Genomic DNA, 55,422 nt, shown 5'->3' with positions numbered 1-55,422 from the left:
GGACGGGACCCGGACTGGTCCTCATACCGACGAACTTCGGCTGGCCGCACCTGCTCGTGCTGCACGCACCCGGCTGGCGGCCGGTGGTCCACTACCCGCTCGGCTCCCCCCAACTGGCCTCCGCGCCGGGCTCGGTGGAACTGCTCCAGCGGCGCATGGAGGCCCTCGCGCACCCGATGCGGATGTCGCTGTGCCGGAGTCTGGCCCGGGCCCCGTACACGACGAGCGAGCTGGCGACCGTGCACCGGATCAGCGCGCCGGAGGTGTCACGGCACCTGGCCGTCCTGAAAAAGGCCGGTCTGATGCATACGCGGCGCCAAGGCCGCTATGTCCATCACCAGTTGGACCTGTCCGTGGTCGCGCGCCTCGGCTCGGACCTCATAGAGGGCCTGCTCCGGTAGGGCGTTGTGGCCGGTTCCGGCTGTCCATGAGTCACCGATATGCGGAATTCATAAACCGGAATCGGCGAAAACTCTGGCCAGAACGGCCCCTTGCTGTCTAACGTGCGTCAACCGCTCCCCCGCGTACCGCGTGCACCTGCGTCTGCTCGCCCTTTCTGCCGTGGAAGGATCTTCATGCCCTCACGCCGTATAGCCGCTGCAACCGCCGCCCTGGCCGCCGCGGCCCTCGTCTCCCCCCTGCTCCTCGCCGGGCCCGCCGGTGCGACCGGCAGCCCGCAGAGCGATGCCGCCAGGGGCGACGCCCTGGCGAGGAAGCTGGTCAAGGAGGCGACCGGCAAGGGCGCCAACAACCACCTGAAGGTGTTCCAGTCGATCGCGGACTACAACAAGGGCAACCGCGTGGCCGGTTCGAAGGGCCACGTGCAGTCCGCCCAGTACGTCGAGGCCGTGATGCGCGCGGCCGGGTACAAGGTGACCCGGAACGAGTTCGACTTCGTGTACGTCGAGACGATCGCCGAGAAGCTCACGGTGAACGGCCCGGCCGGGCGTGACGTCCCGATCCACCTGATGACCTACACCGCGAGCGGCCCGGAGGAGGGCGTCACCGCGCAGATCGCGGTCGCCCCGCTCGACGCGGACGGCACCATCGGCTGCGAGCCGGGCGACTTCGCCCCGGGCACCTTCACGGGCAAGATCGCCCTGGTCAAGCGCGGCGGCTGCCCCTTCGCGGTGAAGCAGACCAACGCGGCCGCGGCCGGCGCCGTCGGTGCGGTCATCTACAACAACACCGAGGGCGCCCTGAACGGCACCCTCGGCGACCCGGCTGCGGGCAAGGTCCCGACCGGCGGCATCACCCAGGCGGAGGGCGAGCGGCTCGCCGCGGAGGCGGCGGCCGGACCCGTCGAGATCACCCTCGACATCCGCGAGCTGCGCGAGAACCGCAAGACCTACAACGTCGTCGCCGAGACCCGTGGCGGAGACGAGAACAACACGGTCTTCCTCGGCGCCCACCTCGACTCGGTCGCGGCGGGCCCCGGCATCAACGACAACGGCTCCGGCTCGGCCGGCATCCTCCAGGTCGCGCAGCGCCTGGCGAGCAGCCAGTCGAAGGTCAAGAACAAGGTCAAGTTCGCCTGGTGGTCGGCGGAGGAGTTCGGCCTGCTGGGCTCCGAGGCGTACGTCGCCGGGCTGACGGACGACCAGAAGAAGAAGATCAAGCTCTACCTGAACTTCGACATGATCGCCTCGCCGAACGCCGCCTACTTCGTCTACGACGGCGACGACTCGGACGCCACCGGCGCGGGTCCCGGTCCTGAGGGCTCCGCCCAGATCGAGCGGGGCATCACCGACTTCCTCGACTCGAAGAAGATCCCGCACGAGGGCACCGACTTCTCGGGCCGCTCCGACTACGGCCCGTTCATCGAGGTGGGCATCCCCTCCGGTGGCACCTTCACCGGCGCCGAGGGCATCAAGACCGAGGCGCAGGCCGCGAAGTTCGGCGGCCAGGCGGGTGTCGCCTACGACGTGAACTACCACGGCGAGGGCGACGACATCACCAACATCGACCAGAAGGCGCTCGACATCAACGTCGACGTCATCGCGGACGCGGTCGGCCACTACGCCCACGACCTGGCCCCGCTGACGAAGCCGGTCGTCTCGAAGCCGACCACGCCGGGCACCGGCAGCGGCGGCGGCCTGCACGAGGGCCACGGCCACGAGGTGACGCAGTAACGGCACGGCCGTCACAGGGGTGGGGCCGGTTCCTCCGGGAGCCGGCCCCGCCGGCGTGTCAGGCCACCGCACCGTCCGGCCGGGCCTGCGCGCCGTCCGGCCACGGCGCGGTGCCGACGGGCTGGACCAGCCAGCCGAAGGCGCCCAGGCCGCCGCGGGCCGTGAGTTCCGCGGCCTCGCCCGCCGCCGCCAGCGCACGGACGTAGCCCGCCGGGTCCGTCCCGGCCAGGGCCAGCGGGGGCCGGGCGCCCGAGACGCCGAGGGCGGTCAGCGCCTCGCGCTGGGTGAGCAGGACCGCGCCCGGGCCCGCGCAGGCGTCGAGCGCCACGTGGGCGGTGACGTCGCAGCTGCCGTCCGGGACCGGCGCCACCTCCCGGCCGCCGCGGAAGCCCGTCAGGGTGCCGTACGGGGGCCGCGCGTCCCGGCTGTGGGCGTAGTCCACCGCCACGGCCAGACCCCGCTCCAGGGTCGCCACCGCCGCCGCCCAGGCCTCGTCGCGTGTGCGGCCGATCTCGGCCCGGCCCGGCTGCGGCCACCACCGCTCCAGCCAGGTCCGGTCCGCCTCCTCCAGGGGGCCGCCCGGGCTCTCCGTGCCGTCGGGGGCGACCAGGACGTAGCGGCCGTCCTCGGCCACCTCCAGCGGGACGTTGTCCAGCCACTCGTTGGCGAACAGGAGCCCGGTCGTCCGTACGGGTGGCGCCGCGGCCCAGCGGATCCGCGGGTCCAGCCCTTCGGGCCGCTCCGCCCGCTCCACGGCGTACGGCCGCACGCGGGCGGCCACCTCCGGCGGCAGCGCGGCGAGCACCCCGGCCACCAGCTCGCCCCGCCCGGCCCCCATGTCCACCAGGTCCAGCCCCGCCGGGTGCCCCAGTGCGGCGTCCACCCGCAGCAGGAGACGGGCCACCGCCGCCGCGTACAGCCCGGAGGCGTGGACCGAGGTGCGGAAGTGCCCGGCGGGACCCGGCCCGCCGGGGCGCACGTAGAATCCGCCGGGTCCGTACAGCGCGGCCTCCATCGCCGTGCGCCACCGAACCGGAGCCATGCCTTCACCCTGGGTGCTCATCTGACCCAGGTTAAGCTCGCCTCCACCTTGCGGAGTACGCCCCCGGTGAGAGGTTCGCACCTGTGGTTGACTCCAGCACCTATCTCCCTTCCCTACGCTGGGTTACGTGCAGCGCCTCTACGACTTCCTCCGCCGACACCCGACGGGCGTCGACAGCTTCTGGGCTGTCCTGCTCTTCGGGTTCTCGATGCTGAACATCGCGGAGGAGAGCGCGCTCGCCACCCCCCTGAAGCTCGCCGCGGTCCCCGTGGCCGTCGCCATGAGCACCGCCGTGGCCCTGCGCCGCAGGTGGACCGGGGCGATGTTCTGGCTCACCCTCGGGGCGGGGATCTACCAGCTGGGCACGGGGATCGTCGCCGGGACCTACGACCTCGCCATGTTCGTGATCCTGTTCACGGTCGCCGCGAGCGAGGTCCCGCGCTGGGTCTCGCGCACCGCCCTGGGCTGGGGCGTGGCCGCGGCCCCGCTCTACTTCCTGCGCCACGGCGTGGACAAGGGGACCAGCGACGTCGACAACGTCCTCTTCGCCGTGTTCATGATCGTCCCCTTCGTCCTCGCCTGGGTCATGGGCGACTCGCTGCGCACCCGCCGGGCCTACTACGCCCAGCTCATCGAGCGCAACGAGCGGCTGGAGAACCAGCGCGAGGCCCAGGCCAAGGTGGCGGTCGCCGCCGAACGCGCCCGGATCGCCCGGGAGCTGCACGACGTCGTCGCGCACAACGTCTCGGTGATGGTGGTCCAGGCCGACGGGGCCGCGTACGTCATGGACGCCGCCCCCGAGCAGGCCAAGGAAGCCCTCCAGACGATCTCCGGCACGGGCCGCCAGGCCCTCGCCGAGATGCGCCGGCTGCTCGGCGTCCTGCGCACGGGCGAGCCGCAGGAGTCGGAGGACTACGTGCCGCAGCCGGACGTCGAGCAGATCGAGGTCCTGGTCGAGCAGGTCCGGGCGGCCGGGCTGGACGTGGACTTCGAGGTCGAGGGCGCCCCGCGGCGGCTGCCCAGCGGCGTCGAGCTGACGGCGTACCGGATCGTGCAGGAGGCGCTGACCAACACGCGCAAGCACGGGGGCCCCGGCGCGAAGGCGAGCGTCCGGCTGGTCTACTTCGACGACGGTCTCGGCCTGCTGGTCGAGGACGACGGCCGGGGCGCGGCCCACGAGCTGTACGAGGACGGCGGCGCGGACGGCGCCGGGCACGGTCTGATCGGCATGCGCGAGCGGATCGGCATGGTCGGCGGAACCCTGGACACGGGGCCGCGGCCGGGCGGAGGCTTCCGCATCAGCGCACTGCTCCCTTTGAAGAAGAAATGACGAGGACGAGGTAACTGATGTCCATCCGAGTGATGCTCGTCGACGACCAGGTGCTGCTGCGCACCGGCTTCCGCATGGTGCTCGCCGCCCAGCCGGACATGGACGTCGTCGCCGAGGCGGGAGACGGCCTCGAGGCGCTGGAGGTACTGCGGTCCACCAAGGTGGACGTGGTGCTGATGGACGTCCGCATGCCGAGGCTCGACGGGGTCGAGGCGACCCGGCGGATCTGCCTGCCCGAGGAACACCCCAAGGTCATCATCCTGACCACCTTCGACCTGGACGAGTACGCCTTCTCGGGCCTGAAGGCGGGCGCCAGCGGCTTCATGCTGAAGGACGTGCCGCCGTCCGAGCTGCTGGCGGCCATCCGCTCGGTCCACAGCGGCGATGCCGTGGTGGCCCCCTCGACGACGAGGCGGCTGCTGGACCGGTTCGCGCCGATGCTCCCGTCGACCACGCAGGAGCCGCAGAACAAGGAGATCGAGCGGCTGACCGACCGCGAGCGCGAGGTCATGCTGCTGGTGGCCCAGGGCCTGTCCAACGGTGAGATCGCGGCCCGGCTGGTCCTGTCGGAGGCCACGGTGAAGACCCACGTGGGCCGCATCCTGACGAAGCTGGGGCTGCGCGACCGCGTCCAGGTCGTCGTCCTCGCCTACGAGACGGGCCTGGTCCGCGCGGGCGGCGGAGCGGGGTAGCCCGGGCCCCGGCCGGGCCCGCCTCAGGCGGTGCCGTCCGGCCCTGTCATCCAGCGGTCCGGGCGGGCCCCGGCCCGCGAGGTGCGCGAGCGGGCCGCCTGCGCGTCCAGGAGGACGGCCGCCTCCGCCGCCTCGCGCAGCCGGGCCGTGACCGTGCCGTTCGCCCCGGTGTCCACCCGGACGTCGGCGACCCCCCGGGCCCGCTCCCAGGGGCCCTGGCTCAGGCGGACGCTCTGGACCTTGGCGTGCGGGACGATCTCCGTACGTCGGCACAGGCGTCCGCGGCGGGCCGCGAAGACCTCCGGCGAGACGGCCAGCCCGTAGCCCTTCCACCAGACCGGGACCACCCACCGCGAACCGGCCCGCGGGGAGGGTGCGAAGGCCAGGCCCGCCAGGTCCACACCGGGCAGGACCCGGGCGACCACCGCGTACGCGGCCTCCCGTGCGGCCACCGGGACCAGGACGTCGTTCTTCGAGCCCGCCACCGCCAGCTCCACCCGGACCCAGCCGCGCCGCCGCCACAGCAGCGGTTCCACGATCCGTACGGTCTGCACCCGTCCGGGCGGCACGGTCTCGTGGGCCCGGTCCAGCAGCCCGTGGTCCAGGCGCAGCCCGTCCGGGGACTCGGCGACCCGCCAGTCGTACTCGGCGAGGAACCGGCCCGCGCTGGCCGCCCAGACCGCACCGAGCAGCGGGAGCAGGGTCACGACCGCGGCCCAGGGGCTGGCACTCAGCCACCACACGACGACCGGCCCGATGATCCCGCCGGCCAGCGCCGCCCAGACCCCGAGGCTCAGCAGCAGGGACACGACGAGGTCGCGCGGGCGGACGTGGAGCAGCTGCCGCTCCGGGGCCTCGCCGACCCGTACGGCCTCGGCGGGGGCGAAGCCCGCCGCCCGGGCCAGGAGTTCGGCGCGCAGCGCCACGGCGTCCTTCTCGGAGAGGAAGGACAGCTCGTCCTTGGCCTCGGCGCCTATGACGTCGAGGCGCAGCTGGGCGACCCCCACCACCCGGGCCAGCAGGGGGCGGGTGACGTCCACGGCCTGGATGCGGTCGAGGCGGATGTGCGCGGTGCGCCGGAAGAGGAGCCCGCTGCGGATGCGCAGCTCGCTGTCGGTGACGGCGTAGTGGGTGACCCACCAGCTCAGGAACCCGTACGCCCCGAAGACCAGGACCAGGGCCGCGAGCAGCGCGATGCGGATCAGGGTGGGCAGGTCCCCGATCCACTCCTCCGCCCGGTCGCCCTGCTGCACGAGCAGACCGGCCGTCGCGGCGATCGGGACCCAGGCCCGGCGCAGGGGCGTGAAGGGATGCAGCCGCCGGCCCGCGGCGGGCCCGCCGGCACTCCGCGCACCGTCCGTACCGGGCTCACCGTCCGCACCGGGCCCGCCGAACCCACCGGGCGCACCGTCCGCACCGTCCGCACCGGGCGCACCGGGCGCGGCGGTCCCGTCGCGGGTCGCCCCGTCGCCGGCCGGCCCGTCGCCGGCCGCCCTGCCGCCGGCCGTCCCGCCGGCCACCGGACCGGGGGTCACAGGCCCGCCGACCTTGCCTCGCCCAGCTCGGTCAGGCGGTCGCGCAGGCGCTCCGCCTCGGCCGGCGCCAGGCCCGGGATCTTGGCGTCCGTGGCCGCGGCCGCCGTGTGCAGCTGCACGGAGGCCAGTCCGAAGCGCCGCTCCAGCGGGCCCGAGGCCACCTCGACCAGCTGCATCCGCCCGTACGGGACCACCGTCTCCTCCCGCCACAGCACGCCCCGGCTGATCAGCAGGTCGTCCGCGCGCTCGGCGTAGCGCCAGGACCGCCAGTTCCGGCCCAGCAGCACCCAGCCCCAGGCCAGGACCAGCAGCCAGAACGCCCCGCCGGCCGCCCAGACCGGGCCGGCCGTCAGCCCCAGCACCACGGCGGTCACCACCGCCGGCAGGACCGTCCAGATCACCAGCAGCAGCCGCCGCAGGGTGAGCAGCCCGCCGGGCAGCCCCACCCACTCGGGACGGCCCGTCCCGCCCGTTGTCCCCGTTTCCATACGCCCACCCTAGGCGGGCGGCGCCCCGGCCGGCCGGGCCCGGGGCCGGACGCCGCGAGCCCGGGCTGGTCGACGCGGCGCGCCCCGCGGCTGAGACAATGCCCGCATGACGGAGACCACGGTCGGCATCGGCGGTGCGGCGGAGAGCACCGACATGGTGCTCAACATCGGCCCCCAGCACCCTTCCACGCACGGCGTGCTGCGCCTGCGCCTCGTCCTGGACGGGGAGCGGATCGTCAGCGCGGAGCCGGTGGTCGGCTACATGCACCGCGGCGCCGAGAAGCTCTTCGAGGCCCGGGACTACCGCCAGATCGTGATGCTCGCGAACCGCCACGACTGGTTGTCCGCGTTCTCGAACGAACTCGGTGTGGTCATGGCCGTCGAGCGGATGCTCGGCATGGAGGTCCCCGAGCGGGCCGTGTGGATGCGGACGCTGCTGGCCGAGCTGAACCGCGTCCTGAACCACCTGATGTTCCTCGGGTCGTACCCGCTGGAGCTGGGCGGGATCACCCCGATCTTCCACGCGTTCCGCGAGCGCGAGGAGCTGCAGGCCGTCATGGAGGAGATCTCCGGCGGCCGGATGCACTACATGTTCAACCGCGTCGGCGGCCTCAAGGAGGACCTCCCGGCCGGCTGGCTCGGCCGGGCCCGCGCCGCGATCGCCGACGTCCGCACCCGTATGGACGTCTACGACAAGCTGGTCCGCGGGAACGAGATCTTCCGCGCCCGGACCCGGGGCGTCGGCGTGCTCTCCGCCGAGGCGGTGCACGCGTACGGGGTCTCCGGTCCGATCGCCCGCGCCTCCGGCGTCGACTTCGACCTGCGCCGCGACGAGCCGTACCTGGCCTACGGCGAGCTCCAGGACGTCCTCGAGGTGGTCACCCGCTCCGAAGGCGACTGCCTGGCCCGCTTCGAGGTCCTGCTGGACCAGACCCACAACGCCCTCGACCTGGCGGTGGCCTGCCTGGACCGGATGGCCGAACTTCCGCCCGGGCCCGTCAACCAGCGCCTGCCCAAGGTGCTGAAGGCGCCCGAGGGCCACACCTACGCCTGGACCGAGAACCCCCTGGGCATCAACGGCTACTACCTGGTCTCGAAGGGCGAGAAGACCCCGTACCGGCTGAAGCTGCGCAGCGCCTCGTACAACAACATCCAGGCGCTGGCGGTCCTGCTCCCGGGCCAGCTGGTCGCGGACATGGTCTCGATCCTGGGTTCGCTGTTCTTCGTGGTCGGCGACATCGACAAGTAGCCGTCGCGCGGGGCCGTCCCGGGGCGCCGGCCGCGCGGCCGGGCACACCGCTGTCGGTGCGGCAGGGCAGACTGGGGGCATGTCCCATTCCCCCCGCCGGGCCTGCCCCAGCTGCGGCCGTGACTGCGCCGTCACCGCCGGCCGGATCGCCCGCCACGATCCTCCCGCCGGACGGGACCGCGGCGAGCTGGTCTCCTGTCCCGGCTCGCGGGCGCGGGTGGTGCTCGGCGCCTCGGCGCCCACCCTGGACGGCTTCGTCCTGTCCGAACACCCGGGGCAGCTGCCGCTGTTCTGAGGTGCGCCGGGTGGGCGCGAACCCCGGCGCCGCGGGCGGCCGGGGGTTCTCCCCCGCAACGGCCGGGGGGAGCCGGGGATGCCGCCCGCCGGACGGCCGGACCGGCGTTCCGGACATGACGATCGCGCGGGCCGACGAGCAGCAGCGGCGCCGGCAGTGGCTCACGCGCGGGGCCCTCGCCGTGGCCCCGGCGGCCGTACTCGGCGGCCTCGCCGCCCCGGACGTCCTGGCCGCACGGCACCACCGCAACCGGGACCGGGGCCGGTCCGCCCGCCGTCCCTGCCCCAGGGGGCGGTGCCGGACTACGAGATCGCGGTGCGGAGCCGGGCCACGTCGATCGGCTCGGTCTCGTCGTGGGCCGTCAGGTCGATGACCTGGCCCACCGCGCGCGTCTGGGCGGTGGCCGGCTTGACCGCGCCCTTGCCGGACGCCGGTTCGGCGGCGGTCTGCGCCGACTCCGCCTCGTGCACCGCCAGTGCCTCCGCACCGACCACGTCGGCCAGGTCCTCGTTCTGCACCGCCTCGATCACCGCACGGGCCTGCGCCGCGTTCTTGGTGCCGAAGAAGTCGAAGCCGCCCTCGACGCGGGACGTGGTGCGCTGCTGCGCCGCGTACGGGGCCACCGCGGACGCCGGCCGGCGCGCGGGCACCGCGGCCGCCCGGGCCGGGGCGGCCGGCGCGGGGCCGGCCGGGGCAGGGGCCGGAAGGGACGGGGCCGCGGGGGAGAGCGCGGGCGCGGGGTCCGGGTCCGGGTCCCCGTCGGGCAGCTCGCGGGCCTGCCGCCTGGCGGCCAGCGCGCCCAGCGCCGCGAGGGCCCGGGCGTAGCCGACCGAGGTGGGCGCGCCCGCCGAGGTGCGCTCCTCGGAGACGGCCGGAAGCTCCTTCGGCGCGGTGGCCGGGGCCGCCGCGGCCTCGATGGCCAGCAGGCGGCGGCCTTCCAGCGCGCTGGCGCGCTCGGTCTCGGCCGTCGCGTACCGCCGCAGCAGCGCCGCGTGCTCGCCCCGCAGCCCGGCCAGTTCGACGCGCTTCGCGCGCAGTTTGGCGTCGAGCCTGCCGCGCAGGAGGCGCGCCTCTTCGAGGTCGGACTCCAGCTCGGCTATCCGCTCCTCGGTCCTCCACTCGTCCTTGACGCGCTCGCGCGCGAGTTCCGCGACCCTGCGGCCCGCCGAGCGGTCCCAGGCGCGCATCACCACGGCGCCGGCCACTGCGGCGGCCGCCGCGAGGGCCACGAGCAGCCTGAGCGCGGTTCCGTCGTCGGGGCCCGCGAGGAGCCAGGCCGCGCCGGCGCTGGTGACGGACACACCGGCGACCGTCGTCGGCGTGAGCAGCCTGTGCAGGGGTTCGGGATTGCGGTGGCGTCCACGGGGCATGGCCTGAAATTTACAGGGAGTGGAGGTGGTGTGGGATACCTGCCCGGCAATCTCTTCCCGGGCAGTTACCCCACATTTCTCCATCAACCTCGTAACTGCTACTTCTTCAGCAGGCCCTTGGCGTCCAGGTAGGCCTTCGCGACGTCCGCCGGCTTGGCCCGCTCGGCGTCCACCTTGCGGTTCAGGTCGACGAGGTCGGCCGTCGTGAGGACCTTGGTCAGCGCGCCGAGGGCCTCCGCGACCTCCGGGGCGCCCGCGTCCTTGGCGTTGACCACCGGCAGCACGTTGTCGGCGTTCTGGAGCTTCTTGTCGTCCTCCAGGAGGACCAGGCCGAAGCTGTCGAGCGTGGCGTCCGTGGTCGTGGTCAGCGCCAGCTGGTCCGTGCCGTCCTTGACCGCCTGCTTCGACTGCGGGGTGCCGACGCCCTTGGGGTCGACGCCGGACACGTCGATTCCGTACGTCTTCTTCAGCCCCGGGGCGCAGAAGGGGCGGACGGAGCATTCGTCGCCCGCCGCGATCTTCACCTTCAGCCCGGACCTGCCGAGATCGGAAAGGGTCTTGAGATTGTTCTTCTCGGCGAATTCCCTGGATACGGCGAAGGCGTTCTGGTCGACGGCCTCACCCGGCGACAGCGCCTTCAGACCGAGCGGGCCCGCCAGCTTCTCCAGCGCCGCGACGGTCGCCGCGACGTCGCTCGACGCGACCGGCTTCTCCTCCGGCGCCTTCGCCCCGTTCACCTTGGCGTTGAGGAACTCGGCGAGCGTGGCCGCGTACTCCGGGACGACGTCGATCTCGCCCTTCTCCAGGGACGGCTCGTACAGCTCACGGTTGTTGACCGTCTTGACCGAGGTGTCGTACCCGGCGCCCCGGAGGACCTGCGCGTACAGCTCGGCCAGCACGTTGGACTCGGTGAAGCCGGCCGCGCCGATCACCAGGCTGCCCTTGTCACCCGAACCGCCCGGGGAAGAGGAGGAACCGGCGTCCTTGCTCTTCTCCAGGCTCTCACCGCCGCACGCGGTGAGCGAGGCGGTCAGGGCCACCGCGCCCAGGGCCGCGCCGAGGACGCGCGTGGACTTGCTCATGGTCTCCTCCAGAGGAGTGGGAAGGCGGGACGGACGGAAGGGGCACGGGAGCGGGAAGGTCAGGCGGTGGCCCTGCGCCTGGCGGGACGCGGCAGCAGCCGGTCCGCCGCCACCAGGGCGCCCTCCACCAGCAGGGCCAGCGCCGCCACCAGCAGGGCGCCCGCGACGACCTGGGCCGTGTTGTACGTGTTGAAGCCGGCGGTGATGATCCGGCCGAGGCCGCCCTGGCCGACCATGGCCGCGATGGTGGCCGTCGCGATGACCTGGACGGCGCCCGACCGCAGGCCGGTCATCACCAGGTCGCGCGCCAGCGGGAGTTCGACCCGCCAGAAGAGCTGGCCACCGGACATGCCCATGCCCCGGGCGGCCTCCACCACGGACCGGTCGACCTCGCGCATGCCCACGTAGGCGTTGGTCAGCAGCGGAGGCACGGCGAACAGGACGAGTGCGGCGATGGTGGGCAGGTAGCCCGCGTTGCGCAGCGGCGAGACCATGAACAGGGCCAGCACCGCGAAGACGGGCACGGCCCGGCCGATGTTGGAGACGTTCACCGCGAGGGCGCCGCCCTTGCCGAGGTGGCCCAGGTACAGACCGACGGGCAGTGCCACCGCGCAGGCGATCGCGAGCGCGATCCCGCTGACGTAGACGTGCTCGGCGAGCCGGTGCCAGACCCCGCTCTCCCCGGACCAGTTGGCGCCGTCGGCCAGCCAGTCCCAGGCCCCTTCCATCACGCCCATGCCTCAGGCCCCCTTCGCCGGGCGCGCGGCCCGCGTCCACGGCGTGAGCAGCCGCTGCGCTCCGAGGAGCAGCAGGTCCGCCACGAGCGCGAGCAGGACGCACAGCACGGAGGCGGTGAGCACCTGGGCCTTGAAGGAGCTGTTGACGGCGGGAGCGATCAGGTTTCCCAGGCCGCCCTTGCCGACGATGGAGCCGACCGTGGTCAGCGCGACCGTGGAGACGGTGGCGATCCGCACCCCGGCGAGCAGTGCGGGCAGCGCCAGGGGCAGTTCGACCTGCCACAGCAGCCGGCCGGGCCCGTACCCCATGCCGCGCGCGGCTTCCCGGACCTCCTCGGGGACGGCCTCCAGGCCGGCCAGGACGTTGCGGACGAGGATGGTCAGCGAGTACAGCACCAGCCCGGTCACCACGAGCGCCGCCGACAGACCGAAGAGCGGCAGCAGCAGGGAGAACATGGCGAGCGAGGGGATCGTGTAGAGCAGGGTGGTCAGGCCCAGCACCGGAGCCGCCCAGCGGCGTCCGCGGCGGGCCAGCAGGGCCAGGGGGACGGCGACGGCGATGCCCACGACCACGGACACAGCTGTGATCCAGATGTGTTCCACGGTGGCGTCGGTCAGCTCCTGGGAGCGGGAGGTGACGTACTCCCAGCAGAACCAGTCGTTCGCCACCAGGCAGTTCTGCCCGGCCATGCCCCGCCCCCTGTCACCGATCCGACGTACACCGGCGACCCTAACCCCCGACACCCTCGACGGCCGGAAACCTTCGCACAGGCGCAACACTCCCCTGACAAAGTCTTCGCCACAACCTGACGGCCGGTAGGGGAGGATGGCCCGCGTGATCCGATTCGAGCACGTGACCAAGCGCTACCCCGACGGGACGACGGCCGTCGAGGACCTGTCCTTCGAGGTGGCGGAGGGCGAGCTGGTCACCCTCGTGGGCCCGTCCGGATGCGGCAAGACGACCACGATGAAGATGGTCAACCGGCTCATCGAGCCGACCTCCGGCCGGATCCTGCTCGGCGGCGAGGACATCTCCGCCGCCGACCCCGTGGAGCTGCGGCGCCGGATCGGCTACGTCATCCAGCAGGTCGGGCTGTTCCCCCACAAGACCGTGCTGGAGAACACGGCGACCGTGCCCCAGCTGATCGGCACCTCCAGGGCCAGGGCCCGCGCCCGCGCGGCCGAGCTCCTCGAACTGGTGGGACTGGATCCGGCCGTCTACGGGCGCCGGTACCCGGAGCAGCTCTCGGGCGGCCAGCGCCAGCGCGTCGGCGTGGCCCGCGCGCTCGCCGCCGATCCGCCGGTGCTGCTGATGGACGAGCCGTTCGGCGCGGTGGACCCGGTGGTGCGCGAGCGCCTGCAGAACGAGTTCCTGACCCTGCAGAAGACGGTGCGCAAGACCATCCTGCTGGTCACCCACGACTTGGAGGAGGCCGTCCGGCTCGGCGACCGCATCGCCGTCTACGGAGCGGGCACCATCGAGCAGTTCGCGAGCCCGGCCGCGGTGCTGGGCGCGCCCGCCACCGCGTACGTGGCCTCCTTCGTCGGCGCCGACCGGGGGCTCAAGCGGCTCGCCGTCACCCCCGTCGGGCCGGCCGACCTGGCGGCGGCGGAGGGCAAGGCCCCGGGCGCGTCCGTGGAACTGGGGGCCAGCCTGCGCGAGGCGCTCGCCGCGCTGCTCCAGGAGGACTCGGGCCGGATCGGCGTCACGGACCCGGTATCGGGCGCGCTGGTCGGCGTACTGACCCCGGAGGGCGTCCACCGGGCCCTGCGCCGCGCCCGGTTGCAGAAGGCGTAGGAAGAGGAGAAGGGCCCGACCGGAGGGGTCGGGCCCTTCTTCACGGGCGGGCGGGAGGCTCAGGCCTCGATGCGCCCGCTCATCCACACCAGCATCGGGGGGATCTCGCGGCGCCACGTGTTGAAGTTGTGGCCGCCGCTGTCGAGGATGATCGAGGAGACCCGGTCCGGGCTCTTGACCAGCTTGACGAACTTCTTGGTGTCACCGAGGTTCGGTTCGCCCGTCTCGCTGCTGGTCACCAGGAAGGACGTACCGGACGGCTCCTTGTTCGCCATGGTGTGCAGGACGTCCGCCCGCTTCTTCAGCTTGTCGTCCCCGTGGAACAGGTCGCCCGTGGTCGGGTCGTCCGGGGCCTCGTAGTAGGCGGAAAGAGCCGCGGCCGCACCGAAGTTCTGCGGGTGGTGGGCGGCGATCTTCAGGGCGCAGTAGCCGCCCGTGGAGTTGCCGATGAAGCCCATGTTCTTGGCTTCCTTGCCGACCCGGAAGGTGTCCGTGATGGCTTGCGGGAGGTCCTGCGCGAAGAAGGTCTCGGTCTGCGGGCCACCGGGTATGTCCACGCACTCGGTGTCACGCGGGGGCGCGACGGTCGGGCGCATCATGACCAGGATCATCGGCTTCATCTTGCCCGCCTTGGACAGGCTGAAGGCCTTCATCGGGTAGTCGAGCCCTTTGATCAGGTTCTCGGCGGTGCCCGGGTAGCCGGTCAGGACGATGGACGCGGGGAAGTTCTCGTCCTTGTGCTGCGGCTGGAAGTACTCCGGCGGCAGCCACACGTAGCCGGGGCTCGTTATCCTGGACTTCTGCCCGGTGATCGCGACCTTCAGGATCTGACCGCCGACCTGCGGCTTGGCGCCGCCGGGGACGTCCAGCTTCTGCTTGTCGACGACCTTGATGTCCTTGCTGCTCATCGAGTGGTCGACGACCTTGCCCATGGACGTCTCCTGGCCGAACAGGTCGGCCCAGGACCCGTAGAACAGGAACGACTTGTTGGCCGCGAGACCGACGGCGGCGAACAGGGCGAGCTGCGTCGCGAGCAGCAGCCCGATCCGCCCGGTGAACGCGCGCCAGGTGCGGCCCGAGAGCTTCGGCCAGAACCAGACGGTGGCCGCGAAGAGCAGCACACCCGCGATGATGGCCAACGCCAGGACCGTATTACTGGTGAGACCCATGAGCAGTCAGTCGACTTTCTGATGGCAGGACCGGAAATTTCCGACGAAGAGTGAACCCGCTCCTCGTCGATGTCGTCCTACTGGACGCACCACACACCGGAGGCTGTCGCGGCCTTCGGCCACATGATCTCTCGCGGAGCAACGGGAAGCGATGTCTAGCAGGATAGATGGCGATAAGTCGGGACAGGTTCCGAGCAGGGTCCGCCGAATCCTCAGCGGGCCCAGGCCGGAGTCGGTGCCCGGCCTGGTAGGTACGGCCGTCATGATCGTCGGCCTTCTGGACATCGCGGCCGGGGTCTTCCCGCGATTCCGCCACAGCCGGATCCACGCGGTCACGGAGGTGCTGCCCGGCTCCCTCGGACCGTTCGCGGCTGCCCTCTCGATCAGCGCGGGCGTGCTGCTGCTGCTGCTCGCCCACGGCCTCAAGCGCCACAAGCGGCGGGCCTGGCGGGCCGCCGTCGTGCTGCTGCCGGCGGGCGCCGCGGCGCAGTTCACGTACCGGCACTCGGTCATCGGGGTGGTCATCGCGGCGGTGCTGCTCGCGCTGCTGCTGCGCCATCAGGGTGAATTCAGGGCACTGCCCGACCCGCGCAGCCGCTGGAAGGCGCTCGCGAACTTCGTCCTGATGAGCGCCGGCTCCATCGGGCTCGGCCTGGTCATCGTCAACGTCCACCCGGGCAAGGTCGTCGGCAGCCCCGGCCTGTACGAGCAGATCACGCACGTCGTCTACGGCCTCTTCGGCTTCGAGGGCCCCGTCGACTACGCCGGACGCGTGTCGTGGACCGTCGGTTACTCCCTCGGCGCCCTCGGCATGCTGACCGCGCTCACCACCATCTACCTGGCCTTCCGCCCCGAGCACCCGGCCGCCCACCTCACCGCCGACGACGAGGGCAAGCTGCGCGAGCTGCTCGCCAAGCACGGCGGCCGCGACTCCCTCGGCCACTTCGCGCTCCGCCGCGACAAGGCCGTCGTCTTCTCCCCCAGCGGCAAGGCCGCCGTCACCTACCGGGTCGTCTCCGGCGTGATGCTCGCCTCCGGCGACCCCATCGGCGACGTCGAGGCCTGGCCCGGCGCCATCGAGCGGTTCATGGAGGAGGCCAAGGCCCACTCCTGGACCCCGGCCGTCATGGGCTGCAGCGAGACCGGCGGCGAGGTGTGGACCCGCGAGACCGGGCTGGACGCCCTGGAACTGGGTGACGAGGCGATAGTCGATGTCAAAGACTTCTCCCTCTCGGGCCGCGCCATGCGCAACGTCCGCCAAATGGTGAAGCGCATCGAACGCAATGGCTACACCACCAAGGTCCGCCGGGTCAGCGAGCTCACCGAGGAGGAGCTGGACCAGGTCCGCGGCGCCGCCGACGCCTGGCGCGGCACCGACACCGAGCGCGGCTTCTCCATGGCGCTGGGCCGGGTCGGCGACCCGGGCGACGGGGACTGCTTCATCGCCACCGCCCACCGGGTGGAGGAGGGCGACACCAGCCCCTTCGGCGACCTGAAGGCGGTCCTGCACTTCGTGCCGTGGGGCAAGGACGGCATGTCGCTGGAGCTGATGCGCCGCGACCGCGCCGCCGACCCGGGCATGAACGAGCTGCTGATCGTGGCCTCCCTGGAGGCCGCGCCCGCACTCAAGATCGAGAAGGTCTCGCTGAACTTCGCGATGTTCCGCTCGGCCCTCGCCCGCGGCGAGAAGATCGGCGCCGGCCCCGTGCTGCGGATGTGGCGCGGGCTGCTGGTCTTCCTCTCCCGCTGGTTCCAGATCGAGTCGCTGTACAAGTTCAACGCGAAGTTCCGCCCCCGCTGGGAGCCGCGCTTCGTCGTCTTCCGCACCACCCGTGACCTGCCCCGCATCGGTTTCGCCGCGATGCAGGCCGAGGGGTTCGTGACGCTGGCCCTGCCCCGGCTCTTCGCCGGCCGCCGCCGTCCCAAGCCGGTCCGCACCTGCGCGCACCAGCACATCGCCGTGGTGCCCAAGCAGGCCGAGCGCGAGGTGCAGGCGGCCTAGTCCACGCCGAGCAGGTCAGGGCCCCGGCCGCCGACAGGCGCCGGGGCCCTGCCGTATCCAGGTCAGCCCTACCCTTGGACCTATGAACACGAAGCGCGGAGCCACCGGCAGGGGCCGGGTCGCAGGTCTGCCGGACTGGGACCGCTGCGGGGTCATGGGCGTCGTCAACGTCACCCCCGACTCCTTCTCCGACGGCGGCCGCTGGTTCGACACCACCGCGGCCGTCAAGCGCGGCCTGGACCTCGTGGCCCAGGGCGCCGACCTCGTCGACGTCGGCGGCGAGTCCACCCGGCCCGGCGCCTCCCGCGTCGACGAGGAGGAGGAGCTGCGCCGGGTCGTCCCCGTGGTCCGCGGCCTCGCCTCCGAGGGCGTCACCGTATCCGTCGACACCATGCGCGCGGCCGTGGCCGCCCGGGCCGTCGAAGCCGGAGCGGTCCTGGTCAACGACGTCAGCGGCGGCCTCGCCGACCCCGGCATGATCGCGGCGGTGGCGGCCGCCGAGGTGCCCTTCGTGGTCATGCACTGGCGCGGCTTCAGCGCCGGCATGAACAGCCTCGCCGTCTACGAGGACGTGGTGGCGGAGGTCACCGCCGAACTCCGGACCCGCATCGACTCCGTGGTCGCCGGCGGCATCGCCCCCGACCGGCTCGTCGTCGACCCCGGCCTCGGCTTCGCCAAGAACGCCGAACACGACCTCGCCCTGGTCGCCCACCTGCCCGACCTGCGCGCCCTCGGCTTCCCGCTGCTGATCGCCGCCTCGCGCAAGCGCTTCCTCGGCCGCGTCCTGGCCGGCGCGGCCGACGCCTCGCCGCCGCCCGCCCGCGAGCGCGACGCGGCCACCGCGGCCGTCTCCGCGATCGCCGCGCACCAGGGCGCCTGGGCCGTACGGGTCCACGAGGTACGGGCGACCGCGGACGCGGTTCGGGTGGCCCGCGCCGTGGAAGGAGCGCTGTGACCACCGACCGAGAAGGAGCCCTGTGAGCAGAACCGACATCGAGGCGGTCGAAGAGGTCAACACGGCCTTCTACGAGGCCATGGAGCAGGGGGACTTCGACGCGCTGTCGGCGCTCTGGCTCGACGACGAGATCTCCTGCGTCCACCCCGGCTGGCCGGTGCTGGCGGGCCGCGGCGAGGTCCTGCGCTCGTACGCGCTGATCATGTCCCACACGGACTACATCCAGTTCTTCCTCACCGACACCAAAGTGGCCGTCATAGGTGACACCGCGCTGGTGACGTGCACGGAGAACATCCTCAGCGGCGGACCCGCCGAGGACGGCGGAGAACTGGGCCCGCTCGTCGGCCAGCTGGTCGTCGCCACGAATGTGTTCCGTCGCACATCCGAGGGCTGGCGCCTCTGGTCCCACCACGGTTCTCCCGTCCTCACGGAGTCCGACGAGGACGAGGAGGGGGACGCCTCCTGACCCCACCGGCGGGAGCGGAGGTGTTTCGCAGGTAAATTCGAAGACGGACGACGCCGACCGCACTCGGCGTAGGCCCATGGCCCCGGGAAGCCCCGGGACCGGAAGACTTACGAAAGCAGGAGTGATTCGCGTGGATCGTGTCGCGCTGCGCGGCCTCAAGGCTCGCGGGCACCACGGCGTCTTCCCCCGGGAACGCGAGGAAGGCCAGACCTTCATCGTCGACCTCGTGCTGCACCTCGACACCCGCCCCGCGGCGGCCGGAGACGACCTGGCGAAGACCGTGCACTACGGGGTCGTCGCCGAGGAGGTCGTCGACGTGGTCCAGGGAGAGCCCGTCGACCTGATCGAGACCCTCGCCGAGCGGATCGCCCAGCAGTGCCTCAAGCACGAAGCGGTGGCGCAGGTGGAGGTGGTCGTCCACAAACCGGACGCGCCCATCACCGTCCCCTTCGACGACGTGACCATCACGATCACCCGGAGCCGCGCATGAACAACGGACTGAACGCACAGAGCGACCCCACGGTGCAGCCGGTACCCGCCTCCGTCGTCGAGACGGTCGACGCGGCGGACGTCACCCTGTCCAACCCGAAATGGGCCGTGATCGCGCTCGGTGCGAACCTCGGCAACCGCCTGGAGACCCTCCAGGGCGCCATCGACGCCCTCGGGGACACCCCGGGCCTGCGGGTCAAGGCCGTCTCCTCGGTGTACGAGACCGAGCCGTGGGGCGTCGACCCCGGATCGCAGCCCGCGTACTTCAACGCCGTCATCTCGGTGAAGACCACGCTGCCCCCCTCCTCGCTCCTGGAGCGCGGACACGCCATCGAAGAGGCCTTCGACCGCGTCCGCGAGGAGCGCTGGGGCCCGCGCACGATCGACGTCGACATCGTCGCGTACGCCGACGTGGTCTCCGATGACCCCGTCCTCACCCTCCCGCACCCGCGCGCCCACCAGCGGGCCTTCGTCCTGGCCCCGTGGCACGACATCGACCCCGAGGCCCGGATCCCCGGCCACGGCGCCGTCGCCGCCCTGCTGACCGAACTCGGCCAGACGGGCGTCACGCCGCGCCCGGACCTGGAACTCCGCCTGCCTGAGTAGTCGTTAGTAGCCTGTCCACGGCAAGTCGTTGAAAGTGGGGAACGGGCAAGTGAAGCAACTGAGGCCGGCGGTCCTGGCGGGGATCTTCGTCATCGCCGGGGTCCTGTCCTGGGCGGGCGCCCGGCTGTGGAACGCGTACGGCAGTCTGCCGGGCGTCCCGCTGGCCGCGCCGATCGTCCTGGGCACCATCGCCGTGGTGCTGCTGGCCACCGCCCTGTCCCTGCGGGCACGTCTCAAGGCCCAGCGCGAGCGCCGCCCGGAGGCCAAGGGCGTGGAGCCGCTGATGGCGGCCCGCGCCGTGGTCTTCGGGCAGGCCAGCGCCCTGGTGGCCGCCCTCGTGGCGGGCATGTACGGCGGTGTGGGCGTCTTCCTGCTGACCGAGGCCCTGGAGGTCCCCGCCCGCCGCGACCAGGCCTGGTACGCCGGGTTCTCGGTCCTCGCAGGCGCGGCGGTCGTCGCCGCCGCCCTGTTCCTGGAGCACGTCCTCAAACTCCCCGAGGACGACGACGAGGCCCCCGGAGCCCCGGCCCGCGCCTGACGGCGGCGGGGCGGACCGGGCGGGCCGCCGGGCCGCCCGTCAGCGGGCGATGATGAGGCTCATGGCCTCGTTGCGGGTCGCCGGGTCGCGGAGCTGGCCGCGGACCGCCGAAGTGATCGTCTTCGCGCCGGGCTTGCGGACCCCGCGCATGGTCATGCACATGTGCTCGCACTCGATGACCACGATCACCCCGCGCGGATCCAGGATCTCCATCAGGGAGTCCGCGATCTGGGTGGTCAGCCGCTCCTGGACCTGGGGACGGCGGGCGAACACGTCCACCAGCCGGGCCAGCTTCGACAGTCCGGTGATCTTGCCGTCGCTCGACGGGATGTAGCCCACGTGCGCGACACCGTGGAAGGGCACCAGGTGGTGCTCGCAGGAGCTCATGACCTCGATGTCCTTCACCAGGACCATCTCGTCGTGCCCGAGGTCGAACGTCGTGGTCAGCACCTCTTCGGGCTTCTGCCACAGACCGCCGAATATCTCCCGGTAGGCCCGCGCCACGCGTCCGGGGGTCTCCCGGAGGCCCTCGCGGTCCGGGTCCTCGCCGACCGCGATCAGAAGCTCACGGACCGCCGCCTCGGCGCGCTTCTCGTCGAACTCGCCGATCGTGCCCTCGCCACCGGTCAGGGTCACTGGGTCGGTCATCTCTTCCTCGTTCCTGTCTGTGCTCGCGGACATGCGAAAGCGCCGCGCCCCCCAGGCTAGAACCTGGGGGGCGCGGCTTCCATTCCGGGTGGATCGGCGGCGGACTACTCCGCGCGCTCCTCCGGCGAGGCCTCGGGGGCCTTCTCCACCGACACGGCCGACGTGCCGTTCGCCGAGTTGGTCAGCTGGAGCTCCTTGGGAGAGAGCACCGGCGGACGGGTGGAGGGGGTGCGGCGGGAGGAGCCGGTCCACGCGGGGCGGGCCGGACGCTTCACGATCGTCGAGAAGATCTCGGCGATCTGCTCCTTGTTCAGCGTCTCCTTCTCCAGCAGCGCGAGGACCAGGTTGTCGAGGACGTCACGGTTCTCGACGAGGATCTCCCAGGCCTCGTTGTGCGCGGTCTCGATGAGCTTCTTGACCTCTTCGTCGACCAGCGCCGCGACCTCTTCCGAGTAGTCCCGCGGGTGCGCCATCTCGCGGCCCAGGAACGGCTCGGTGTTGTCGCCGCCGAACTTGATCGCACCGAGACGCTCGGTCATGCCGTACTGCGTGACCATGGCCCGCGCCGTGGCGGTGGCCTTCTCGATGTCGTTCGCCGCGCCCGTGGTCGGGTCGTGGAAGACCAGCTCCTCGGCCGCGCGCCCGCCCAGCATGTACGCCAGCTGGTCGAGCATCTCGTTGCGCGTGGTCGAGTACTTGTCCTCGTCGGGCAGGACCATGGTGTAGCCCAGGGCCCGGCCGCGGGACAGGATCGTGATCTTGTGGACCGGGTCGGAGTTCGGGGAAGCCGCCGCGACCAGGGCGTGTCCGCCCTCGTGGTACGCGGTGATCTTCTTCTCCCGGTCCGACATGATCCGGGTCCGCTTCTGCGGGCCCGCCACGACGCGGTCGATCGCCTCGTCCAGCGAGTGGTTGTCGATCAGCTTCTTGTCCGAGCGGGCCGTGAGCAGCGCGGCCTCGTTCAGGACGTTGGAGAGATCGGCACCGGTGAAGCCGGGCGTACGCCGGGCAACCGCACCCAGGTCGACGTCCGGGGCGACCGGCTTGCCCTTCTGGTGGACCTTGAGGATCTCCAGACGGCCCTGCATGTCCGGACGGTCGACCGCGATCTGCCGGTCGAAACGGCCCGGGCGCAGCAGCGCCGGGTCGAGGATGTCCGGACGGTTCGTGGCGGCGATCAGGATGACCCCGCCCTTCACGTCGAAGCCGTCCATCTCGACGAGCAGCTGGTTGAGGGTCTGCTCGCGCTCGTCGTGGCCGCCGCCGAGACCCGCACCGCGGTGCCGGCCGACGGCGTCGATCTCGTCGACGAAGACGATCGCCGGAGCGTTGGCCTTGGCCTGCTCGAACAGGTCGCGGACACGCGAGGCACCGACACCGACGAACATCTCGACGAAGTCGGAACCGGAGATCGAGTAGAACGGGACGCCGGCCTCGCCCGCGACGGCACGCGCCAGCAGGGTCTTGCCGGTGCCGGGCGGGCCGTAGAGCAGCACGCCCTTGGGGATCTTGGCGCCGACGGCCTGGAACTTCGCCGGCTCCTGGAGGAACTCCTTGATCTCGTGGAGTTCCTCGACGGCCTCGTCCGAACCCGCGACGTCGGCGAACGTCGTCTTCGGGGTGTCCTTGGTGATGAGCTTGGCCTTGGACTTCCCGAAGTTCATGACCCGGGAGCCGCCGCCCTGCATCTGGTTCATCAGGAACAGGAAGACAAGGACGATCAGCACGAAGGGCAGGAGCGAGAGCAGCACGCTCAGGAACGGGCTGGTCTTGTCCGGCGCGACCTTGTAGCCGTCCGGGATCTGACCGGCTTCGTACTTGGTCTGGAGGTTCTGGGCGAGCTGGACGCCCTGGTCCCCGATGTAGTTGGCCTGGAACTTGGTGCCGGAGTTGTCGCCGAGCTTCTGGTCCTTCTTCAGCTCGACCTTGATCATCTGGCTGTCGCCGGTGGTGAGCTCTGCGCTCTGCACCTGGCCGCTGTTGATCGCCTTGATGACCTCGCTGGTGTCCACCGTCTTGTAGCCGCCGCCTGAGCCGACGACATTCATCAACACGACCACGGCGAGGACGGCCAGCACGATCCACATGACCGGCCCACGGAAGTATCGCTTCACGTCCATCCATACGGGGCGCCAGGCACCCCGTCCCTCCTGCCCGTAGGTAAATGCTGCTGTGAGTAAAGACTGTTCTTCGGAATGTACCCCTGAATTGTCACCCGCGGCCTCGTGGGACGGCTGACAGACCCGCCTTCCCCTCTTCCAACGGCGGGAATCGCTCCAGGGTTCCCCGCCCGGGTCGCTGCTTCAGCCGCCGTAGACGTGCGGGGCGAGCGTGCCGACGAACGGCAGGTTGCGGTACTTCTCGGCGTAGTCGAGGCCGTAGCCGACGACGAACTCGTTCGGGATGTCGAAACCGACCCACTTCACGTCGATGGCGACCTTCGCCGCGTCGGGCTTGCGCAGCAGCGTGACGACCTCCAGGGAGGCCGGCTGGCGGGATCCCAGGTTCGACAGCAGCCAGGACAGCGTCAGACCGGAGTCGATGATGTCCTCGACGATCAGGACGTGCTTGTCCTTGATGTCGGTGTCCAGGTCCTTGAGGATCCGCACCACGCCCGAGGACTGGGTCCCGGCGCCGTACGAGGACACCGCCATCCAGTCCATGGTGAGCGGGGTGGACAAGGCGCGCGCCAGGTCCGCCATCACCATCACCGCGCCCTTGAGGACGCCGACGATGAGCAGGTCCTTGCCCGCGTACTCCGCGTCGATCTTCGCGGCCAGCTCGGCCAGCTTCGCGTCGATCTCTTCCTTGGTGATGAGCACCGACTGGAGGTCGCCGCCCATGTCCTTCTCGTCCACCCGCATCACTTTCGTTGTCGGCCGGGGCTCCGGGGTGTGCCCCCGGAGGACTCAGCCGTGCTTCAGCACCAATCAGCCCTGCCGGATGACAAGTCTGCCACCCTGCCGCTGGGCCTCGACCCGGCCGGGCAGGTTGATGGCGCCCTGACCCCGCCATCCGGTGATGAGGCGGTCGACTTCTTCGATGTGGCGGGCGAAGAGCGAGCCCGCGGGAGAGCCGGCGGCGACCACGGCCCTGCGCAGCACCCGGCGGCGGACCGCCGGGGGAAGGGCGTACAGCTTGGCGCACTCCAGGCGGCCGTCCTCGTCCCGTACGCCGGTCTCGGCCTCGGCGGCCCAGGAGTCCAGGGCGTCGGCGTCGTCGCGGGAGAGCTGGGCGGTCCGGGCGAGGGCCTCCACGACCCCCTTGCCCAGCGCCTTCTCCAGGGCGGGCAGCCCCTCGTGGCGCAGGCGGGAGCGGGTGTAGGCGGGGTCGATGTTGTGCGGGTCGTCCCAGACGGGGAGGGACTGGACCATGCAGGCCTTGCGGGCGGTCTGCCGGTCGACCTGGAGGAAGGGGCGGCGGTAGCGGCGGCTGCGGCCGGGCCCGCCCGGGCCGCCCGGGCCACCGGAAGCTTCCGGCATGCCGGACAGGGAGCGGATGCCGGAGCCGCGCGCGAGGCCCAGCAGGACGGTTTCGGCTTGATCGTCCCGGGTGTGGCCGAGCAGCACGGCGACGGCGCCCAGGCGGTCGGCGGCCTCGTCCAGGGCCCCGTAGCGGGCGTCGCGGGCGGCGGCCTCGGGTCCGCCCTCGCGGCCGACGCGCACGGCGACGGACTCCACCGGGTCGAGGCGGAGCGCGGTCATGCGGGAGACGACCTCGGCGGCGCGCAGGTCGGATCCGGCCTGCAGTCCGTGGTCGACGGTGATGCCGCCGGCCCGGATGCCGAGTTTGGGGGCCTCGAAGGCGAGGGCCGAGGCGAGGGCCATCGAGTCGGCACCGCCGGAGCAGGCGACGAGGACGAGCGGCGGCCTGCCCGCCGGGGTCGGCGCGGGGAGGCGGCCGCCGGCGCGCGGAACGGCGCCGGGGGTCCCCCCGGACCGGGTCTGGGGGAGATCGGTGAGGTCGGTGAGGACGTCGTGGAGTACGCGGCGGACCGCCAGGCGTATCGCCGCGACCGCAGGATGGGGACCCATGTCCGGTGCCCTTCGGTGGAGTTCGGATGCCTCGGAGGCTCCCCCCGGCCGGCGCCGGTGGGCGCCGCCCGGGGGGTGTCGTGTGCTGGGGTGCTGCTCGGTGTCCCGTGTCCCCGCGAGAGGTCCCGCGGGACGCGCGGGTTGTCACTCAGAGTGCGTCGATGGTGACAGAGCCGAGCCGTTCCCCGAGCATCGCACGCCCTTTCACGGCCCACGGTCCCTCGGACGGGTGACGCTGCTTCCCCCAGTGAGACATCTTCAGGCCTGCCTGGCACCTGCGGGGCGACGCCGCCCCGCAGGTGCCAGGCAGGCCTGGGCCCCTTGCGTCAGCCTGCTTCGCTCCCCTTGCGGTGGACGCGGGCGACCCAGTCGGCGGGCTTGGCGATCTCGGCCTTGGTCGGCAGCGTGTTCGGGGAGGTCCAGACGCGGTTGAAGCCGTCCATGCCGACCTGGCCGACCACGGCGCGCACGAAGCGCTCGCCGTCGCGGTACTGGCGCAGCTTCGCGTCGAGGCCCAGGAGCTTGCGCAGGGCCGCGTCGAGGCGGCCGGCCCCATTGGCCCGGCGCTGCTGGAACTTCTCCCGGATCTCGGCGACCGAGGGCACGACCTGCGGGCCGACGCCGTCCATCACGAAGTCGGCGTGGCCCTCCAGCAGGGACATGACGGCGGTGAGCCGGGCGAGCACCTCCCGCTGCTCGGGGGTCTGCACGAGCTCGACGAGGGACCGGCCCTCCTCGCCGTTCTCGGCGTCCGGACGGGCGCCGGCGAAGGACTGGGCGGCTTCGCGGACCCGCTCCAGGACGGTCATCGGGTCCATTTCGGTGGCGCCCAGGAACGTCTGGATTTCGCCCTCGAGGTGGTCGCGCAGCCACGGGACGGCCGTGAACTGGGTACGGTGCGTCTCCTCGTGCAGGCAGACCCACAGCCGGAAGTCGTGCGGGTTCACCTCCAGCTCGCGTTCGACGTGGACGATGTTGGGGGCGACGAGCAGCAGTCTGCCGCCGCCGGCGGCCGAGCCCGGCAGGTCGCGGGAGACCGGCGCGAAGGTCTCGTACTGGCCGAGGACGCGCGAGGCCAGGAAGCTCAGCAGCATGCCCAGCTCGACCCCGGTGACCTTGCCTCCGACCGCGCCCAGGACGGCTCCGCCGGGGGCGCCCGCGCGGCGTTCCTGCATCTTGCCGAGGAGCGGCTGGAGCAGCTCCCGGAAGCCGGCCACGTTGGCCTTGACCCAGCCCGCCCGGTCGACGACGAGCACGGGGGTGTCGTGGACCGCCGCCCCCTCTTCGATCATCCGGGTGAACTCCCGTACGTGCCGTTCCGAGGTCCTGGCATGCTCGCGCAGCTCCGCGACCACGGCCCGGGCCTCGTCCCGGCCGACCTCCGGGCCGGGCCGCACCAGCCGGGTCGCGGTCGCCACCGCGAGGTTCCAGTCGACCATCTCCGCACCACTGATGCTCGTCATGCGTCAACCGTACGTGGACCGGCCCTTCCGCGGACCCCCTAGGGAGCGGTCGCCACCGCCGCGGCCAGCTTGTCGAGGCCCTTCTCGGCGGCCGGGCCGTCCGGGCTGTTCGCCGTCAGGAAGGCGAAGGCCAGCAGCCGGCCGGAGGGGTCGACGACGGTCCCGGAGAGCGCGTTCACGCCGCTGAGGGTGCCCGTCTTGGCCCGGAGCAGGCCGGAGGCCGGGGAGCTGCCGGAGTTGCGGGCGCGCAGGGTCCCGGTGAATCCGGCGACGGGCAGCCCGGTGAGGACCGGCCGCAGCTCCGGGCGCTGGGGGTCGGCGGCCTTGGCGAGCAGGGCGGTCAGCAGACCCGCGCTGACCTTGTCGGCCCGTCCCAGGCCGCTGCCGTCGGCGAAGCGGGAGCCGCCGACGTCGACGCCGAGGGCGGTGAGCCGGCCGGTGACGGCCTTCTCGGCGCCTTCGAAGCTGGCGGGCTGGCCGGAGGCCAGGGCGGTCTGCCGGGCCAGGGCCTCGGCGATGTCGTTGTCGCTGTGGGTCAGCATCCGCTCGACGAGCCCGGCCACGGGGGTGGAGAGGGTCGTGGCCAGGGGCTGGGCACCGGCGGCGGCCTTGGCCCGGGCGGGTGCGCCGGTGACCTTGATGCCGCGTTCGGCCAGCAGGGCGGCGAAGGCGCGGGCGGCGTCCCCGGACGGGTCGTCGGTGCGGGCGACGGGCCCGGAGACGGAGTCGTCGGGGCGGCCCTCGTCGGCCATCAGGGCGGTGACCAGCGCGATGTTGGGGTTGACGCCGATCGGGTGGCGGGCGGGGCCGGTGTAGAGGCTGTCGTCGTAGCCGAGGGTCACGCTGTCGGTGCCCGCGGCCTTGAGGGCCTGGGCGGTGTCGGCGGCGAGGGTGTAGAGGCTGCCGCCGGATCCGGCGGGGGCGTTCTTCCTGGCGGTGAGGGAGGGGTCTCCGCCGCCGACCAGCAGGATCTGCCCGGGGGCGGCGCCGGGGACCACGGTGGTGCGGATCCGGTGCTCGGGGCCGAGGGCGGCCAGCGCGGCGGCAGCAGTGACGATCTTGATCGTCGAGGCGGGGGTCATCGCGTCCCGCGCCCCGGACTCGTACAGCACCTGTCCGGTGGCCGTGTCGACCACGGAGGCGGTGCGGACGGTGCCGAGCGCCGGGTCGGCGAGCAGCGGCTTCAGCGCCGCCTCCAGCCCGCCCGGGGCGGCCGCCCCGACGGCGGCCTCCTTGCGCGGGGCTCCCGGGCCGACGGTGCCGAGCACCCCGGGGGCGCTCGGCGCGGCCTCGGGCAGCCGCTCACCACCGTGATCTGCGCCACCCGTACGGCCCCAGGAGGCGGCTCGCTCCCGCTCGGCCTTACGCTGGCCGGAGTCCCACGGACCGGCGGCGGCCACCGTCGCCACCGACAGGGCGAGGCCGGAGACGGCCGACCCTGCGATGAGCTGCCACGTTTTGATCGATGGCACCTCGGACCAGCCCCTTTCGCGATCACACATATGCGTGAGGGACACTTAACCACTGCGTCTTGCCGCGAGCATGGCACCCCACCCGGCAGGGCTGGGCGGGACGCGCACGCAGGTGAATGAACGCAGGCTCGGAGCAATGAAGCTGATCATGGAGGAGCAGGACGTGGAGTTCGACGTCACCATCGAGATCCCCAAGGGTTCGCGGAACAAGTACGAGGTGGACCACGAGACCGGCCGGATCCGTCTGGACCGTCGCCTCTTCACCTCGACCAGCTACCCGGCCGACTACGGCTTCGTCGAGAACACCCTCGGCGAGGACGGCGACCCGCTGGACGCGCTGGTCATCCTGGACGAGCCGACCTTCCCCGGCTGCCTGATCAAGTGCCGCGCCATCGGCATGTTCCGCATGACGGACGAGGCTGGCGGCGACGACAAGCTGCTGTGCGTCCCCGCCTCGGACCCGCGTGTCGAGCACCTGCGCGACATCCACCACGTCTCCGAGTTCGACCGCCTGGAGATCCAGCACTTCTTCGAGGTCTACAAGGACCTGGAGCCGGGCAAGTCGGTCGAGGGCGCGAACTGGGTCGGCCGCACCGAGGCCGAGGCCGAGATCGAGGCCTCGTACAAGCGCCTGGAGGCGCAGGGCGGCCACCACTGAGCTGCGCGCTCGCGGTGATGCCGTGACGGGCCGGGGGACTCCCCCGCGCCCCGTGTGACAAGGCGGGCGGTACCCCGGCAGGGGTGCCGCCCGCTGTCGCGTGTGCGGCGCGCGGCCCGGGCAGCTGCGGGGCAGGGCGGCACCGGAGTGGTGTCCAGGTGCGGCAGGGGTCCGGCTTCGCGGCGGATCGCGGCGTTCCGCATACTGATACCGCCGGGTGATCACGGACTGGAGGACGCGTGGCGGAAGCCGACGGGGCAGAGGACAGGAAGCCCACGTCCGACGAGGCGCACAGCGCCTTCACTCCGCCACCCGGGATGGAGCCCGGGGCCACGGAAGAGGACCAGCCGACCTCCGAGTTCGCCGTCCCGCCGGGCGCCGAGCCGCAGACGCCGGAACCGGAACGGTCCGCCTTCGCGACCCCCAGCGTCTACAGCGCCCAGCACTCCCCGCCCGCCTACACCCCGGGCCAGGGCTTCCCGGTGGCCCGGATGAAGGAATCGCCCTGGCAGGACCGCATGCGCACGATGCTGCGCATGCCGGTCGACGTGCGGCCCGTCCCGGAGCTCGTCCAGAAGCAGAGCGAGGCCGGCCCCGCCGTGGGCCGCGTGCTCGACCTGACCCTGCGCATCGGCGAGCTGCTGCTGGCGGGCGGCGAGGGTGCCGAGGACGTGGAGGCCGCCATGTTCGCGGTGGCCCGCTCCTACGGGCTGGACCGCTGCGAGCCCACCGTCACCTTCACCATGCTGTCGATCACCCACCAGCCCTCGCTGGTGGACGATCCGGTCTCGGCGGCCCGGACCGTACGCCGCCGCGGCACCGACTACAACCGGCTCGCGGCCGTGTTCCGGCTCGTGGACGACATCAGCGCCCACGAGATCGACGTCTCGCTGGAGGAGGCCTACCGGCGCCTCGCCGAGATCCGCCGCAACCGGCACCCGTACCCCGGATGGATGCTCACCGCCTCCGCCGGACTGCTCGCGGGGGCCGCCTCCACCCTGGTCGGCGGCGGGGTCCTCGTCTTCTTCGCGGCAGCGATCGGCGCGGTGCTCGGCGACCGCCTGGCGTGGCTGTGCGCCGGGCGCGGGCTGCCCGAGTTCTACCAGTTCGTGGTCGCCGCGATGCCGCCCGCCGCCATCGGGGTGGCCCTGAACCTGACGCCGATCGACGTGCGCGGCTCCGCCGTGATCACCGGTGGGCTGTTCGCCCTGCTGCCGGGGCGGGCCCTGGTCGCGGCCGTGCAGGACGGCCTGACCGGCTACTACATCACCGCTTCGGCCCGGTTGCTGGAGGTCATGTACCTCTTCATCGGCATCATCATGGGCGTGCTCGTGGTGCTCTACCTCGGGCTCCAGCTCGGCCCCTCCCCGCGGCCGGAGGAGGTGCTCGCGATCCACCAGCGGCCGCTGGTCCAGATCGCGGCCTCCATGGTGCTGGTCTTCACCTTCGCGATCCTGCTCCAGCAGGAACGTTCGACCGTGTGGATCGTGACCCTGAACGGCGGGGTGGCCTGGGTGACCTTCGGGGCCCTGCACTACGCGGGGGGCATCCCGCCGGTGCCCTCCACGGCCGTCGCGGCCGGGCTGGTGGGCCTCTTCGGGCAGCTCTTCTCCCGCTACCGCTTCGCCTCCGCCCTGCCGTACGTGACGGCCGCCATCGGCCCGCTGCTGCCGGGCTCGGCGACGTACTACGGGCTGCTGCTGATCGCCGAGAACCGGCTGAACGAGGGGCTGGGGTCGCTGACGAACGCCGCGGCCATCGCCCTGGCCATCGCGATCGGCGTCAACCTGGGATCGGAGGCCTCGCGCCTGTTCATGCGCATCCCGGGCGCCGCGAGCGCCGCCAAGCGCCGGGCGGCCAAGCGCACCCGCGGCTTCTAGGACCGCACCCGCCTGCGGCGCCTGCCCAGGGGCCCGGGAGCGCGCCCGTACGGTGACGCACGTCCGCCCCGGAGCTCTCGCGGGCTTCCGGGGCGGACGGGGCGGTACGGGTGCCGGTGCGGGCCGGGCGGGGTCAGCGCTTGGCGTGGCGGCCGCGCTGGCCCGGGGCCTGCGGGCCGGAGCCGTCGGCCGCGGCCACGGCGGGCTCCTCGGCGGCCTTCGCCCTGTTCTCCTTGCGGGCCTTCAGGACCTCGAACACCACCGGGATCACCGAGATGAGGACGATGCCGACGAGGATCGGCTCGACGTTGGTCTTGATGAACTCGATCTGGCCGAGCCAGTAGCCCGCGACGGTGACGCCCGCGCCCCAGCTGATGCCGCCGATGACGTTGTAGGTCAGGAAGGTGCGGTACTTCATCGAGCCGGCACCGGCGACCATCGGGGCGAAGGTGCGGATGATCGGCACGAAGCGGGCGAGCACGATGGCCTTCGGACCGTGCCGGTCCATGAACTCGTGCGCCTTGTCGAGGTTCTCCCGCTTGAACAGCTTGGAGTTCGGCCGGTTGAACAGCTTGGGGCCGAAATACTTGCCGATCATGTAGCCGACCTGGTCACCGATGATCGCGGCGGCCACGATCAGGGTGCAGACCAGCCACAGCGGCTGCTTGATGTACTGGCCGTCCGCGACCAGCAGACCCGCCGTGAACAGCAGCGAGTCTCCGGGCAGGAAGGCGAAGAGCCCTGATTCCGCGAAGACGATGACCAGGATGCCGATCAGTCCGAAGTGCGAGATCAGATAGTCCGGGGACAGCCACTCTGGGCCGAGCGCAAACGTGTACACGGGTTCCGGACTCTCCTGGATCGGGGGGCGTGCCGGCGGGAGCAGGCGGCTGCGGGCGGGCGTGCGGTCTCAATTATCAACGCACACGACCCCCGCCCGGTTCCAGGTCCCGGAGGGGGTCGGATGCGTGACGTCCCGGCTACACCCTGTGCGCGGCGTTGGCCGTGATCGCGTCCCTCAGGTGCTCGGCGAAGCCCGGCTTCATCGCGTCGTAGTACGCGGTGAACCGCTCGTCCGCCACGTACATGTCGCCGAGGCAGGTGTGCAGCTCGTACGGGCACGCGTAGAACCAGCTGGTGATGTGGAGCCGGTGCTCCTCGGCCAGGTCCATGGCCCGCTCGCCGTCGGCGGGCTCGCCCGCTTCCATGAGCGCCACGTACCGGCGGCCCCAGTCGGCGGACTGGTCCTGCATGCGCTTCCAGTCCTCCTTCGTGTAGGAGGCGGCCCGGCGCTGCGACTCGGCGTACGCCTCGGTGTCGCCCCAGCGCTGCTCGGCCTCCTCGGCGTACTGCCCGGGGTCCTGGTCCCCGAAGACCTCGAACCGTTCCTCCGGCGTGAGGTTGATTCCCATCTTGTTCGCCTCCATGGCGTGCTCGACGGCCTTGGCCATCTGCTGGAGCCGGGCGATCCGGTCGGACAGCAGGGCATGCTGGCGGCGCAGATGCTCCCGCGGGTCCGATGCCGGGTCGTCCAGCAGGGCCGCGACCTCTTCGAGGGGGAAGCCGAGCTCCCGGTAGAACAGGATCCGCTGCAGCCGGTCGAGGTCGGCGTCCTCGTACCGGCGGTGGCCGGCGTGGCTGCGGCCGCTCGGGGAGAGCAGGCCGATCTCGTCGTAGTGGTGCAGGGTGCGCACCGTGATTCCGGCGAATCCGGCGACCTGGCCCACGGAGTAGCTCATTCCTCCCGCTCCTCTCGGTTGGGTACGCCCTTCACTGTGGTCCCTCACGTGGGGTGAGGTGCAAGCCCGCTTCTCCGCTTCACTTGCTGAGGCCGCGGAAGCGGCCCACCGCCAGCGGGAAGAAGACGGCCAGCAGCAGCACGGGCCAGCCGACGGCCAGCAGTGCGGCGTGCTCGGAGGCCCAGGAGGACGGGGCCGCCGCCGGGTTGCCGAACAGGTCGCGGACCGCCGTGGCCGTCGCCGACATGGGGTTCCATTCCACCACCGCTCCCAGCCAGCCCGGCATCGACTCCGGGGTGGCGAAGGCGTTGGAGAGGAAGCCCACCGGCCACACCAGGATCTGCACCGCCTGCACCAGCTCGGGACGGCCCGCGACCATGCCCAGGTGGATCCCGATCCACAGCATCGCGAAGCGCAGCAGCAGGAGCAGGGCGAAGGCGAGCAGGGCGGCCCCCGCCGAGCCGTGCCAGCGCCACCCGAGGAGCAGCCCGACGCCGGCCAGGACGGCGAGGCCCACGGCCGACTGGAGCATGTCGGCGACGCTGCGGCCGACCAGCACCGCCGAGGGCGACATCGGCATGGCACGGAACCGGTCGATCACCCCCTTGCCCAGGTCCTGCGTGACCGCCGTCATCGTCGCCTCCAGCCCGAAGGCCATGGTCAGCGCGAACATGCCGGGCACCAGGAACTCGACGTACTCGCCGTCGATCCCGCGCCCGCCGCCGACGAGGAAGCCGAACATCAGCAGCAGCATCACGGGGAAGACCAGGCCGACGACCACCTGCACCGGCTGCCGGGCCCAGTGCGCCAGCTCGCGCCGGGTCATCGTCCAGGAGTCCGAGACCGCCCAGGTCATGCTCATGCGGCCACCTCCGGGGCGCCGGTGCGGTCGGTCAGCTGCAGGAAGACCTCGTCGAGCGTGGGGCGCCGGATCGCGAGGTCGGCCGCCTCGATGCCCGCCGCCTCCAGCGTGCGCAGGGTCAGCGCCAGCCCCTCCATGCGGTCGGTGACGGGGAAGCCGAGGGTCGCCGCGTCGGTGTCGACCGAGGGGTCGGGCAGCAGTGCGGCCGCCTCGGCCAGCCGCGCCGGGTCCCGCAGGACCACGACGATCCGGTCCGCCCCGACCAGGGACTTGAGTGCGTCGGCCGTGCCCTCGGCCGCCACCCGGCCCTCGTCGATCAGCGCGATGCGGTCGGCCAGCCGGTCGGCCTCCTCCAGGTACTGGGTGGTGAGCAGGACGGTCGTGCCGCCGCCGGCCAGGGAGCGGACCGCGCTCCACACCTCGGCGCGGCCGCGGGGGTCGAGTCCGGTCGTCGGCTCGTCCAGGAAGAGCACCTGCGGGTCCGTGATCAACGAGGCGGCCAGGTCGAGGCGGCGCCGCATGCCGCCGCTGTACTGCTTCACGGGCTTGCGGCCGGTGTCGGCGAGACCGAAGCGGGCGAGCAGCTCGTCCGCCCGCTGCCCGGCCCGGCGGGCGCCCAGGTGGTAGAGGCGGCCGAACATCTCCAGGTTCTGCCGCCCGTCCAGTTCCTCGTCCAGCGCCGCGTGCTGGCCGAGCAGTCCGATGCGGGAGCGGACGGCCGCCGCGTCCTTGCGGACGTCGTGGCCGGCCACCCGGACCACCCCCTCGTCGGGCCGCAGGAGGGTGCTCATGATCCGGACGGCCGTGGTCTTGCCGGCTCCGTTCGGGCCGAGGACGGCCTGGACCGTGCCGCGGGCGACCTCCAGGTCGAGCCCGGTCAGTGCGTGCTTGTCGCCGTACCGCTTGTGGACGCCTTCGACGAAGATCGCCAACGCTCCTCCTCATTAGTCAAATTTGACCAGCAGGCTGCGCCACCGTAATGCCCGGGATTCGGCTAGTCAAACTTGATTAAGCGAAGGGGTTCTCCTGGCCGTCCGCCAGGACCCCCACGAAGGGATCGCCGCCCTCATCCGCGAAGGAGTACGCGCCGCCCTCGATCCGGGCGATCAGCCCGCGGGTCCACTCCGCCTCGGCGTCCGCGGAATGGACCCACCGGTGCATGATCTCGCCGATGTGGCCCAGCTGCTCCGGACCGCCCTCCGGCGTGTAGTAATCCGTCACCGACGACCGCCAGCCCGCCAGCTTCGCCAGCCGCTCCCCCAGCAGCGCCAGCACCTCGGCCCTCGGCAGGTCCACCATGAAGCCGATCGCCGCCGAGAGGAGGTCCGTCTTCTGGTCGTACGCCGCCAGGGCCTCGCGCAGCAGCCTGAAGTACTCCTCACGGCCGGCGTCCGTCACCTCGTACTCGGTGCGCGGCGGCCCGCCCGCGGCGCTCGGCGCCACCTCGTGGGCGTGCAGCACGCCCTGCTTCGCCATCTGCTTGAGCGCGTGGTAGATCGAGCCGGGCTTGGTGTTGGACCACTCGTGGGCGCCCCAGTACTCCAGGTCGTTGCGCACCTGGTACCCGTGCGCCCGCCCGTGCTGGCGGACCGCGCCGAGGACGAGAAGCCTGATCGCTGACATGCGGCCAGGCTAGCCGCCGGCCCCGGCACCGCCGGAAGGAGTGCGGGCCGGGGCGTGACCGGCAGGGCCCACCGGGTCACGGCCTCACGGACTACCCCATGGCCCGGGTGCCGTCGATGGACTCCCGGACGATGTCCGCGTGGCCCGCGTGCCGGGCGAACTCCTCCACCAGGTGCAGGAGCATCCAGCGCATCGAGACCTTGGTGTCGGCCGGGAACCACGGCGCGGGGGGCAGCGGGAAGACGTCGTCGAGGCTCGGGACGGCCGCGATGAAGGCCTCCGTCTCCCGTGCGACCCCGTCCCAGAACGCCAGCACCTGCGGGATCGACTCCCCCTCGACCAGGCGGAAGGAGTCCCCCCAGGTCTCCGCGTCGCGCTCCCGCTCGTTCGGGCGCTGCTGGGCCCGCCGCAGCCACCCCAGCTCGCACTCGGCCACGTGCTTGAGCAGTCCCGACAGCGACAGCTCGCTGGCGCTGGGGCGGCTCGCCGCCTCCTCCTCCGTCAGCCCCTGCGCCGCCTCGCGCAGCGCCGCGCGCTGGGCCTCGACGAAGGCGAGGAGCGTGCCGCGCTCGTCACCGGGGACCTCTGTGGAAACCTCAGCCATGGCCGACCGCCTTCTTCCGTGGTTCTTCGGGTGCTCGCCCCGTCTCCTGCTGACAAGAACCACGCTACGAGGCCATGCGGTCAGCTTCTGTCCTCATTGGGTCACGGTGCCGAGGTTTCGTCCGGCCGCAGCACGGGCAGCTCGGTGGCCGGCTTGGGCAGCAGGGCCTTGGCGAGGTCCTGCTTGCCCGTCGGGTCGAGCCCGTACATGGCCTCGTAGATCTTGCGGACCGCCGGCCCCGAGGCACCGGAGCCGGTGCCGCCCTGGGAGATCGTCATGACGATGGAGTAGTCCTCGGTGTAGGAGGCGAACCACGAGGTGGTCTGCTTGCCCTGGACCTCGGCGGTGCCGGTCTTGGCGTGCATCGGGATCTGCTTCTGCGGCCACCCGCCGAAGCGCCAGGCGGCGCTGCCCGTGGTGGCGACCGACGCCAGGGCCTCGTCGATGTCGTCGCGCAGCTCGGCGTCCATCGGCAGCCTGCCCTTCTCCTTGGGCGCGATCTCCTGGACCGAGGTGCCGTCGGCGCTGACGATCGCCTTGCCGATGCTGGGCTGGTGGAGGGTGCCGCCGTTGGCGATGGCCGCGTAGACGGAGGCCATCTGGATCGGCGTGACGAGCGTGTCGCCCTGCCCGATCGAGTAGTTGATGGCGTCGCCCTCGCGCATCTGGTTGCCCTGGCGGCAGTTCTCGTAGGCGATCTTCTCGGCGAAGGAGCCGTTCTTCTTGCCGTCACGGCACCAGGCGGCCTTGTTCGCCTCGAAGAAGTCCTGCTTCCACTTCCGGTCGGGGACCCGGCCGGGCACCTCGTTCGGCAGGTCGACCCCGGTGGCCTTGCCCAGGCCGAACTCGTGGGCCGTCTTGAAGAACCAGTCGTTCGGGTTCTTCTTGGGGTTGATGCCGCCGTCCTTCTTCCACTCCTGGTCGGCGATGGCGTAGTACACGGTGTCGCAGGAGACCTCCAGGGCACGGCCGATGGTGATGTCGCCGTAGCCCTGCGACTCGAAGTTCGTGAAGGTCTGGTTGCCGACGGAGTAGGAGCTGGGGCAGGGGTAGCGGCGGTCGAAGGGGTACCCGGCGTTGACCGCGGCGGTCGAGGAGACGACCTTGAAGACGGAACCCGGCGCCGCCTGCGCCTGGATCGCCCGGTTCAGGAGGGGGTAGTTCGACTCCTTGGCGGTGAGGGAGGCGTAGTCCTTCGCCGAGATGCCGCCCACCCAGGCGTTCGGGTCGTAGGTCGGGTTCGAGGCCATCGCCACGATGCGGCCCGTCTTGGCCTCCATGACCACGACGGCGCCCGAGTCCGCCTCGTAGTTCCTGCGGGTGTTGTTCTTGTCGAACGTCTTGCGGGCCTCGATCATCGCGTTGTTCAGCTCGCGCTCCGCGACCGCCTGCACCCGCGCGTCGATCGAGGTCACGATGTTCGAACCGGGCTGCGCGCGGTCGCTGTGGGCCTGTCCGGTGACCCGTCCGAGGTTGTCCACCTCGTAGCGGGTGATGCCCGCCTTGCCGCGCAGTTCCTTGTCGTACGTCCGCTCCAGGCCGGAGCGGCCCACCTGGTCGGAACGCAGGTACGGGGAGTCGGACTTCTTGGCCTTGGCGATCTCCTCGTCGGTGACCGGCGAGAGGTAGCCCAGCACCTGGGAGGTGTTGGCCTGGTCGGGCGCCGCGTAGCGCCGCAGGGCGGTCGGCTCCGCGGTGATCCCCGGGAAGTCGCCGGGGTGCTCGCGGATGTGCAGGGCCTGCTCGGTGGTGGCCTCGTCGCTGACCGGGATCGGCTGGTACGGGGATCCGTTCCAGCACGGCTGCGGGGTCTTGGCGTCGCAGAGACGGACCTTGTCGACGACCTCCTGGGGGTCCATGCCCAGGACCTCGGCGAGGCGGGTCAGGACCGCCTTGCCCTTGTCCTTCATGGTGAGCAGCTCGGTACGGCTCGCGGAGACGACGAGGTGGGTGGCGTTGTCGGCGAGCGGCACCCCGCGCGCGTCCAGGATCGAGCCGCGCACCGCGGGCTGGACCACCTGCTGGACGTGGTTGTTCTTGGCCTCGTCCGTGTACTCCTGGCCATTGCGTATCTGGAGGTACCAGAGGCGTCCGCCGAGGGTGAGCAACAGCGAGAAGACCACGACCTGGATGACGACGAGCCGGTTCTGGACCCGAGGGGTCCGGCCGGTCTCCGGTATGTTGCTCAACTTGCTCTCCCCCGGGCGGCTGCGGCGTACGCCGCCCGAGTCTAGGGGGTGCGCTAGAAGGGGAAGCGCGTCCGGCCGTGCTGGACGGAGATCCACTTCTGGGTGGTGAAGGCCTCCACCGTGGCCTCGCCGTTCAGGCGGCCGAGGCCGGAGGCCTTCTCCCCGCCGAAGGCCGCCAGCGGCTCGTCCCCGATCGTGGAGTCGTTGACGTGGATCATCCCCGTCTCGATCCGCTGGGCGAAGCGGACGCCGCGCTCCACGTCCCGCGTGTGCACGGCCCCGCTGAGCCCGTAGGGGGTGGCGTTGGTCAGCCGCACGGCCTCCTCCTCGCCGTCGAAGACCACCAGCAGCGCCACCGGGCCGAAGATCTCCTGGCCGAGCAGCGGGGAGTCCTCGGGGAGCCCGGCCAGGACGGTCGGCTCCACCAGGTTGCCGCGCGTAGACCCCCGTACGAGCGCCTGCGCGCCCTCTTCCACGGCCCGGTCCACGAGCGCGGTCAGCGCGTCGGCCTGGAAGGAGTTGATCAGCGGGCCGATGTGGGTGCCCGCGTCGTGCGGGTCGCCGGTCTTCAGGGCCCGGACGCGGGCGGTGAACTTGGCGGTGAACTCCTCGGCGACCGAGGCGTCGACCAGGATCCGGTTGGCGGCCATGCAGACCTGGCCCTGGTAGACGAAGCGGCTGAAGACGGCCGCGTCCACGGCGTAGTCGAGGTCGGCGTCGTCGAGCACGACCAGCGCGCTGTTGCCGCTGAGCTCCAGGACGGTCCGCTTGAAGTGGCGGGCGGCGACGGCGCCGACGTGGCGGCCGACCCGGTCCGAGCCCGCGAAGGAGATGACCTTGGGGACGGGGTGGGTGAGGAGCGCGTCGCCGATCTCGGCTATGTCGGTGACCAGCACGTTCAGCAGGCCGGCCGGCAGTCCGGCGTCCTCGAAGATCTTGGCGATGACCCCGCCGCCGACGACCGGGGCGTTCTGGTTCGGCTTGATCACGACGGCGTTGCCCAGGGCCAGGGCGGGGGCGACCGACTTCAGGGCGACCAGGAAGGGGAAGTTGAAGGGGCTGATCACGGTGACCACGCCGACCGGCAGGCGCTGGACCCGGTTCTCCTTGCCCTCGACCGGCGAGGCCAGGATCCGGCCCTCGGGGCGGACCGCCAGCTGCATCGACTCGCGGAGGAACTCCATGGCGAGGTGGACCTCGTACTCGGCCTTGGGACGGGTCCCGCCGAGCTCGTCGATCATCGCCTCGACGATCTCCTTCTCGCGCTCCTCGGTGAGGCGCAGGGCGCGCTCCAGGACCGCGCGTCTCGCGTAGGGGCTGGTGGCGGCCCATTCGCGCTGCGCGCGCTCGGCGCCGCGGTAGGCCCGGTCCACCTGCTCGACGGTGGCCACGGTGATGGCTGCGAGCTTCTCCCCGTTGTAGGGGTTGACGTCGATGATGTCCCACGAACCGGTGCCGGCCAGCCATTCGCCGTCGATGTACTGGTGAGCCAGGTCGGTGAATATGGACATGCCATCCCTTACTGCGAGCGCGCACCCGTGCGCTGCACCGGAGACCGATCGGTCGTCATGCACTGATCAGACGTCATACTACGTGCGATTCAAGACAGTTGGAGGAGGCCCCGCAGAAGATCCCGGGTCCTGTCGGGGTCGGGGCAGTCCGCCTGGAGCCGCTCCATCGCCCGCCCGTACTGCCCCACTTCTTCGTCCTTGTCCAGGTAGAGGGCACTGGTGAGCTGTTCCAGATAGACGATGTCCTGCAGGTCCGACTCGGGGAAGCGCAGCAGGGTGAAGGCTCCGCTCTCGCCCGCGTGTCCGCCGAAGGAGAAGGGCATCACCTGGAGCTGCACGTTGGGCCGCTGCGAGACCTCGATGAGGTGCTCCAGCTGACCGCGCATCACGTCGCGGTCGCCGTACGGGCGGCGCAGCGCGGCCTCGTCGAGGACGGCGTGGAAGACCGGGGCGCTCTCGGACACGAGGACCTTCTGGCGCTCCAGGCGCAGCGCGACGCGGCGGTCGATCTCGGCGGCGGTGGCGCCGGGCATGCCGCGGCTGACGACCGCGTGGGCGTAGGCCTCGGTCTGCAACAGTCCGTGGACGAACTGGACTTCGTAGATCCGGATGAGTGAGGCGGCTCCCTCCAGACCGATGTAGGTCTGGAACCACCCGGGCAGCACGTCTCCGTAACTGTGCCACCAGCCGGTCGCGTTGGCCTCGCGCACCAGCCCCAGCAGGGACTCGCGCTCGGAGGTGTCCGTGACCCCGTAGAGCGTGAGGAGGTCCTCGACGTCCCTGGCCTTGAAGCTCACCCTTCCCAACTCCAAGCGGCTGATCTTCGATTCGGATGCGCGGATCGAGTAGCCGGCCGCCTCACGGGTGATGCCGCGGGATTCTCGGAGTCGCCTGAGCTGAGAGCCCAGGAGGATGCGGCGCACCACGGAACCGCTGGCTTCTGCGGTCACTAGTACTGCCCTCCCCATCGCAATGGTGTGCGCGTCGCGGGGCCCCCGCACCCCAGAGGCCGCAGTCTGCCACCAAAACGCATCGGCCCGTACTCGTTCTGTAACGGAATCCCGCCTCCGGGAAAAGAAGTCCGTAAGGATGCGTAGGAAGAAATGAGCAAGAACCGTCACGGGAGCGGACACGTCCGGCGCGTGCACGTGCATCTGCCCTTGCATCCGGCTCCGCCTTTCGGAACGATGGTGCCGCGCACCTGCGTGCTCTTCGCGCCGGCGCCGGACCCACCCCGCAGTTCTCTTTGGCCGGAGCCGCCGCTTCGTCCGCGAATCCCGGGAGTGCCTCGCATGGGGACGAATGGATCGACCATGCTCGAGCCGTTACGGCAGGGGCTGCCCCCGGTCGACCCCACGGCTGTCTCCGGGTCCGCCTCCTGCGCCCTGACCGCCCGTTTCGAGGCGGTGCGGGGCGCCCGCTCCTTCTGCCGGTCGACGCTGTCCCAGTGGGGCCTCGACGACCGCTTCGACGATGTGGCCCTGGTCGTCTCCGAACTCGTCACCAACGCGCTCCGCCATGCGCTGCCGGAGGATGCGCGGGGTACGGGCGGCGAGCCGGAGCCGCCGGTACGGCTGCACCTGATGCGGTGGAGCACCCGGCTGGTGTGCGCCGTGCGCGACCCCAGCGAGGACCGGCCCGGCGGGGCCTTCTCACCGGAGCGCACCGAGGAGAACTTCGACCTGGAGTCCGGGCGCGGGCTGTTCCTGGTCGACTCCTACAGCGACAGCTGGGGCTGGCACCCGCTCGCGGGACGGCTGACCGGCAAGGTCGTGTGGGCGCTCTTCCTGCTCCAGGACTGACAGCCGAAAAGCAGTGCACCGGCCGGGATCGATTCTTGCGATCGATCCCGGCCGGTGCACGTGCACGGCTTGATGGATGCGCTGCTCCGTCAGCCGATCAGGTGATCGAACTCGCCGTCCTTCACACCCAGGAGCAGGGCCTCGATCTCGGCCGGCGTGTAGACGAGCGCCGGCCCTTCCGGAAAGCGCGAGTTGCGCATGGCGACGTCACCGCCGGGCAGCCGTGCGAACTCCACGCAGGAGCCCTGTGAATTGCTGTGTCTGCTCTTCTGCCACGTCAGCTCAAACAAGGAAGCGAGTTCTGCAGCTGCCATCCCGTTGTACGCGTGGTCCACAGGAAGCCCCCGATAGTGCAGATGTCAACTGCACCGGATCATAGCTGTGTTCCTCGGTGCATGCATGGGCAGATGCACGTGCACGGAGGGTGCCGCACTGATCACAAACACCACCGGATCAGGAACGAAGCGCTTCTGACACCTCGTCGAGAGACGCCAGGAACTGCTCCGCGGTTCCGCGCAGCGCCCCCGGCCGCCAGCCGTCCGCGTCACGCAGCAGGGCCCTGACCTCGCCCCGGTGCGGGACCCGGCCCCCGTTCGCCCGCCGGGCTCCCGCGGGGTCTCCCGGGCCGGGTACAGGGCATAGCCGGCCACCACCAGCAGTCCGCCGACCAGGGTGAGGGCGCCCGCGGCACTTCATCGTTCCGAAGGGGGAACCGCCGCAGTCCGGGACCCGGGCCCTTGCGCTCGGAGGGGCCCGGCAGCGGTACCCCCTAACCCCGGGGCAGAGGAGGCCGGTTGCCGCCCACGTGGGCGCGGTCGGCGGCGGCCGTGCCGTCCTCCCAGCCCGCGTGGTCGGTGGCGCCGCGCAGCCGGGTGGTCGTGGTCCGGGGGAACATCTCCTCGGCCCGGGAGGTGACCGCCACGTCGCGGGCCACCAGGGCGGGCAGGTTGTCCGGCGCCTCGGTGGCCGCGTGCTCGGCGGTCTCGGCGAGCCGGTGCCCCAGCCGGCTGGCGTAGGCCAGCAGGAAGGACTGCCTGAAGGTCTTGGTCCGCTTGCGCCCGCCCGAGCGCTGGGCGGCCTCCGCACGGGTCATCGCCGCGGTGCCCTGGACCAGCAGCGAGGTGTACAGCAGCTCCACGGCCTCCAGGTCGCTCTCGAAGCCGACCACCGTGGAGAACTCGAAGCCGCTGTTCCACACCGCCCGGCAGCGGTTGGCGGTGGCCACCGCGTCGAGCAGCACCGCCTTCGCCTCCTCGTACGGTGGCTCGACACCGATCCGGCAGGCCCCCGGGACCCGGGCCGGGCCGCCTCCGCGCACGGCCAGCAGCGCCTCGTCGACGGTGTGCCGGGCCATCAGCTCCTGCGCCTTGGCGCTGAGCGCCTCCGCCTCCTCCGGGAAGGTGGTCGCCTCGGCCTTGGCGAGCAGGGCGCGGATCCGCCCCAGCATGCGGGGCTCGATGTGGGCGTGCTCCAGCGCGTCGGCGGGGTCGCCCGGGAGGGGGCCCACCGGTTCGATCGAGGGCAGCCGGATCAGCAGCCGGAACACCTCCAGGAAGGCGGTGGCCAGGGTGAACCGGTCCGTCCGCTCCCGCTCGGCGAGCCGGTCGGCGTACGCGCTGTCCGCGCCCCACCAGGCCTCGGCGTCGGTCCACCGCTCCGGGAGGCGGGCGTAGCGGCGTGCCTCGGCGGCGATCAGGTCCCCGGTGATGCGCAGGTGCCGCTCGCCGCCGGCGCCCCCGGCCGGGGAGGCTCCGCCCAGGTCCCGGCGGACCAGCCGGAGCACGTCGGCCGGCTGCCAGCCCCGCTCCCAGCTCTGCCGTACGTACCCCTCCCCGCGCACGAGCAGCTCCTGCCCCACCCCGGCCCACTGCCCGGGCTCGGCGACGAGCAGCGAGGCCCCGGTGTCCAGCCCGGTGTCGTCCTGGGCGTAGAGGGCGGCGGCGAAGGCTCGGTCGACGGTCTCGGCAAGGTCTCTCACACCCCTCAGCTTGACATGCCCGCCCCACCCCGGAGCCCCGCCCCCGAGGCCACCCCGCCGGCCGGGCCGCCGGGCGGACCGGGCTGTCAGACCCCGGTGGGACACTCGCCCCCATGAGCGACCGCACCCCCCGCTGGGCCCTCGCCGAGGACGCCGAAGGCCACTGGCACGCCGCCCCGGCGGACCCGGCGGCCGGGGTCCGGACCACCGCCCGCGACCCCGCGGAGGCCGTACGGGCCGCGCCCGCCGGCGCCCGGTGGGTGTGGCGCTCCACCGCCGCCGTCTACCCGCGGCTGCTGGCCGCCGGCGTGCGCATCGACCGCTGCCACGACATCGAGGACGCCGAGCTGCTCCTCCTCGCCCACGAGGGCCGCTTCGGGGAGCCGCGCTCCGCCGCCGCCGCGTGGGCGCGCCTCACCGGAGGCCCCGTACCGGCCGACCCGCCGCAGCGCGCCGCCTCGCCCGGCACCCAGTCCTCGCTCTTCGACCCGCAGCCCGCCCCGCTCCCCCTGGACGCCCTGCTCGCGGTGCACGCCGACCAGACGCGCCGGATCGAGGCCACGGCCCACCCCGACCGGATGCGCCTGCTCACCGCCGCCGAGTCCGCGGCCTTCCTCGTCGCCACCGAGATGAACCGCGCGGGCCTGCCCTGGCGGGCCGACGTCCACCGCGCCCTGCTGACCGAGCTGCTCGGCGAGCGGTACGCCGGGGGCGGCGAGCCCCGCCGGCTGGCCGAGCTCGCCGACCGGATCTCGGCCGCGTTCGGGCGGCGGGTGCGGCCCGATCTGCCCGCCGACGTGGTCAAGGCCTTCGCCGAGGCCGGGTTCAAGCTCAAGTCGACCCGCCGCTGGGAGATCCAGGAGCTCGACCACCCCGCCGTCGCCCCGCTGCTCGAGTACAAGAAGCTGTACCGCATCTACACCGCGCACGGCTGGGGCTGGCTCGCCGACTGGGTCCACGACGGCCGGTTCCGCCCGGAGTTCATCCCCGGCGGCACCCTGACCGGCCGCTGGGTCACCAACGGCGGCGGGGCCCTGCAGATCCCCAAGGTGATCCGCCGGGCCGTCGTCGCCGATCCCGGCTGGCGGCTCGTGGTGGCCGACGCCGACCAGATGGAACCGCGCGTACTCGCCGCGATCTCCCGCGACCCGGCCTTCATGGAGGTGGCCGGGGACCCGGCGGACCTGTACACCGCCGTCTCCCGCCGGGGCTTCTCCGGCGACCGGGAGAAGGCCAAGCTCGCCGTCCTCGGAGCCGTCTACGGCCAGACATCCGGCGACGGCCTGAAGAACCTGGCCGCGCTGCGCCGCCGTTTCCCCCGCGCCGTGGCGTACGTGGACGAGGCGGCCAGGGCCGGGGAGGAGGGCCGGCTCGTACGGACCTGGCTGGGCCGCACCTGCCCGCCGCCGGTCCGGCCCGGCACGGGCGACGAGGACGCCGGCGAGGCCGGGATCCCGCAGTACCGGGACGAGGCCTGGACCCCGGGCTACGCCTCGACGGACACCCGGGCCCGCGGCAGGTTCACCCGTAACTTCGTCGTCCAGGGCAGCGCCGCGGACTGGGCACTGCTGCTGCTCGCGGCCCTGCGGCAGGCCACCGCCGGGATGCGGGCCGAGCTGGTCTTCTTCCAGCACGACGAGGTGATCGTGCACTGCCCGGCCGAGGAGGCCGGGGCGGTCGCCGAGGCGATCCGCGCCGCCGGTGAACGGGCCGGCCGGATCGCCTTCGGCGACACCCCGGTCCGGTTCCCGTTCACCACGGCGGTCGTGGAGTGCTACGCGGACGCGAAGTGACCCCGCGCCGCGCGGGCCCGTACCGCACGACCCCGCGTCAGCGGCCCCACTTGTCCTGCCACCTGGGGCTCAGCGCGATCTCCTTCAGCTGCTCCACGGTCAGGACCGGCGCCGTGCGCGTCGCCGGGCCGCCCTTCTCCTGGGCGTTGTAGGCCGTCACCGTGAGGTGTACGCCGTTGGACCGCAGGGCGTCCACGCGCCAGGCGACCACGCCCTTGCCGTCGGCGGGCCCCTGGGTCACCTTCGCCTTGACGCCCCTCGGCTCGGAGGTGGTCCCGGAATCGAAGACGCTGCTGGGGGATTCGCCCGGGCCGTACTGGCGGATGTTCAGCTCGATCCGGGACGCGCCCTTGCCGTCGTCGAGGACGACGTGGGCGTCGCCGCCCTGACCGCCCGAGTCCGCCGTCGGGACCCCGTACGCGCGCACCAGGATCTCCAGCCCGGTCTTGGCGTCGAAGCCGGGCTCCGGGGTCCCGGGCCCGTTCTCCTTCGGTGCGGGCGGCAGGTCGTTCAGGGCCGGGTGCCACGTGGCGGAGGTGACCACCGCCTTCAACTGGGCCGGGGTCAGCGGCGGGTTGGACCGGCTGACCTTCGCGCGCTTCTGGGCCGGCGCGTTCCACTCGGACACGTCGACGAGGAAACCCTGCGGGGTGGCCAGGGTGGCCCGCCAGGCTTTGGTGGGCTCCCGGCGGTCCGGGTACTCGTAGCCCTGGAAGAGCAGCAGCCGCGAGCCGTCCGGAAGCGTCTCCTCCTTGCAGTCGTCGAACTCCAGCTGGTCGGCGTCGGGGCACTTCGTCATGTCGGTGGCCATCTGGCCCGCCGGGTCGATCCGGGTGAGGCTGACCCCCATGGCGGCCTTGCCCTTGCCGTCGTCGAAGACCCCGCGGACGGCCGGACCCATCTCGTCGCCGGTGCCGCGCGCCTCGGTGTCCGTCAGCCGCCCGCCCGGCAGCAGCGCCTCGAAGACGGCGATGAGCTGCTCGGCGGAGACGGCTCCGGTTCCCGTACGCAATCCGCCGGGGGCCCCGGAGCCACTGGGCGCGTGGGTGGGCAGCGCGGCGACCGGGGCCGGCCCGCCCGAGCCGCCGAGCAGGCCGGTCGTCCAGGCCCCGGCCGTCCCGACCACGGCCAGCGCCAGCGCCGCTCCGCCGATCGCGGAGGCCCGGCGGCGGGCCACCAGCCGCCGGCCGCGCCGTTCACCGGCGTCGACGAGTGCCTGCCGGTCGGCGGTGAATCCGTCCCCCGTACGCCGGAGGGCTTCGCCGAGTTCATCTTCAAAGGGCATGGGGAACCAGACCTTCCGTTCAAGGGTGAGGAGGGTGACCGGGCTGGGCGGAACAAGCGGAAGCGGAGGGAAAACCTCAGATGTCCGCGTACTCGGCGAGGCTGCCGCCCAGTTGCTCGCGCACCCGGGCGAGCGCCCGTGAGGTGCGGGTACGGACCGCCGCCGAGCTCACGTTCATCGCGTCGGCGGTCTCCTCGACGCTGCGGTCCTCCCAGTACCGCAGCACGAGCACCGCGCGGTCCTTCGGGGCCAGTCGCCCCAGCGCCTCCAGGAGCGTCAGCCGCAGGGCCGGATCCGTGCCGACGGCCGCCGTCGCGCCCGGCTCGGGGAACTCCCCGACCGGGCGCTCCCCCGCCGACCTGCGGCGCTGGTGGGTGAGGAAGGCCCGGACCAGCACCGTCTGCGCGTACGCCGCCGGGTTGTCTATGCGGGAGATCCTCCCCCAGAGCAGGTACATCCGCCCCAGGGTCTCCTGCACCAGGTCCTCCGCGAGATGGGTGTCCCCGCTCGCCAGCAGGCAGGCCGAGCGGTACAGATGGCCCGACCGTCCCGCCGCGAACTCCCGGAACCCGTCTCTGCGCCCCTGCCGCATCTGCTCCCCCTCGCGTCCGTCTCACCCCATTGACGCGCCGGCGGTGCAGGAATGTTTCACACGTTCCGGAATCAGGTCAGCCGAGCTCGTGGAAGTACACGTGGTACCCCTCGCGGACGAACCCCTCGGCCTCGTAGAGCCCTTGGGCGAGGTGGTTGTCGTACGCGGTCTCCAGCTGCACGCCGGCCACCCCGGCCTCGCGCGCCCGGTCCAGGACCTCGCGCAGCAGCGTCCGGCCCGCGCCGGTACGCCGGCCCGACGGGTCGACGTACAGGTCGCCCAGGACCCAGATGGGCCGCATGGAGAGGGAGGAGAAGGTGCGGTAGACCTGCGCGAACCCGACCGTCCCGGCCCCGGGGGCGTCGGCGAGCAGGACGAGGGACTCGTCGTTCGCGATCCGCTCCGCCAGGTAGGCGCGCGGGCGGTCCGGGTCGGGGGTGGGGGCCACGCCGTAGAAGTCGAGGTAGCCGCGGAACAGGGCGGCCGCCGTGGGGAGGTCTGCCTCCCCGGCGACCCGCACCGTGATCCCGGAGCCGCCGGGCTCCGCGGCGTGCCCCTGCCGCGCCTGCCCGTCCGTGTCCTGCTCTGCCGTGCGACCGTTCATATGTCTCTCCTCGTGTGCGTCCGCGCGCCGGGGACCATTGTGCGCGGAGCCCGCAGTCGGCGAGGAAGGGGGCGGAGGCGGCAGCCTCAGTGGCTTCCGGTGACGGGCTCGGCGGGCAGCTCGAAGACGTTGTCCGGGGTCACGATCCCGGTGATCGCCTCACCGAACAGCGAGCCGGGCTCGGCGCAGCCCCGCCGGACCCGCCTTCCGACGTATCCCCGCGCCCACCCCCGGGCGACCGCAGCCCCGCCGCGCCCAGGGACCCGCTCCGGGCGGGGACGGGCAGCTACACGAGGTCGCCCACGATCCCCGAGTATGCGTCGCGCAGCGCGTCGACGATCCCGTGGGTCCCGGGGAACCCGACTCCGTCGACGGCGCTGACCGCCCGGACCCCGACGGCCGCGTTGGTCGCGAACGCCGCCCGCATGACCGGCAGATCGGCGAGCCGGACCGGCTCCACCTCGTGGTCGTGGGCCGCCTTCAGGAGCTCCATCGTCACGCCGGCGAGACAGTCGGCCTCCGGCCAGATCACCCGGCTGCCGTCGAAGAAGCCGATGTTCCAGGTGACCCCCTCCGAGATGTGCCCGCCCGTGTCGACGAAGAGGGCGTCGTCGAATCCGTCCAGCTGCGCCCGGCGCCGGTGATGGAGGCCGGCGAAGAGGCCGACGCTCTTGACGCCCGGCACGTCACGGACGTACGCCGCCGACCGCACCCGGAGCGGCGGCAGCGGCAGGGCTCCGGCCGGCCGCGACGTCACCAGCACGTGCGGGTCGTCGGCCGCGGCGGGGTGCCCGAGGTCGAGGCCCGGGTCGAAGACCGTGACGCGGACCGTGGTGGACCCCGTCGCGGGGGCGGCCCGGCGGACCGCCTCGCGGACGCGCCGGGCATCGAGGTCGACCCCGAAGAGCGCCCGGCAGTCCCTGCGCAGCCGCTCCACGTGCAGGGACAGCCCCCGCACCCGCCCGTGCTCGACCCGCATGGTCGTGAAGTGCCCGTAGTTGGTCAGCGCCAGGCTCTGCAGCTGCCCGACCCCGACCGCTCCCCCGTTGATCTCCGCCACCCACCCAGCATCCCACCACCCCGCACTCCCGGGCCGGCGCGGGGCGGTGGCGGGCAGTCAGCACAGCCATCCGCTGAGCACTCTTCGCGGTGGACCGCCCCTCAGGACACGTCCTCATGCCGCCGAGAGGAGTTCGGGTGTCCGAAGACACTCCGCCCTTCGACCACGTCGGCAGCGCCCCGCCCGGAAGATCCCGACAGGCGGCGTGCACACCGGCGGACCGGTGCCACCACGTCACGAAGTGAGCCTCGTATGAGCATCCGGCCCACCGCCGAAGACCCCGCCTGGGAAGCCGAACGCCGGCGCGCCGGCGTCACCGCCTTCCTCGCGGGCACCGCCGCGTCCTTCGCCTTCCTCGCCTTCTTCCCCGGCCTCCCCACGTCATCGACTGGGGCGCGATCCTCGCCCCTCGCCGTTGGCGGAATCACCCGCTGGGCGCGGCGATCCCACATGACGCGCCGGCGCACCACCATCCGGTGAGGCTCCACCGGGCTTCCGGGACGACGACCGCGACCGCTTCGCCGCGAGCGCCCGGCAGTGCGGAGGCATGCACGAGGGCATGAAAAAGCCCCAGGTCACGGCGAGTGAGTCCTGGGGCTGATCCGAGCCGCCTTCGGGATTCGAACCCGAGACCTACGCATTACGAGTGCGTTGCTCTGGCCAACTGAGCTAAGGCGGCACCGCTGGTCAGACAAGTATTCCCTCGGAGAGGGGCGCTCATCAGCAGCGGCGCCAAGTCTACAGGGTGAGAGGGGGTGCCCCGAACCGGGTTCCGGAGTGGGGCCGGGCGGGCCGCATACCGGGAGGCAAGGGGATGTATCCGCCACATGCGCCGGGGTGGCGCCGGGATGCCCCGGTCTGCCGGGGCGCCCCGCTCAGCACTTCTTGCCGTTCGCCGGGGGCTTGCCCTCCAGCAGGTAGCGGTTGATGGCGGTGTCGATGCAGTCGCTGCCGCGGCCGTACGCGGTGTGGCCGTCGCCGTCGTAGGTGAGCAGGACCCCGGAGTCGAGCTGCCCGGCCAGTGCCTGTGCCCATTTGTACGGGGTCGCCGGGTCGCGGGTGGTGCCCACCACCACGATCGGCGGGGCGCCCTTCGCGGCCAGCTCCTTCGCCGTGCCCGCGGCCTTCACCGGCCAGTACGCGCAGTTCAGCGAGGCCCAGGCCAGCCCCGCGCCGAACACCGGGGAGGCCTTCTCGAAGGACGGCAGGGCCTTCTGGACGGCCTCCGGGCCGCTGAAGGCCGGGGGCTGGTCCAGGCAGTTGACGGCGGCGTTCGCGAACATGAGGTTGGCGTACTTGCCGTCCGCCTCGCGCTCGTAATAGCTGTCGGCCAGGCTCAGCAGACCGGACCCGTCTCCGTTCATGGCCTCGGTGAGCGCCTCGCGCAGCTGCGGCCAGGCGCTCTCGTCGTACAGCGCCGCGATCACCCCGGTCGTCGCCAGGGACTCGCCCAGCGGGCGGTCCGGGTCGCCGGTCGGCACGGGCTGGGCGTCGACCTTCCGGAAGAACTCCTTCAGCCGGTCGGCCACCTCGCCCGGGGCTCCCTGGCCGAGCGGGCAGTCGGGCTCCTTCGCGCAGTCCGCGGCGAAGGAGGTGAAGGCCGTCTCGAAGCCCGCCGTCTGGTCCCGGTTCAGGTCGAACGCCGGGCGGGACGGGTCCATCGCGCCGTCCAGGACGAGCCGGCCGACCCGGCCCGGGAAGAGGTCCGCGTAGGTCGCCCCGAGGAAGGTGCCGTACGAGGCTCCGACGTAGGAGAGCTTCTCGTCGCCCAGCACCGCGCGGAGCAGGTCCATGTCACGGGCCGCGTCGACCGTCGACAGGTGCGGCAGGATCCGCGAGGAGCGCGCCTGGCAGCCCGCCGCGAACTCCTTGAACGCGGCCACCAGCAGGGCCCGCTCCGCCGCGTCGTCCGGGGTCTGGTCCACCTGCGTGTACCGGTCCATGGCCGGGCCGGTGAGGCATTCGACCGGGTTGCTGCGGGCCACGCCGCGGGGGTCGAAGGAGACCATGTCGTACTGGGCGCGGACGGGCGCCGGATACCCGATGCCCGCGTACGCCTGGAGGTACCCGATGCCCGATCCGCCCGGGCCGCCCGGATTGACCACCAGCGAGCCGAGCCGCTTGCCGGGGCCCGTGGCGGGGCGGCGGGCCACCGCGATGTCCACGTCCTGGCCCGAGCCGGGGTTCGCATAGTCCAGCGGGGCCTTCAGCGTGGCGCACTGGAACCCGGGGACGCCGCAGTCGCGCCACTTGAGCTTCTGCTCGTAGTACGGGCGGAGCGGGGCGGGCACGGCGGCCGGCTCGGCCGAGGCCGCGCCCCGGCCCGCGCCGGAGGAGACGGAGGCCGTCGGCCCCCCGGACCCGCTCGAACTGCACCCGGAGAGCAGCAGCCCTGCGGCTGCGATCACGGTCCCGGTGGTACGCAGTACGCGACTGGTGTCCATCCTGCGAGCCTACGGCCTGCCCGGGCGGCCCCGGGAGCCCGCGAGGGCCGCCCAGCCCCGCCTCGGCCCGTGGTCCCGCCGGGCGGGACACGGGCCGGGGCCCCGCCACGCCCCGGCGGCCGGTCCGCCCGTACGGGTGATCCGGTCAACCGGGTATGGACGCCGGCGGCGCGGCGGCCCGGGTGCTCAGCCCGCGCGCAGCGACATGGTCATGGCCTCGACGGCGAGGAGGGGCGCCACGTTCCGGTCGAGGGCGTCCCGGCAGGCGATGATCGCCTCGATGCGGCGCAGGGTCCGCTCGGGACCCGAGGCGCGGGCGATCCGGTCCAGGTCGGACCGGACCTCCTCGTTCGCGATGGCCACCGACGAACCGAGCTGCAGGGCGAGCACGTCGCGGTAGAAGCCCGTGAGGTCGGTCAGCGCCAGGTCGAGGCTGTCGCGCTGGGTCCGGGTGCGGCGGCGCTTCTGCCGGTCCTCCAGCTCCTTCATCACGCCCGCCGTGCCGCGCGGCATCCGGCCGCCGGTGCCGGCCGAGGCTCCGAGGGCGGCCCTCAGTTCCTCGGTCTCCTTGGTGTCGACCTCCTCCGCCACCTGTTTCGCGTCCTCGGCGGCGGCGTCGACCAGCTCCTGCGCGGCCTTGAGGCAGCCGCCCACGTCGTCCACCCGGAGCGGCAGCTTCAGCACGGAGGCCCGGCGGGAGCGGGCGGCCTCGTCGGTGGCGAGCCGGCGCGCCCGTCCGATGTGCCCCTGCGTGGCCCGGGCGGCGGCCGCGGCGGCGGCGGGCTCGATGCCGTCACGCCGGACCAGTACCTCGGCGACGGCCTCGACGGGCGGGGTGCGCAGGGTCAGGTGCCGGCAGCGGGACCGGATCGTCGGCAGCACGTCCTCCAGGGAGGGCGCGCACAGCAGCCACACCGTCCGCGGAGCCGGTTCCTCCACGGCCTTGAGGAGCACGTTGCCCGCTCCCTCGGTGAGCCGGTCGGCGTCCTCCAGGACGATGACCTGCCAGCGGCCCACCGCGGGGGAGAGCTGCGCCCGGCGGACCAGGTCGCGGGTCTCCTTCACGCCGATGGACAGCAGGTCGGTGCGGACGATCTCCACATCGGCGTGGGTGCCGACGAGGGTGGTGTGGCAGCCGTCGCAGAACCCGCAGCCGGGCTCGCCCCCGAGGGCGCGGTCGGGGCTGGTGCACTGGAGGGCGGCGGCGAAGGCGCGGGCGGCCGTGGACCGTCCGGAGCCGGGCGGTCCGGTGAACAGCCAGGCGTGGGTCATCTTGGACGCGGCGGGCGGCGGCGTCCTGTCCGTGACGGCCGTGACCAGGGCGTCGGCGTCACGGGCGGCGGCGGCCAGCTGGGTCTGCACCCGCTCCTGACCCACCAGGTCGTCCCACACGGGCATCCCGCCCACCGCCTCTTCCTGTTTTGTCCGTCAGCCGTTCAGTTCACAGTGTGGCGCGTGCCACCGACAATCCGCTGCGGTCCGGCCGCCCGCGCGAGCGGCCCGGCCGGCCGTCGCCCCCGCCCGGGCGGGGGCCTCGCCGCCGCCGCGTCAGCGGCGGCGGCCGCGGCCGTCGTCCTCGGGGTCCTCGTCGTCCCGGTGGTGGCCCAGCAGTTCGTCGGCCAGCGTCGGCAGGTCGTCCAGCGGGGTCTCCTCGGCCCAGTCGGAGCGCGACCGGCGCGGCCGGCCGTCCTCGCCGAGCGAGGGGAGCTCCCGGGTCCGGTCGTTGTCGGTGTCCCGGAAGATGCCCGGCGGGACCCGGTCGGCCGGATTCTCCTCGGGGCGCCGGGCCGTGGGCCGCGTCGCGGAAGCCGGTCCGCGGCCGCCGGACGGAGCCGCCGCACCGGAGGGCCGCACGGGCGGCAGGACGGCCGTCTCGTCGGCGTCCCGGACCGGCGGCAGCACCGCGGTCTCCTCGGCAGGGGTCTCGGGGACCTTCGGCACCGGCACGGTCTGGGTGACGTCGTCCGGCCGGACGGTCCGCTTGACCAGCGGCGTCTCGACCGTGACGGCGTCGTCCGCGCCGTCCGGGTAAGGGTCCTTCCGCATGCGGACCTGGGGCCCGGCCGGCGGGGCCGGAGCAGCCGCCGGGGGCGCCGCGGGAGCCGCCTGAGCTGCCGAGGCCGCCGCAGCGGCAGCCGCCGCGGCCGTCTTCGCCGCGACCTCGGCCGCCGCGGCCTCCGCCAGCCGCCGCGCCTCCTCGGCCTTCAGCAGGGCCTCCTCCGCCCGCCGCTGCTTCTCCAGCCGGCGCTCCTCGGCCTCGGCCCGCAGCCGGGCCTCCTCCTCGGCCTGCCGGCGCACCCGCTCCGCCTCGGCCGCCCGCGCCCGTTCCTCGGCCTCGGCGCGCAGCCGCTCGGCCTCGGCCCTGGCCCGGGCCTCCTCCTCGGCGCGCTGCCGCTCCTCGGCGGCCTTGCGCGCGGCCTCCGCCTCGGCCCTGATCCGTGCTTCCTCGGCCTCGCGCGCCAGGCGGGCTTCCTCCTCGGCCCGCAGCCGGGCCTCCTCCGCCTTGCGCGCCGCCTCGGCCTCGGCGCGCAGCCGGGCCTCCTCCTCGGCGCGGCGGCGGGCCTCGATCTGCGCGGCGACCTCCGCCTCGGAGAGCGGGAGCATCCGGTCCAGGCGGTGGCGTACGACGGTGGTGACCGACTCGGGGTCCTGCCCCGCGTCGACGACGAGGTAGCGCCCGGGGTCGGATGCGGCCAGCGTCAGGAAGCCGGCCCGCACCCGCTGGTGGAACTCCGCGGGCTCCGACTCCAGCCGGTCCGGTGCCTCGGTGAAACGCTCCCGGGCCGCCTCCGGCGACACGTCCAGCAGCACGGTCAGATGCGGGACGAGCCCGTCGGTGGCCCAGCGCGAGATCCGGGCGATCTCGGTCGGGGACAGGTCGCGCCCCGCGCCCTGGTAGGCGACCGAGGAGTCGATGTACCGGTCCGAGATGACCACGGCGCCGCGCTCCAGGGCGGGCCGCACGACGGTGTCCACGTGTTCCGCCCGGTCCGCGGCGTAGAGCAGCGCCTCGGCGCGGTTGGACAGTCCGGCCGAGGACACGTCGAGGAGGATCGACCGCAGCCGCTTGCCGACCGGGGTGGCTCCCGGCTCGCGGGTCACGACGACCTCGTGGCCCTTGCCCCGTATCCAGTCGGCCAGCGCCTCGACCTGGGTGGACTTGCCCGCGCCGTCGCCGCCCTCCAGGGCGATGAAGAAGCCGGTGGCGGAAGGCGCCTGCAGCGGCTCCCCGCCCCGCAGGGCCTCGCGCAGGTCGCGCCGCAGGGTTACGCCGCGCCGGTCGTCGGCCTTGGCGAGCACCACCACGGCGACCGGCAGCAGCAGGGCGCCGGCCAGCATCAGCGTGAAGGCGGCGCCGCCGTGCGCGAACACGGCCTCGGCGCCGGTGAGCCGGTGCGGGCCGATCAGCGCGGCGAGGGCCGGGGCGGCGACGGCCCCCACGGCCACGGCCACGCGGACGACGGCCTGGAGGTGCTCGGTGACCCGGGCCCGGCGGAACTCCTCGGTCTCCAGGTCCAGCAGGGTGTGGCCGGTGTTGGCCGCGACGCCCGCGGCGGTACCGGCGAGCAGGGCCAGGAACAGCACGGTCGCGGTGTCCGGGACGAGGCCGGCCAGCAGCAGGGCGAGGCCGGTCACCGCTATGGCGAGGGCCAGCAGGCGGCGCCGCGACAGCGCGGGCAGCACCTTGCCGGCCTGGGTGGCGCGGATGCCGGCCGCGGTGCCGCCGAGCAGCGCCAGGACCATCAGGGCGAAGGCTGCCGGGCCGCCGCCCAGGTCGAAGGCGTGCAGGACGGCCACGGCGGCGGAGCAGGACACCGCTGCGGCGGTCGCCGCGCAGGCCAGCACCAGCAGCGGGACGGCGCCCGTACGGCCCTTGTCGGGCCGGTCGCCGGCCTTGGGCGCCCGCAGGCCCTCCAGCGGGGAGCGCGGGCGCGGGGTCTTCGTACCGGGCAGGACCAGCGGGAGCAGCAGCGAGACCGAGGCCGCGAAGAGGCCGGAGGCGACGTAGGAGCCCAGCGCGGCCTGGTTGGCGGCGAACCAGTCGACGCCGAGGCCCAGGGCCTTGCCGACCAGGGTCGCGGCGAGCAGCGCGGCGGCCGCGACGGGCAGCGCGGCGAAGGAGGTGCGCAGGGTCAGGCGGCGCAGCGCGTCGAGGTGGTCCGGGAGCGGCCGTACGGTCGCCCCTTCCGGCGGCGGCGCGGGCAGCAGGGCGGGAGCGGCACTGTCCTTGGCCAGGGTCCACAGCCGCTCGGCTGCGCCGGAGACGAAGACGGTGGCCAGCAGCGCGGTCAGCGCGTGGGCCGGGATCCAGTCGAGCCAGAGGGGGGCCACGACGAAGAGCCCGAGCCGGATGCCGTCGGCGCCGATCATCGTCCAGCGCCGGTCCAGCTTGCCGCCGGGGGCGACGAGCGCGGCCAGCGGGCCGAGGAGCACCGCGCCGAAGAGGAGGGTGGCGAGGATGCGGACCCCGAAGACCGCGGTGACCGCGAGGGCGGCCCCGCGGTAGCCCCCGCCGAAGGCCGCCTCCGAGACGGCCGCCTGGTAGGCCAGCAGCACCAGCACCAGCAGGGCCAGGGCATCACCGATGCCGCTGACCATGTGGGCGCTCCACAGCCGGCGGAGCCCTGGGGTGCGCAGCAGTGCGCGCACCGCACGCTCGCGGGAATCCGCGGCTAGGGCTTCGTCGTAGGTGGGGTTCGCCGGGGCGGTCACGACCGTTGGCTGCTCGGCTCGCGTCATCCGCCCAGCCTATCCGCTGCGCTCGGCGGGTGCGGAAGCCTGTGGACAAGGCCGGTTCCACCGCCCGGCCAGGGTCCGCCGGAGCCCCGGCCCGGCGCCCGCGCCCGCACCCGCACCCGCACCCGCACCACCCGAACCCCGGCCCGGCACCCCCGCCGCCGGCCCGCGCCGCCCGCCACCGCGCCGCCCGGCCCCGCGTGCGATCCCGCCCGGCCCGGCCCCACCCGAGCCCCGGCCCGGCCCCGTGCACCATGCAGCAGCCCGACCCGGCGCCGCGCCGCCCGGCCCGGCCCCGCGTGCCCGTGCGGCCCGGCCCCGTACACCCCGCCCCCCGAAGACCCGGCTGCCTCCCCCTGCGCGAGAGGGGCCCCCCCCCCGGGCGGGGGGGCCCCCCCCGGCCCCCGGGGGGGGGGGGCGGGGGCCGCCCGGCCGGGCCCGGCCGCCCCGCGGCGCGACCGAACCCCCC

Annotated in this window: 49 protein-coding genes, 1 tRNA gene and 1 pseudogene (1 of these 51 only partly in view); 18 read left to right on the top strand and 33 right to left on the bottom strand. The window is 72.8% G+C overall.

Translation table 11 applies throughout. The features are described from left to right. Positions 1-401: the end of a DUF5937 family protein gene (locus ACFWUZ_RS29335; RefSeq protein ID WP_384379362.1), read on the top strand. The gene continues 724 nt to the left of window position 1, outside the view; only the last 401 of its 1,125 coding nucleotides appear in the window; its start codon lies beyond the left edge, outside the window; the stop codon is at positions 399-401. 174 nt (positions 402-575) lie between these two features. Beyond that, entirely contained in the window at positions 576-2,132 is a 1,557-nt protein-coding gene (locus tag ACFWUZ_RS29330) for a M28 family metallopeptidase (RefSeq protein ID WP_384379359.1), read from the top strand. Positions 2,133-2,190: 58 nt separating this feature from the next. On the opposite strand, the gene ACFWUZ_RS29325 is transcribed toward ACFWUZ_RS29330, so the two are convergent. After that, positions 2,191-3,195: an SAM-dependent methyltransferase gene (locus tag ACFWUZ_RS29325; RefSeq protein ID WP_384379356.1), complete on the bottom strand. Its 1,005-nt coding sequence runs from the start codon at positions 3,193-3,195 to the stop codon at positions 2,191-2,193. 106 nt (positions 3,196-3,301) lie between these two features. On the opposite strand from ACFWUZ_RS29325, the gene ACFWUZ_RS29320 reads away from it, so the two are divergent. After that, the gene (locus tag ACFWUZ_RS29320) at positions 3,302-4,504 is read left to right on the top strand and encodes a sensor histidine kinase (RefSeq protein WP_384379352.1); all 1,203 of its coding nucleotides are present in this window, start codon (positions 3,302-3,304) and stop codon (positions 4,502-4,504) included. Between the two features lie 17 nt (positions 4,505-4,521). Then, positions 4,522-5,196, top strand: coding sequence for a response regulator (locus ACFWUZ_RS29315; RefSeq protein WP_384379349.1), 675 nt, complete (start codon positions 4,522-4,524; stop codon positions 5,194-5,196). Positions 5,197-5,219: 23 nt separating this feature from the next. Here the strand turns inward: ACFWUZ_RS29315 and ACFWUZ_RS29310 are convergent, their stop codons facing one another. Both ACFWUZ_RS29310 and ACFWUZ_RS29305 read right to left on the bottom strand, forming a co-directional pair. Next, a complete protein-coding gene (locus ACFWUZ_RS29310; RefSeq protein WP_384379346.1) occupies positions 5,220-6,731 on the bottom strand; it encodes a PH domain-containing protein in 1,512 nt (503 codons plus the stop codon). Next, positions 6,728-7,219, bottom strand: a complete 492-nt coding sequence (locus ACFWUZ_RS29305) for a PH domain-containing protein (protein WP_384379343.1) — start codon at positions 7,217-7,219, stop codon at positions 6,728-6,730. Before ACFWUZ_RS29305 ends, ACFWUZ_RS29310 begins: the two co-directional genes overlap by 4 nt. A 106-nt stretch (positions 7,220-7,325) precedes the next feature. Here ACFWUZ_RS29305 and ACFWUZ_RS29300 point away from each other — a divergent pair, with 106 nt between their 5' ends. Together ACFWUZ_RS29300 and ACFWUZ_RS29295 are read left to right on the top strand one after the other, a co-directional pair. Beyond that, positions 7,326-8,468, top strand: a complete 1,143-nt coding sequence (locus ACFWUZ_RS29300; protein ID WP_384379340.1) for an NADH-quinone oxidoreductase subunit D — start codon at positions 7,326-7,328, stop codon at positions 8,466-8,468. A 79-nt stretch (positions 8,469-8,547) separates the two neighbouring features. Further along, positions 8,548-8,763 (top strand): hypothetical protein, encoded by a 216-nt coding sequence (locus ACFWUZ_RS29295; protein ID WP_384379337.1) that lies wholly within the window; start codon positions 8,548-8,550, stop codon positions 8,761-8,763. A gap of 302 nt (positions 8,764-9,065) precedes the next feature. Here ACFWUZ_RS29295 and ACFWUZ_RS29290 read toward each other — a convergent pair whose 3' ends face one another. From ACFWUZ_RS29290 to ACFWUZ_RS29275, 4 genes are all read right to left on the bottom strand, one after another. Continuing rightward, positions 9,066-10,133, bottom strand: coding sequence for a hypothetical protein (locus ACFWUZ_RS29290; protein ID WP_384379334.1), 1,068 nt, complete (start codon positions 10,131-10,133; stop codon positions 9,066-9,068). Positions 10,134-10,231: 98 nt separating this feature from the next. Then, complete coding sequence (locus ACFWUZ_RS29285; RefSeq protein ID WP_384379331.1) at positions 10,232-11,215, bottom strand: ABC transporter substrate-binding protein; 984 nt, start codon at positions 11,213-11,215, stop codon at positions 10,232-10,234. A 59-nt stretch (positions 11,216-11,274) separates the two neighbouring features. Then, complete coding sequence (locus tag ACFWUZ_RS29280) at positions 11,275-11,952, bottom strand: ABC transporter permease (RefSeq protein ID WP_384379328.1); 678 nt, start codon at positions 11,950-11,952, stop codon at positions 11,275-11,277. A gap of 3 nt (positions 11,953-11,955) precedes the next feature. Then, on the bottom strand, positions 11,956-12,642 hold the full coding sequence (locus ACFWUZ_RS29275) for an ABC transporter permease (RefSeq protein ID WP_384379325.1): 687 nt from the start codon (positions 12,640-12,642) through the stop codon (positions 11,956-11,958). Positions 12,643-12,787: 145 nt separating this feature from the next. Here ACFWUZ_RS29275 and ACFWUZ_RS29270 point away from each other — a divergent pair, with 145 nt between their 5' ends. Beyond that, complete coding sequence (locus ACFWUZ_RS29270; protein ID WP_384379322.1) at positions 12,788-13,750, top strand: ABC transporter ATP-binding protein; 963 nt, start codon at positions 12,788-12,790, stop codon at positions 13,748-13,750. Between the two features lie 59 nt (positions 13,751-13,809). On the opposite strand, the gene ACFWUZ_RS29265 is transcribed toward ACFWUZ_RS29270, so the two are convergent. Further along, a complete protein-coding gene (locus ACFWUZ_RS29265; RefSeq protein ID WP_384379319.1) occupies positions 13,810-14,919 on the bottom strand; it encodes an alpha/beta hydrolase in 1,110 nt (369 codons plus the stop codon). A 151-nt stretch (positions 14,920-15,070) separates the two neighbouring features. On the opposite strand from ACFWUZ_RS29265, the gene ACFWUZ_RS29260 reads away from it, so the two are divergent. The 6 genes from ACFWUZ_RS29260 to ACFWUZ_RS29235 all read left to right on the top strand — a co-directional run bounded on the left by ACFWUZ_RS29260 (position 15,071) and on the right by ACFWUZ_RS29235 (position 19,975). Beyond that, a complete protein-coding gene (locus ACFWUZ_RS29260; protein ID WP_384379316.1) occupies positions 15,071-16,921 on the top strand; it encodes a phosphatidylglycerol lysyltransferase domain-containing protein in 1,851 nt (616 codons plus the stop codon). A gap of 82 nt (positions 16,922-17,003) precedes the next feature. After that, entirely contained in the window at positions 17,004-17,876 is an 873-nt protein-coding gene (gene folP / locus ACFWUZ_RS29255; RefSeq protein WP_384379313.1) for a dihydropteroate synthase, read from the top strand. A gap of 79 nt (positions 17,877-17,955) precedes the next feature. Continuing rightward, complete coding sequence (locus ACFWUZ_RS29250) at positions 17,956-18,342, top strand: nuclear transport factor 2 family protein (protein ID WP_384379477.1); 387 nt, start codon at positions 17,956-17,958, stop codon at positions 18,340-18,342. Positions 18,343-18,472: 130 nt separating this feature from the next. Beyond that, entirely contained in the window at positions 18,473-18,832 is a 360-nt protein-coding gene (gene folB, locus ACFWUZ_RS29245) for a dihydroneopterin aldolase (RefSeq protein ID WP_030010912.1), read from the top strand. Continuing rightward, entirely contained in the window at positions 18,829-19,437 is a 609-nt protein-coding gene (gene folK / locus ACFWUZ_RS29240) for a 2-amino-4-hydroxy-6-hydroxymethyldihydropteridine diphosphokinase (RefSeq protein ID WP_384379309.1), read from the top strand. The genes folB and folK overlap by 4 nt, the downstream gene beginning before the upstream one ends. Before the next feature lie 49 nt (positions 19,438-19,486). Then, complete coding sequence (locus ACFWUZ_RS29235) at positions 19,487-19,975, top strand: DUF3180 domain-containing protein (RefSeq protein WP_384379306.1); 489 nt, start codon at positions 19,487-19,489, stop codon at positions 19,973-19,975. 39 nt (positions 19,976-20,014) lie between these two features. On the opposite strand, the gene folE is transcribed toward ACFWUZ_RS29235, so the two are convergent. The 6 genes from folE to dacB all read right to left on the bottom strand — a co-directional run bounded on the left by folE (position 20,015) and on the right by dacB (position 27,622). Next, positions 20,015-20,623 carry a GTP cyclohydrolase I FolE gene (gene folE / locus ACFWUZ_RS29230; protein WP_384379303.1) on the bottom strand — a complete coding sequence of 203 codons (609 nt, stop codon included), beginning with the start codon at positions 20,621-20,623 and terminating at the stop codon, positions 20,015-20,017. Between the two features lie 104 nt (positions 20,624-20,727). Then, on the bottom strand, positions 20,728-22,743 hold the full coding sequence (gene ftsH, locus ACFWUZ_RS29225) for an ATP-dependent zinc metalloprotease FtsH (RefSeq protein WP_384379300.1): 2,016 nt from the start codon (positions 22,741-22,743) through the stop codon (positions 20,728-20,730). Between the two features lie 183 nt (positions 22,744-22,926). Next, positions 22,927-23,487 carry a hypoxanthine phosphoribosyltransferase gene (gene hpt, locus ACFWUZ_RS29220; protein WP_362394741.1) on the bottom strand — a complete coding sequence of 187 codons (561 nt, stop codon included), beginning with the start codon at positions 23,485-23,487 and terminating at the stop codon, positions 22,927-22,929. Between the two features lie 66 nt (positions 23,488-23,553). Further along, positions 23,554-24,657 carry a tRNA lysidine(34) synthetase TilS gene (gene tilS, locus ACFWUZ_RS29215; protein WP_384379296.1) on the bottom strand — a complete coding sequence of 368 codons (1,104 nt, stop codon included), beginning with the start codon at positions 24,655-24,657 and terminating at the stop codon, positions 23,554-23,556. Between the two features lie 326 nt (positions 24,658-24,983). After that, complete coding sequence (locus tag ACFWUZ_RS29210; protein WP_384379293.1) at positions 24,984-26,120, bottom strand: zinc-dependent metalloprotease; 1,137 nt, start codon at positions 26,118-26,120, stop codon at positions 24,984-24,986. 38 nt (positions 26,121-26,158) lie between these two features. Continuing rightward, the gene (gene dacB / locus ACFWUZ_RS29205; RefSeq protein ID WP_384379290.1) at positions 26,159-27,622 is read right to left on the bottom strand and encodes a D-alanyl-D-alanine carboxypeptidase/D-alanyl-D-alanine-endopeptidase; all 1,464 of its coding nucleotides are present in this window, start codon (positions 27,620-27,622) and stop codon (positions 26,159-26,161) included. Positions 27,623-27,755: 133 nt separating this feature from the next. Between dacB and ACFWUZ_RS29200 the strand changes: the two genes are divergently transcribed. Continuing rightward, positions 27,756-28,250: an inorganic diphosphatase gene (locus ACFWUZ_RS29200; RefSeq protein WP_008742522.1), complete on the top strand. Its 495-nt coding sequence runs from the start codon at positions 27,756-27,758 to the stop codon at positions 28,248-28,250. A 239-nt stretch (positions 28,251-28,489) separates the two neighbouring features. Further along, on the top strand, positions 28,490-30,130 hold the full coding sequence (locus ACFWUZ_RS29195) for a threonine/serine exporter ThrE family protein (protein ID WP_384379287.1): 1,641 nt from the start codon (positions 28,490-28,492) through the stop codon (positions 30,128-30,130). Between the two features lie 163 nt (positions 30,131-30,293). On the opposite strand, the pseudogene ACFWUZ_RS29190 reads toward ACFWUZ_RS29195, so the two are convergent. The 9 genes and pseudogenes from ACFWUZ_RS29190 to ACFWUZ_RS29150 all read right to left on the bottom strand — a co-directional run. Next, positions 30,294-30,971 (bottom strand): annotated as a pseudogene (locus ACFWUZ_RS29190) (DedA family protein); the annotation flags it as partial. A 139-nt stretch (positions 30,972-31,110) separates the two neighbouring features. Continuing rightward, positions 31,111-31,869, bottom strand: coding sequence for a MerR family transcriptional regulator (locus ACFWUZ_RS29185; RefSeq protein WP_384379284.1), 759 nt, complete (start codon positions 31,867-31,869; stop codon positions 31,111-31,113). Positions 31,870-31,948: 79 nt separating this feature from the next. Further along, a complete protein-coding gene (locus ACFWUZ_RS29180) occupies positions 31,949-32,731 on the bottom strand; it encodes an ABC transporter permease (RefSeq protein WP_384379281.1) in 783 nt (260 codons plus the stop codon). Continuing rightward, entirely contained in the window at positions 32,728-33,663 is a 936-nt protein-coding gene (locus ACFWUZ_RS29175; protein WP_384379278.1) for an ATP-binding cassette domain-containing protein, read from the bottom strand. Before ACFWUZ_RS29175 ends, ACFWUZ_RS29180 begins: the two co-directional genes overlap by 4 nt. Positions 33,664-33,739: 76 nt before the next feature. Further along, complete coding sequence (locus ACFWUZ_RS29170; protein WP_384379275.1) at positions 33,740-34,354, bottom strand: PadR family transcriptional regulator; 615 nt, start codon at positions 34,352-34,354, stop codon at positions 33,740-33,742. A 91-nt stretch (positions 34,355-34,445) separates the two neighbouring features. Continuing rightward, the gene (locus ACFWUZ_RS29165) at positions 34,446-34,958 is read right to left on the bottom strand and encodes a DinB family protein (protein WP_384379272.1); all 513 of its coding nucleotides are present in this window, start codon (positions 34,956-34,958) and stop codon (positions 34,446-34,448) included. A 101-nt stretch (positions 34,959-35,059) separates the two neighbouring features. Next, entirely contained in the window at positions 35,060-37,147 is a 2,088-nt protein-coding gene (gene mrdA, locus ACFWUZ_RS29160) for a penicillin-binding protein 2 (protein WP_384379269.1), read from the bottom strand. A gap of 53 nt (positions 37,148-37,200) precedes the next feature. Next, positions 37,201-38,658, bottom strand: coding sequence for an aldehyde dehydrogenase family protein (locus tag ACFWUZ_RS29155; protein ID WP_384379266.1), 1,458 nt, complete (start codon positions 38,656-38,658; stop codon positions 37,201-37,203). A gap of 89 nt (positions 38,659-38,747) precedes the next feature. Next, the gene (locus ACFWUZ_RS29150) at positions 38,748-39,626 is read right to left on the bottom strand and encodes a helix-turn-helix transcriptional regulator (protein ID WP_051858932.1); all 879 of its coding nucleotides are present in this window, start codon (positions 39,624-39,626) and stop codon (positions 38,748-38,750) included. A gap of 324 nt (positions 39,627-39,950) precedes the next feature. On the opposite strand from ACFWUZ_RS29150, the gene ACFWUZ_RS29145 reads away from it, so the two are divergent. After that, positions 39,951-40,460: an ATP-binding protein gene (locus ACFWUZ_RS29145; protein ID WP_384379262.1), complete on the top strand. Its 510-nt coding sequence runs from the start codon at positions 39,951-39,953 to the stop codon at positions 40,458-40,460. Positions 40,461-40,549: 89 nt separating this feature from the next. On the opposite strand, the gene ACFWUZ_RS29140 is transcribed toward ACFWUZ_RS29145, so the two are convergent. Together ACFWUZ_RS29140 and ACFWUZ_RS29135 are read right to left on the bottom strand one after the other, a co-directional pair. After that, positions 40,550-40,795 carry a DUF397 domain-containing protein gene (locus tag ACFWUZ_RS29140; RefSeq protein WP_384379259.1) on the bottom strand — a complete coding sequence of 82 codons (246 nt, stop codon included), beginning with the start codon at positions 40,793-40,795 and terminating at the stop codon, positions 40,550-40,552. Between the two features lie 434 nt (positions 40,796-41,229). Further along, a complete protein-coding gene (locus ACFWUZ_RS29135) occupies positions 41,230-42,447 on the bottom strand; it encodes a DUF2786 domain-containing protein (protein WP_384379475.1) in 1,218 nt (405 codons plus the stop codon). Positions 42,448-42,551: 104 nt separating this feature from the next. Here ACFWUZ_RS29135 and ACFWUZ_RS29130 point away from each other — a divergent pair, with 104 nt between their 5' ends. Then, the gene (locus ACFWUZ_RS29130; protein ID WP_384379256.1) at positions 42,552-44,231 is read left to right on the top strand and encodes a bifunctional 3'-5' exonuclease/DNA polymerase; all 1,680 of its coding nucleotides are present in this window, start codon (positions 42,552-42,554) and stop codon (positions 44,229-44,231) included. Between the two features lie 37 nt (positions 44,232-44,268). On the opposite strand, the gene ACFWUZ_RS29125 is transcribed toward ACFWUZ_RS29130, so the two are convergent. From ACFWUZ_RS29125 to ACFWUZ_RS29110, 4 genes are all read right to left on the bottom strand, one after another. Continuing rightward, positions 44,269-45,516: a hypothetical protein gene (locus ACFWUZ_RS29125; RefSeq protein WP_384379253.1), complete on the bottom strand. Its 1,248-nt coding sequence runs from the start codon at positions 45,514-45,516 to the stop codon at positions 44,269-44,271. 76 nt (positions 45,517-45,592) lie between these two features. After that, complete coding sequence (locus ACFWUZ_RS29120) at positions 45,593-46,108, bottom strand: SigE family RNA polymerase sigma factor (RefSeq protein ID WP_384379250.1); 516 nt, start codon at positions 46,106-46,108, stop codon at positions 45,593-45,595. A gap of 76 nt (positions 46,109-46,184) precedes the next feature. Continuing rightward, positions 46,185-46,712 carry a GNAT family N-acetyltransferase gene (locus ACFWUZ_RS29115; protein WP_384379247.1) on the bottom strand — a complete coding sequence of 176 codons (528 nt, stop codon included), beginning with the start codon at positions 46,710-46,712 and terminating at the stop codon, positions 46,185-46,187. A gap of 286 nt (positions 46,713-46,998) precedes the next feature. Then, complete coding sequence (locus ACFWUZ_RS29110; RefSeq protein WP_384379244.1) at positions 46,999-47,772, bottom strand: aminotransferase class IV family protein; 774 nt, start codon at positions 47,770-47,772, stop codon at positions 46,999-47,001. 252 nt (positions 47,773-48,024) lie between these two features. Here ACFWUZ_RS29110 and ACFWUZ_RS29105 point away from each other — a divergent pair, with 252 nt between their 5' ends. Beyond that, the gene (locus ACFWUZ_RS29105; protein ID WP_384379242.1) at positions 48,025-48,252 is read left to right on the top strand and encodes a hypothetical protein; all 228 of its coding nucleotides are present in this window, start codon (positions 48,025-48,027) and stop codon (positions 48,250-48,252) included. A 125-nt stretch (positions 48,253-48,377) separates the two neighbouring features. On the opposite strand, the gene ACFWUZ_RS29100 is transcribed toward ACFWUZ_RS29105, so the two are convergent. From ACFWUZ_RS29100 to tmk, 4 genes are all read right to left on the bottom strand, one after another. Then, positions 48,378-48,451 (bottom strand) — tRNA-Thr (locus ACFWUZ_RS29100). Between the two features lie 196 nt (positions 48,452-48,647). Continuing rightward, entirely contained in the window at positions 48,648-50,216 is a 1,569-nt protein-coding gene (locus tag ACFWUZ_RS29095) for an alpha/beta hydrolase (protein ID WP_384379239.1), read from the bottom strand. Positions 50,217-50,402: 186 nt separating this feature from the next. After that, complete coding sequence (locus ACFWUZ_RS29090; RefSeq protein ID WP_384379472.1) at positions 50,403-51,614, bottom strand: DNA polymerase III subunit delta'; 1,212 nt, start codon at positions 51,612-51,614, stop codon at positions 50,403-50,405. A 150-nt stretch (positions 51,615-51,764) separates the two neighbouring features. Continuing rightward, complete coding sequence (tmk, locus tag ACFWUZ_RS29085; protein WP_384379235.1) at positions 51,765-54,956, bottom strand: dTMP kinase; 3,192 nt, start codon at positions 54,954-54,956, stop codon at positions 51,765-51,767. Positions 54,957-55,422: the final 466 nt, after the last annotated feature.

This window comes from Streptomyces sp. NPDC058646 (assembly GCF_042716875.1).
Lineage (GTDB): Bacteria > Actinomycetota > Actinomycetes > Streptomycetales > Streptomycetaceae > Streptomyces.
Note: the sequence above shows the minus strand (reverse complement) of the source record. Positions and strands in the feature narration are given on the sequence as shown.

What these genes read in the sequence shown, in the direction of transcription:
- ACFWUZ_RS29330 (WP_384379359.1), top strand. Translation starts at nt 576, where the DNA reads ATGCCCTCACGCCGTATAGCCGCTGCAACCGCCGCCCTGGCCGCCGCG.
- ACFWUZ_RS29325 (WP_384379356.1), bottom strand. Translation starts at nt 3,195, where the DNA reads ATGAGCACCCAGGGTGAAGGCATGGCTCCGGTTCGGTGGCGCACGGCG.
- ACFWUZ_RS29315 (WP_384379349.1), top strand. Translation starts at nt 4,522, where the DNA reads ATGTCCATCCGAGTGATGCTCGTCGACGACCAGGTGCTGCTGCGCACC.
- ACFWUZ_RS29305 (WP_384379343.1), bottom strand. Translation starts at nt 7,219, where the DNA reads ATGGAAACGGGGACAACGGGCGGGACGGGCCGTCCCGAGTGGGTGGGG.
- ACFWUZ_RS29300 (WP_384379340.1), top strand. Translation starts at nt 7,326, where the DNA reads ATGACGGAGACCACGGTCGGCATCGGCGGTGCGGCGGAGAGCACCGAC.
- ACFWUZ_RS29295 (WP_384379337.1), top strand. Translation starts at nt 8,548, where the DNA reads ATGTCCCATTCCCCCCGCCGGGCCTGCCCCAGCTGCGGCCGTGACTGC.
- ACFWUZ_RS29290 (WP_384379334.1), bottom strand. Translation starts at nt 10,133, where the DNA reads ATGCCCCGTGGACGCCACCGCAATCCCGAACCCCTGCACAGGCTGCTC.
- ACFWUZ_RS29285 (WP_384379331.1), bottom strand. Translation starts at nt 11,215, where the DNA reads ATGAGCAAGTCCACGCGCGTCCTCGGCGCGGCCCTGGGCGCGGTGGCC.
- ACFWUZ_RS29280 (WP_384379328.1), bottom strand. Translation starts at nt 11,952, where the DNA reads ATGGGCGTGATGGAAGGGGCCTGGGACTGGCTGGCCGACGGCGCCAAC.
- ACFWUZ_RS29275 (WP_384379325.1), bottom strand. Translation starts at nt 12,642, where the DNA reads ATGGCCGGGCAGAACTGCCTGGTGGCGAACGACTGGTTCTGCTGGGAG.
- ACFWUZ_RS29265 (WP_384379319.1), bottom strand. Translation starts at nt 14,919, where the DNA reads ATGGGTCTCACCAGTAATACGGTCCTGGCGTTGGCCATCATCGCGGGT.
- ACFWUZ_RS29260 (WP_384379316.1), top strand. Translation starts at nt 15,071, where the DNA reads ATGTCTAGCAGGATAGATGGCGATAAGTCGGGACAGGTTCCGAGCAGG.
- folP (WP_384379313.1), top strand. Translation starts at nt 17,004, where the DNA reads ATGAACACGAAGCGCGGAGCCACCGGCAGGGGCCGGGTCGCAGGTCTG.
- ACFWUZ_RS29250 (WP_384379477.1), top strand. Translation starts at nt 17,956, where the DNA reads ATGGAGCAGGGGGACTTCGACGCGCTGTCGGCGCTCTGGCTCGACGAC.
- folK (WP_384379309.1), top strand. Translation starts at nt 18,829, where the DNA reads ATGAACAACGGACTGAACGCACAGAGCGACCCCACGGTGCAGCCGGTA.
- folE (WP_384379303.1), bottom strand. Translation starts at nt 20,623, where the DNA reads ATGACCGACCCAGTGACCCTGACCGGTGGCGAGGGCACGATCGGCGAG.
- ftsH (WP_384379300.1), bottom strand. Translation starts at nt 22,743, where the DNA reads ATGGACGTGAAGCGATACTTCCGTGGGCCGGTCATGTGGATCGTGCTG.
- hpt (WP_362394741.1), bottom strand. Translation starts at nt 23,487, where the DNA reads ATGCGGGTGGACGAGAAGGACATGGGCGGCGACCTCCAGTCGGTGCTC.
- tilS (WP_384379296.1), bottom strand. Translation starts at nt 24,657, where the DNA reads ATGGGTCCCCATCCTGCGGTCGCGGCGATACGCCTGGCGGTCCGCCGC.
- ACFWUZ_RS29210 (WP_384379293.1), bottom strand. Translation starts at nt 26,120, where the DNA reads ATGACGAGCATCAGTGGTGCGGAGATGGTCGACTGGAACCTCGCGGTG.
- dacB (WP_384379290.1), bottom strand. Translation starts at nt 27,622, where the DNA reads ATGTGTGATCGCGAAAGGGGCTGGTCCGAGGTGCCATCGATCAAAACG.
- ACFWUZ_RS29185 (WP_384379284.1), bottom strand. Translation starts at nt 31,869, where the DNA reads ATGAGCTACTCCGTGGGCCAGGTCGCCGGATTCGCCGGAATCACGGTG.
- ACFWUZ_RS29180 (WP_384379281.1), bottom strand. Translation starts at nt 32,731, where the DNA reads ATGAGCATGACCTGGGCGGTCTCGGACTCCTGGACGATGACCCGGCGC.
- ACFWUZ_RS29170 (WP_384379275.1), bottom strand. Translation starts at nt 34,354, where the DNA reads ATGTCAGCGATCAGGCTTCTCGTCCTCGGCGCGGTCCGCCAGCACGGG.
- ACFWUZ_RS29165 (WP_384379272.1), bottom strand. Translation starts at nt 34,958, where the DNA reads ATGGCTGAGGTTTCCACAGAGGTCCCCGGTGACGAGCGCGGCACGCTC.
- ACFWUZ_RS29155 (WP_384379266.1), bottom strand. Translation starts at nt 38,658, where the DNA reads ATGTCCATATTCACCGACCTGGCTCACCAGTACATCGACGGCGAATGG.
- ACFWUZ_RS29150 (WP_051858932.1), bottom strand. Translation starts at nt 39,626, where the DNA reads ATGGGGAGGGCAGTACTAGTGACCGCAGAAGCCAGCGGTTCCGTGGTG.
- ACFWUZ_RS29145 (WP_384379262.1), top strand. Translation starts at nt 39,951, where the DNA reads ATGGGGACGAATGGATCGACCATGCTCGAGCCGTTACGGCAGGGGCTG.
- ACFWUZ_RS29130 (WP_384379256.1), top strand. Translation starts at nt 42,552, where the DNA reads ATGAGCGACCGCACCCCCCGCTGGGCCCTCGCCGAGGACGCCGAAGGC.
- ACFWUZ_RS29125 (WP_384379253.1), bottom strand. Translation starts at nt 45,516, where the DNA reads ATGCCCTTTGAAGATGAACTCGGCGAAGCCCTCCGGCGTACGGGGGAC.
- ACFWUZ_RS29120 (WP_384379250.1), bottom strand. Translation starts at nt 46,108, where the DNA reads ATGCGGCAGGGGCGCAGAGACGGGTTCCGGGAGTTCGCGGCGGGACGG.
- ACFWUZ_RS29115 (WP_384379247.1), bottom strand. Translation starts at nt 46,712, where the DNA reads ATGAACGGTCGCACGGCAGAGCAGGACACGGACGGGCAGGCGCGGCAG.
- ACFWUZ_RS29105 (WP_384379242.1), top strand. Translation starts at nt 48,025, where the DNA reads ATGAGCATCCGGCCCACCGCCGAAGACCCCGCCTGGGAAGCCGAACGC.
- ACFWUZ_RS29095 (WP_384379239.1), bottom strand. Translation starts at nt 50,216, where the DNA reads ATGGACACCAGTCGCGTACTGCGTACCACCGGGACCGTGATCGCAGCC.
- ACFWUZ_RS29090 (WP_384379472.1), bottom strand. Translation starts at nt 51,614, where the DNA reads ATGCCCGTGTGGGACGACCTGGTGGGTCAGGAGCGGGTGCAGACCCAG.
- tmk (WP_384379235.1), bottom strand. Translation starts at nt 54,956, where the DNA reads ATGACGCGAGCCGAGCAGCCAACGGTCGTGACCGCCCCGGCGAACCCC.